This window comes from Caballeronia glebae, from assembly GCF_001545035.1.
GTDB classification, from domain to species: domain Bacteria; phylum Pseudomonadota; class Gammaproteobacteria; order Burkholderiales; family Burkholderiaceae; genus Caballeronia; species Caballeronia glebae.
On record NZ_FCOJ02000006.1, the window covers coordinates 111,440 to 167,914 of the forward strand.

General features: G+C 63.6%; 54 protein-coding genes and 2 tRNA genes (2 of these 56 only partly in view). 36 read left to right on the forward strand and 20 right to left on the reverse strand.

All coding sequences use genetic code 11. The annotated features are described in order from the left end of the window. The 11 genes from AWB82_RS06185 to phoR form a co-directional block, all read left to right on the forward strand. Window positions 1-179: the final stretch of an RlmE family RNA methyltransferase gene (locus AWB82_RS06185; protein ID WP_086966270.1), read on the forward strand. It extends 484 nt beyond the left edge of the window; 179 of the gene's 663 nt are visible here — the last part of the coding sequence; its start codon lies off the left edge, out of view; the stop codon is at window positions 177-179. A gap of 185 nt (window positions 180-364) precedes the next feature. Continuing rightward, window positions 365-2,251 carry an ATP-dependent zinc metalloprotease FtsH gene (gene ftsH, locus AWB82_RS06190; protein ID WP_086966271.1) on the forward strand — a complete coding sequence of 629 codons (1,887 nt, stop codon included), beginning with the start codon at window positions 365-367 and terminating at the stop codon, window positions 2,249-2,251. Between the two features lie 260 nt (window positions 2,252-2,511). Continuing rightward, on the forward strand, window positions 2,512-3,312 hold the full coding sequence (gene folP / locus AWB82_RS06195; RefSeq protein ID WP_143756680.1) for a dihydropteroate synthase: 801 nt from the start codon (window positions 2,512-2,514) through the stop codon (window positions 3,310-3,312). Window positions 3,313-3,425: 113 nt separating this feature from the next. Further along, on the forward strand, window positions 3,426-4,787 hold the full coding sequence (gene glmM / locus AWB82_RS06200) for a phosphoglucosamine mutase (RefSeq protein WP_086966273.1): 1,362 nt from the start codon (window positions 3,426-3,428) through the stop codon (window positions 4,785-4,787). Between the two features lie 230 nt (window positions 4,788-5,017). After that, window positions 5,018-6,049: a phosphate ABC transporter substrate-binding protein PstS gene (gene pstS / locus AWB82_RS06205; RefSeq protein ID WP_086966274.1), complete on the forward strand. Its 1,032-nt coding sequence runs from the start codon at window positions 5,018-5,020 to the stop codon at window positions 6,047-6,049. Between the two features lie 145 nt (window positions 6,050-6,194). Beyond that, window positions 6,195-7,178: a phosphate ABC transporter permease PstC gene (gene pstC / locus AWB82_RS06210; protein WP_086966275.1), complete on the forward strand. Its 984-nt coding sequence runs from the start codon at window positions 6,195-6,197 to the stop codon at window positions 7,176-7,178. Beyond that, on the forward strand, window positions 7,178-8,065 hold the full coding sequence (pstA, locus tag AWB82_RS06215) for a phosphate ABC transporter permease PstA (RefSeq protein ID WP_086966276.1): 888 nt from the start codon (window positions 7,178-7,180) through the stop codon (window positions 8,063-8,065). Before pstC ends, pstA begins: the two co-directional genes overlap by 1 nt. A 15-nt stretch (window positions 8,066-8,080) precedes the next feature. Continuing rightward, the gene (pstB, locus tag AWB82_RS06220; RefSeq protein ID WP_086966277.1) at window positions 8,081-8,941 is read left to right on the forward strand and encodes a phosphate ABC transporter ATP-binding protein PstB; all 861 of its coding nucleotides are present in this window, start codon (window positions 8,081-8,083) and stop codon (window positions 8,939-8,941) included. 38 nt (window positions 8,942-8,979) lie between these two features. Beyond that, the gene (phoU, locus tag AWB82_RS06225) at window positions 8,980-9,684 is read left to right on the forward strand and encodes a phosphate signaling complex protein PhoU (protein WP_086966278.1); all 705 of its coding nucleotides are present in this window, start codon (window positions 8,980-8,982) and stop codon (window positions 9,682-9,684) included. A 44-nt stretch (window positions 9,685-9,728) separates the two neighbouring features. After that, the gene (gene phoB / locus AWB82_RS06230; protein WP_044041449.1) at window positions 9,729-10,430 is read left to right on the forward strand and encodes a phosphate regulon transcriptional regulator PhoB; all 702 of its coding nucleotides are present in this window, start codon (window positions 9,729-9,731) and stop codon (window positions 10,428-10,430) included. A 63-nt stretch (window positions 10,431-10,493) separates the two neighbouring features. Further along, window positions 10,494-11,807 carry a phosphate regulon sensor histidine kinase PhoR gene (gene phoR, locus AWB82_RS06235; RefSeq protein ID WP_086966279.1) on the forward strand — a complete coding sequence of 438 codons (1,314 nt, stop codon included), beginning with the start codon at window positions 10,494-10,496 and terminating at the stop codon, window positions 11,805-11,807. 22 nt (window positions 11,808-11,829) lie between these two features. Here phoR and ppk1 read toward each other — a convergent pair whose 3' ends face one another. Next, complete coding sequence (gene ppk1 / locus AWB82_RS06240) at window positions 11,830-13,893, reverse strand: polyphosphate kinase 1 (RefSeq protein WP_086966280.1); 2,064 nt, start codon at window positions 13,891-13,893, stop codon at window positions 11,830-11,832. Window positions 13,894-14,145: 252 nt separating this feature from the next. Between ppk1 and ppx the strand changes: the two genes are divergently transcribed. Further along, on the forward strand, window positions 14,146-15,657 hold the full coding sequence (gene ppx, locus AWB82_RS06245; protein WP_086966281.1) for an exopolyphosphatase: 1,512 nt from the start codon (window positions 14,146-14,148) through the stop codon (window positions 15,655-15,657). A gap of 63 nt (window positions 15,658-15,720) precedes the next feature. Here the strand turns inward: ppx and AWB82_RS06250 are convergent, their stop codons facing one another. Both AWB82_RS06250 and AWB82_RS06255 read right to left on the reverse strand, forming a co-directional pair. Continuing rightward, window positions 15,721-16,545 (reverse strand): GNAT family N-acetyltransferase, encoded by an 825-nt coding sequence (locus tag AWB82_RS06250; RefSeq protein ID WP_086966282.1) that lies wholly within the window; start codon window positions 16,543-16,545, stop codon window positions 15,721-15,723. A 129-nt stretch (window positions 16,546-16,674) separates the two neighbouring features. Further along, window positions 16,675-17,133, reverse strand: a complete 459-nt coding sequence (locus AWB82_RS06255) for a SixA phosphatase family protein (protein WP_086966283.1) — start codon at window positions 17,131-17,133, stop codon at window positions 16,675-16,677. 106 nt (window positions 17,134-17,239) lie between these two features. Between AWB82_RS06255 and AWB82_RS06260 the strand changes: the two genes are divergently transcribed. From AWB82_RS06260 to AWB82_RS38810, 3 genes are all read left to right on the forward strand, one after another. Continuing rightward, window positions 17,240-17,316, forward strand: a tRNA-Pro gene (locus AWB82_RS06260). A gap of 70 nt (window positions 17,317-17,386) precedes the next feature. Next, entirely contained in the window at window positions 17,387-17,560 is a 174-nt protein-coding gene (locus AWB82_RS37585) for a hypothetical protein (protein ID WP_159462560.1), read from the forward strand. 291 nt (window positions 17,561-17,851) lie between these two features. After that, window positions 17,852-17,974: a DUF2147 domain-containing protein gene (locus tag AWB82_RS38810; protein WP_268811019.1), complete on the forward strand. Its 123-nt coding sequence runs from the start codon at window positions 17,852-17,854 to the stop codon at window positions 17,972-17,974. A 30-nt stretch (window positions 17,975-18,004) separates the two neighbouring features. On the opposite strand, the gene AWB82_RS06265 is transcribed toward AWB82_RS38810, so the two are convergent. The 3 genes from AWB82_RS06265 to AWB82_RS06275 all read right to left on the reverse strand — a co-directional run bounded on the left by AWB82_RS06265 (window position 18,005) and on the right by AWB82_RS06275 (window position 20,062). Then, complete coding sequence (locus AWB82_RS06265; protein ID WP_096031419.1) at window positions 18,005-18,325, reverse strand: hypothetical protein; 321 nt, start codon at window positions 18,323-18,325, stop codon at window positions 18,005-18,007. Between the two features lie 29 nt (window positions 18,326-18,354). Continuing rightward, entirely contained in the window at window positions 18,355-19,047 is a 693-nt protein-coding gene (locus tag AWB82_RS06270) for a peptidoglycan DD-metalloendopeptidase family protein (RefSeq protein WP_086966284.1), read from the reverse strand. A gap of 112 nt (window positions 19,048-19,159) precedes the next feature. Further along, window positions 19,160-20,062 carry an aldose epimerase family protein gene (locus tag AWB82_RS06275; protein WP_086966285.1) on the reverse strand — a complete coding sequence of 301 codons (903 nt, stop codon included), beginning with the start codon at window positions 20,060-20,062 and terminating at the stop codon, window positions 19,160-19,162. Between the two features lie 569 nt (window positions 20,063-20,631). Between AWB82_RS06275 and AWB82_RS06280 the strand changes: the two genes are divergently transcribed. The 3 genes from AWB82_RS06280 to AWB82_RS06290 all read left to right on the forward strand — a co-directional run bounded on the left by AWB82_RS06280 (window position 20,632) and on the right by AWB82_RS06290 (window position 22,431). Next, window positions 20,632-21,462, forward strand: coding sequence for an undecaprenyl-diphosphate phosphatase (locus AWB82_RS06280; protein ID WP_086966286.1), 831 nt, complete (start codon window positions 20,632-20,634; stop codon window positions 21,460-21,462). A gap of 113 nt (window positions 21,463-21,575) precedes the next feature. Next, window positions 21,576-21,652: transfer RNA gene (locus AWB82_RS06285), tRNA-Arg, on the forward strand. Between the two features lie 323 nt (window positions 21,653-21,975). Next, complete coding sequence (locus tag AWB82_RS06290) at window positions 21,976-22,431, forward strand: response regulator (RefSeq protein WP_086966287.1); 456 nt, start codon at window positions 21,976-21,978, stop codon at window positions 22,429-22,431. On the opposite strand, the gene AWB82_RS06295 is transcribed toward AWB82_RS06290, so the two are convergent. Beyond that, entirely contained in the window at window positions 22,331-23,644 is a 1,314-nt protein-coding gene (locus AWB82_RS06295; RefSeq protein WP_086966288.1) for a cyanate transporter, read from the reverse strand. The genes AWB82_RS06290 and AWB82_RS06295 overlap by 101 nt on opposite strands. 180 nt (window positions 23,645-23,824) lie before the next feature. Between AWB82_RS06295 and AWB82_RS06300 the strand changes: the two genes are divergently transcribed. Beyond that, entirely contained in the window at window positions 23,825-24,526 is a 702-nt protein-coding gene (locus AWB82_RS06300; protein WP_086966289.1) for a GntR family transcriptional regulator, read from the forward strand. Between the two features lie 69 nt (window positions 24,527-24,595). On the opposite strand, the gene AWB82_RS06305 is transcribed toward AWB82_RS06300, so the two are convergent. After that, window positions 24,596-26,164, reverse strand: coding sequence for an acid phosphatase (locus tag AWB82_RS06305; protein ID WP_086966290.1), 1,569 nt, complete (start codon window positions 26,162-26,164; stop codon window positions 24,596-24,598). A gap of 249 nt (window positions 26,165-26,413) precedes the next feature. On the opposite strand from AWB82_RS06305, the gene AWB82_RS06310 reads away from it, so the two are divergent. The 3 genes from AWB82_RS06310 to AWB82_RS06320 all read left to right on the forward strand — a co-directional run bounded on the left by AWB82_RS06310 (window position 26,414) and on the right by AWB82_RS06320 (window position 28,740). Next, a complete protein-coding gene (locus AWB82_RS06310; protein WP_086966291.1) occupies window positions 26,414-27,754 on the forward strand; it encodes a cytochrome-c peroxidase in 1,341 nt (446 codons plus the stop codon). Between the two features lie 118 nt (window positions 27,755-27,872). Further along, on the forward strand, window positions 27,873-28,271 hold the full coding sequence (locus tag AWB82_RS06315; RefSeq protein ID WP_086966292.1) for an RT0821/Lpp0805 family surface protein: 399 nt from the start codon (window positions 27,873-27,875) through the stop codon (window positions 28,269-28,271). A gap of 19 nt (window positions 28,272-28,290) precedes the next feature. Further along, window positions 28,291-28,740: an NUDIX hydrolase gene (locus AWB82_RS06320; protein WP_086966293.1), complete on the forward strand. Its 450-nt coding sequence runs from the start codon at window positions 28,291-28,293 to the stop codon at window positions 28,738-28,740. A gap of 9 nt (window positions 28,741-28,749) precedes the next feature. On the opposite strand, the gene AWB82_RS06325 is transcribed toward AWB82_RS06320, so the two are convergent. The 3 genes from AWB82_RS06325 to AWB82_RS06335 all read right to left on the reverse strand — a co-directional run bounded on the left by AWB82_RS06325 (window position 28,750) and on the right by AWB82_RS06335 (window position 31,867). After that, a complete protein-coding gene (locus AWB82_RS06325) occupies window positions 28,750-29,724 on the reverse strand; it encodes a transporter substrate-binding domain-containing protein (RefSeq protein ID WP_086966294.1) in 975 nt (324 codons plus the stop codon). A gap of 88 nt (window positions 29,725-29,812) precedes the next feature. Next, the gene (locus tag AWB82_RS06330) at window positions 29,813-31,522 is read right to left on the reverse strand and encodes a glutamine--tRNA ligase/YqeY domain fusion protein (protein ID WP_086966295.1); all 1,710 of its coding nucleotides are present in this window, start codon (window positions 31,520-31,522) and stop codon (window positions 29,813-29,815) included. Between the two features lie 114 nt (window positions 31,523-31,636). Continuing rightward, a complete protein-coding gene (locus AWB82_RS06335; protein WP_086966296.1) occupies window positions 31,637-31,867 on the reverse strand; it encodes a hypothetical protein in 231 nt (76 codons plus the stop codon). A 47-nt stretch (window positions 31,868-31,914) separates the two neighbouring features. Between AWB82_RS06335 and AWB82_RS06340 the strand changes: the two genes are divergently transcribed. After that, complete coding sequence (locus AWB82_RS06340) at window positions 31,915-32,124, forward strand: ornithine carbamoyltransferase (protein ID WP_086966297.1); 210 nt, start codon at window positions 31,915-31,917, stop codon at window positions 32,122-32,124. A 38-nt stretch (window positions 32,125-32,162) separates the two neighbouring features. Here AWB82_RS06340 and AWB82_RS06345 read toward each other — a convergent pair whose 3' ends face one another. After that, the gene (locus AWB82_RS06345) at window positions 32,163-33,383 is read right to left on the reverse strand and encodes a CaiB/BaiF CoA transferase family protein (protein ID WP_086966298.1); all 1,221 of its coding nucleotides are present in this window, start codon (window positions 33,381-33,383) and stop codon (window positions 32,163-32,165) included. 214 nt (window positions 33,384-33,597) lie between these two features. Between AWB82_RS06345 and alaS the strand changes: the two genes are divergently transcribed. The 9 genes from alaS (at window position 33,598) to AWB82_RS06390 (ending at window position 42,913) form a co-directional block, all read left to right on the forward strand. Further along, window positions 33,598-36,222: an alanine--tRNA ligase gene (alaS, locus tag AWB82_RS06350; protein WP_086966299.1), complete on the forward strand. Its 2,625-nt coding sequence runs from the start codon at window positions 33,598-33,600 to the stop codon at window positions 36,220-36,222. Window positions 36,223-36,361: 139 nt separating this feature from the next. Beyond that, the gene (locus tag AWB82_RS06355; RefSeq protein WP_086966300.1) at window positions 36,362-36,607 is read left to right on the forward strand and encodes a hypothetical protein; all 246 of its coding nucleotides are present in this window, start codon (window positions 36,362-36,364) and stop codon (window positions 36,605-36,607) included. A gap of 144 nt (window positions 36,608-36,751) precedes the next feature. Continuing rightward, window positions 36,752-37,786: a threonine aldolase family protein gene (locus tag AWB82_RS06360; RefSeq protein ID WP_086966340.1), complete on the forward strand. Its 1,035-nt coding sequence runs from the start codon at window positions 36,752-36,754 to the stop codon at window positions 37,784-37,786. A gap of 66 nt (window positions 37,787-37,852) precedes the next feature. Then, complete coding sequence (locus AWB82_RS06365; protein WP_086966301.1) at window positions 37,853-39,001, forward strand: iron-containing alcohol dehydrogenase; 1,149 nt, start codon at window positions 37,853-37,855, stop codon at window positions 38,999-39,001. A gap of 3 nt (window positions 39,002-39,004) precedes the next feature. Next, complete coding sequence (locus AWB82_RS06370) at window positions 39,005-39,442, forward strand: acyl-CoA thioesterase (protein WP_086966302.1); 438 nt, start codon at window positions 39,005-39,007, stop codon at window positions 39,440-39,442. Beyond that, window positions 39,414-40,394, forward strand: a complete 981-nt coding sequence (locus tag AWB82_RS06375) for a branched-chain amino acid ABC transporter permease (protein ID WP_200818054.1) — start codon at window positions 39,414-39,416, stop codon at window positions 40,392-40,394. Before AWB82_RS06370 ends, AWB82_RS06375 begins: the two co-directional genes overlap by 29 nt. A gap of 4 nt (window positions 40,395-40,398) precedes the next feature. Continuing rightward, window positions 40,399-41,481 carry a branched-chain amino acid ABC transporter permease gene (locus AWB82_RS06380; RefSeq protein ID WP_086966304.1) on the forward strand — a complete coding sequence of 361 codons (1,083 nt, stop codon included), beginning with the start codon at window positions 40,399-40,401 and terminating at the stop codon, window positions 41,479-41,481. Continuing rightward, entirely contained in the window at window positions 41,478-42,218 is a 741-nt protein-coding gene (locus AWB82_RS06385; RefSeq protein WP_086966341.1) for an ABC transporter ATP-binding protein, read from the forward strand. The genes AWB82_RS06380 and AWB82_RS06385 overlap by 4 nt, the downstream gene beginning before the upstream one ends. Continuing rightward, window positions 42,215-42,913: an ABC transporter ATP-binding protein gene (locus tag AWB82_RS06390; protein WP_086966305.1), complete on the forward strand. Its 699-nt coding sequence runs from the start codon at window positions 42,215-42,217 to the stop codon at window positions 42,911-42,913. Before AWB82_RS06385 ends, AWB82_RS06390 begins: the two co-directional genes overlap by 4 nt. A 4-nt stretch (window positions 42,914-42,917) precedes the next feature. On the opposite strand, the gene iolB is transcribed toward AWB82_RS06390, so the two are convergent. The 7 genes from iolB to AWB82_RS06425 form a co-directional block, all read right to left on the reverse strand. Beyond that, window positions 42,918-43,730: a 5-deoxy-glucuronate isomerase gene (iolB, locus tag AWB82_RS06395; RefSeq protein ID WP_086966306.1), complete on the reverse strand. Its 813-nt coding sequence runs from the start codon at window positions 43,728-43,730 to the stop codon at window positions 42,918-42,920. Continuing rightward, complete coding sequence (iolE, locus tag AWB82_RS06400; RefSeq protein ID WP_407642977.1) at window positions 43,727-44,629, reverse strand: myo-inosose-2 dehydratase; 903 nt, start codon at window positions 44,627-44,629, stop codon at window positions 43,727-43,729. Before iolE ends, iolB begins: the two co-directional genes overlap by 4 nt. A gap of 503 nt (window positions 44,630-45,132) precedes the next feature. Continuing rightward, window positions 45,133-47,016, reverse strand: coding sequence for a 3D-(3,5/4)-trihydroxycyclohexane-1,2-dione acylhydrolase (decyclizing) (gene iolD, locus AWB82_RS06405; protein ID WP_086966307.1), 1,884 nt, complete (start codon window positions 47,014-47,016; stop codon window positions 45,133-45,135). Beyond that, complete coding sequence (locus tag AWB82_RS06410) at window positions 47,013-49,013, reverse strand: bifunctional 5-dehydro-2-deoxygluconokinase/5-dehydro-2-deoxyphosphogluconate aldolase (protein WP_086966308.1); 2,001 nt, start codon at window positions 49,011-49,013, stop codon at window positions 47,013-47,015. Before AWB82_RS06410 ends, iolD begins: the two co-directional genes overlap by 4 nt. A gap of 13 nt (window positions 49,014-49,026) precedes the next feature. After that, a complete protein-coding gene (locus AWB82_RS06415) occupies window positions 49,027-49,812 on the reverse strand; it encodes an ATP-binding cassette domain-containing protein (RefSeq protein WP_200818055.1) in 786 nt (261 codons plus the stop codon). Window positions 49,813-49,839: 27 nt separating this feature from the next. Further along, window positions 49,840-51,006 (reverse strand): ABC transporter permease, encoded by a 1,167-nt coding sequence (locus AWB82_RS06420; protein WP_086966310.1) that lies wholly within the window; start codon window positions 51,004-51,006, stop codon window positions 49,840-49,842. Window positions 51,007-51,148: 142 nt separating this feature from the next. Further along, on the reverse strand, window positions 51,149-52,201 hold the full coding sequence (locus tag AWB82_RS06425) for a sugar ABC transporter substrate-binding protein (protein ID WP_086966311.1): 1,053 nt from the start codon (window positions 52,199-52,201) through the stop codon (window positions 51,149-51,151). Window positions 52,202-52,418: 217 nt separating this feature from the next. Here AWB82_RS06425 and AWB82_RS06430 point away from each other — a divergent pair, with 217 nt between their 5' ends. The 4 genes from AWB82_RS06430 to AWB82_RS06445 all read left to right on the forward strand — a co-directional run bounded on the left by AWB82_RS06430 (window position 52,419) and on the right by AWB82_RS06445 (window position 55,597). Next, entirely contained in the window at window positions 52,419-53,297 is an 879-nt protein-coding gene (locus tag AWB82_RS06430) for a MurR/RpiR family transcriptional regulator (protein WP_086966312.1), read from the forward strand. Continuing rightward, entirely contained in the window at window positions 53,287-54,291 is a 1,005-nt protein-coding gene (gene iolG, locus AWB82_RS06435; RefSeq protein ID WP_086966313.1) for an inositol 2-dehydrogenase, read from the forward strand. The genes AWB82_RS06430 and iolG overlap by 11 nt, the downstream gene beginning before the upstream one ends. Then, the gene (locus AWB82_RS06440) at window positions 54,288-55,304 is read left to right on the forward strand and encodes a Gfo/Idh/MocA family oxidoreductase (protein ID WP_086966314.1); all 1,017 of its coding nucleotides are present in this window, start codon (window positions 54,288-54,290) and stop codon (window positions 55,302-55,304) included. The genes iolG and AWB82_RS06440 overlap by 4 nt, the downstream gene beginning before the upstream one ends. 65 nt (window positions 55,305-55,369) lie before the next feature. Next, complete coding sequence (locus AWB82_RS06445; RefSeq protein ID WP_008341954.1) at window positions 55,370-55,597, forward strand: sulfurtransferase TusA family protein; 228 nt, start codon at window positions 55,370-55,372, stop codon at window positions 55,595-55,597. An 80-nt stretch (window positions 55,598-55,677) separates the two neighbouring features. Here the strand turns inward: AWB82_RS06445 and galU are convergent, their stop codons facing one another. Further along, window positions 55,678-56,475, reverse strand: partial view of a UTP--glucose-1-phosphate uridylyltransferase GalU gene (gene galU, locus AWB82_RS06450; RefSeq protein ID WP_086966315.1) — the 3' portion only. It continues 84 nt past the right edge of the window; only the last 798 of its 882 coding nucleotides appear in the window; its start codon lies off the right edge, out of view — the gene reads right to left on this strand; the stop codon is at window positions 55,678-55,680.

The following is a 56,475-nucleotide window of genomic DNA, read 5'->3' on the forward strand; positions in this document are numbered from 1 at the left end:
ACCATCTGAAACCGGAGGGTGCGCTGCTTGTCAAATGTTTTCATGGCAGCGGATATAGTCAGATCGTCGAGAAGTTCAAGCAACAGTTCAAAGTGGTTGCGCCGCGCAAACCAAAAGCTTCTCGCGACAAATCGTCGGAGACTTTTATTCTCGGGCGGCGGCTCAAGCATCCGAACTGAGCAGCGCGTTCGAGCGATTAGGCGTTTATCTGCGATATTTTCACGGATTATGCCGAAAAAGGCCTGTCTGTCGCTGTTTGTGCGGTAGATAAACCTTATGGCAGGGGTTAGCGGTCTGGATTAGAATGCTTTGGTGGCGTCGCAAGGTTTATGTAGGCGCCCGTCTATGAGTGAGGAGTGGTGCTTTGAACAACAATATGTTCTCTAAGGCGGCAGTGTGGCTCGTGATCGCACTGGTGCTGTTCACGGTGTTCAAGCAGTTTGACAAGCCTCGCGTCCAGGAAGGTGTGTCCTATTCGCAGTTCATGGACGACGCGAAGAGCGGCAAAGTCAAGACCGTCACCGTTCAGGGCCGCAATCTCACGGTTACACCGGCAGATGGCCAGAAATACCAGATCGTGTCGCCCGGCGACATCTGGATGGTTGGCGATCTCATGAAATACGGCGTTCAGGTCAGCGGCAAGGCTGACGATGAACCGAACGCGCTCGTCTCGGCGCTGTACTACCTCGGGCCTACGATTCTCATCATCGGCTTCTGGTTCTACATGATGAGGCAGATGCAGGGCGGCGGGAAAGGCGGGGCGTTTTCGTTCGGCAAGTCGCGAGCGCGGCTGATCGACGAGAACAACAACGCAATCAATTTCACCGACGTCGCCGGTTGCGACGAAGCCAAGGAAGAAGTGTCCGAGCTGGTGGACTTCCTGCGCGATCCGCAGAAGTTCCAGAAACTGGGCGGACGCATACCACGCGGGGTGCTGCTGGTCGGGCCTCCGGGTACGGGTAAGACGCTGCTGGCGCGCGCCATCGCAGGTGAAGCGAAAGTGCCGTTCTTCAGCATTTCGGGTTCGGACTTCGTCGAAATGTTCGTCGGTGTCGGTGCGGCGCGCGTGCGCGACATGTTCGAGCAGGCGAAGAAGCATGCGCCTTGCATCGTATTCATCGACGAAATCGACGCGGTCGGTCGTCATCGCGGCGCGGGCATGGGCGGCGGCAACGACGAGCGCGAGCAGACGCTTAACCAGATGCTCGTCGAAATGGACGGCTTCGAGGCTAATTCCGGTGTCATCGTGATCGCGGCGACGAACCGTTCGGACGTGCTCGACAAAGCGCTGCTCCGTCCGGGCCGTTTCGACCGTCAGGTCTACGTCGGCCTGCCGGATATCCGCGGCCGCGAGCACATCATGAAGGTGCATCTGCGCAAGGTGCCGATTTCGAACGATGTGGATGCATCGGTCATCGCACGCGGCACGCCGGGTTTCTCGGGCGCCGACCTCGCCAACCTCGTGAACGAAGCGGCGCTGTTCGCCGCGCGTCGCGGCAAGCGAATTGTCGAGATGCAGGATTTCGAAGACGCGAAAGACAAGATTTTCATGGGTCCGGAGCGCAAGTCGGCTGTCATGCGCGAAGAAGAACGTCGCAATACGGCGTACCACGAGTCGGGCCACGCGGTGGTGGCGAAGCTTCTGCCGCACGCCGATCCGGTCCACAAGGTCTCGATCATGCCGCGCGGCTGGGCATTGGGTATCACGTGGCAGTTGCCGGAGCATGACCGTGTGAATCTCTATCGCAACAAGATGCTTGAGGAAATCGCGATCCTGTTCGGCGGCCGGGCAGCGGAAGAAGTGTTCCTGAATTCGATGTCGACGGGCGCTTCGAACGACTTCGAACGCGCGACGAAGATGGCGCGCGACATGGTGACGCGTTACGGCATGTCGGACGTACTCGGCACGATGGTCTACGTCGATACCGAAGAAAACGGCATGTTCGGCAAGATGGGCGCGAAGTCGGTGTCCGAAGCCACGCAGCAGAAGGTCGATGCGGAAATCCGCCGCATTCTCGACGAGCAATACGCGCTCGCCCGCAAGCTGCTGGAAGACAACCGCGACAAGGTCGAAGCGATGACCAGGGCGCTGCTCGAATGGGAAACCATCGACGCAGATCAGATCAGCGACATCATGGCGGATCGCCCGCCGCGTCCGCCGAAGAACCTGCCGCCTCCGTCCGGCGACACGCCGTCGGGTGGCAACAGCGGCAACGAGGTGAAGCCGGGGAACGCGCCGGCAACGGCCTGAGCCTCGTGACTTAATGCATGGGCCGGTGTGCATCGCACGCCGGCCCATTTCGCTTTATGGCCTCGTTTTAACAGGCCGCCGGACGTCGCACCTATATCGTCCGATGCCGCATCGAGTCCGATCCCGACCGAATCTGGCGTCGATCTCGTTTCCGTTCCCTGTTTCGTTCGACTCGCTTGAGCACACCGACCTCATCCCTGCTTTCAGCCGCGCCGCTCCAGTGCGGACGCTTTACGCTGACTTTCGAACGCCCGCTCGTCATGGGCATTCTTAACGTCACGCCGGATTCGTTCTCCGACGGCGGCCGCTTCATCTCGCGCGGCGCCGCGCTCGCCCGCGCTGAGCAGATGCTCGCCGATGGCGCCGACATGATCGATATCGGCGGCGAATCCACGCGTCCGGGTGCGCCGCCCGTGCCGCTCGACGAGGAACTCGAACGCGTCGTGCCGATCGTCGCGGCATTGCGCGCCGTTCAAGTGCCGCTTTCCGTCGATACCTACAAGCCGGCCGTGATGCGCGCCGCGCTCGACGCCGGCGCGGACATGATCAATGACATCTGGGGCCTGCGACGGGAAGGTGCGCTCGACGCCGTAAAGGACAGCGACTGCGGACTATGTGTGATGCACATGCTCGGCGAGCCGCGCACGATGCAACTCCACGAGCCGGTGTACGAAGACGTCGTCACCGAAGTGCGCGCTTTCTTCGCGGAGCGCGTCGCCGCGCTGGCGCATGCCGGGATTGCGGCGAAACGTATCAGTCTCGATCCGGGCTACGGCTTTGGAAAGACGGTCGAGCATAATTATTCGTTGCTCGCGCATCTCACGGCCACATTACCCGCCGGGACGCATTTTCCGTTGCTCGCGGGTATGTCGCGGAAATCGATGCTTGGCGCCGTCACCGGACGCGGCGCGGGCGAACGGCTCGCGGCGAGCGTCGCCGCGGCGGTTTGCGCGGCGGAGCGGGGCGCGGCGATCATCCGCGTTCACGACGTCGCGGAGACCGTCGATGCGCTGAAAGTCTGGCAGGCCACAAAGGATGCCGCCCGGAATGTGCATTATTGACACTGGCCTCATTCATCAGGAATTTGGGCGCAGGCGCGCGCCGATAGAACTCATTAACTAAAATCGCGGACCGATACGATGCGCCGCACGGTCGCGAGGAGGGTCAAGCAACAATGGCACGTCAATATTTTGGAACGGATGGCATCCGTGGGCGCGTAGGCGTCGCACCGATCACGCCGGACTTCGTACTCAAGCTCGGCTACGCGGCCGGGAAGGTGCTCGCGGGCGCCGACCGCGCCCAGCAGAAAAAGGGCAATCGTCCGACCGTGCTGATCGGCAAGGACACGCGCGTGTCGGGCTACATGCTCGAAGCCGCGCTGGAATCCGGCTTCTCGGCGGCGGGCGTCGACGTGATGCTGGCCGGCCCGATGCCGACGCCGGGCGTCGCGTATCTCACGCGCGCGCTGCGGCTGTCGGCGGGCGTTGTGATCAGCGCGTCGCACAATCCGTACAACGACAACGGCATCAAGTTTTTCTCCGCCGACGGCAACAAGCTGCCCGACGAAGTCGAGTTCGAAATCGAGCGGCAGCTTGAGCAGCCGATGGAATGCGCGCCTTCCGAACGCCTCGGTAAGGCGCGTCGCCTCGACGACGCGGGCGGGCGCTACATCGAATTCTGCAAGAGCACGTTCCCCGCGAACTTCGACCTGCGCGGGCTGAAGCTCGTCGTCGATTGCGCGCACGGCGCCGCGTACGACGTCGCGCCGCACGTTTTCCACGAGCTCGGCGCGGAAGTCGTGTCGATCGGCGTATCGCCGAACGGCTTCAACATCAACGACGGCGTCGGCGCGACGGCACCGGACGCGCTCGTGCGCGCCGTGCTGGAGCACAAGGCCGACATCGGCATCGCGCTCGATGGTGACGCGGACCGTCTGCAGATCGTCGATTCGTCCGGGCGCCTCTATAACGGCGACGAACTGCTTTACGTCCTGGTCAAAGACCGCATCGCGACCGACGGCAAGGTGGAAGGCGCCGTCGGCACGCTGATGACCAACATGGCCGTCGAAGTGGCGCTGAAGGAGGCGGGCGTGCAGTTCGTGCGCGCCGCGGTCGGCGACCGCTACGTGCTCGAAAAGCTGCGCGAGAACGGCTGGATGCTGGGCGCGGAAGGCTCGGGCCACATCCTGTCGCTGGATCGTCATTCGACCGGCGACGGCATCGTCTCGGCGCTCCTCGTGCTCGCGGCGATTCAGCGCAGCGGCAAGTCGCTCGCCGACCTGCTTCGCGGCGTCAGCCTGTTTCCGCAGAAGCTGATCAACGTGCGCATGAGCGCGGGCGCGGACTGGAAAGGCAGCGCCGAAATTCGCCGCGCGGTGGAGCAAGCCGAGCATTCCCTCCAATCGCACGGCCGGGTCTTGATTCGCGCGTCGGGAACCGAACCGGTCCTGCGCGTGATGGTGGAAGCGTCGGCGCAACAGGACGCAGTTCGGTACGCGGAAACGATTGCGCAGGTCGTGAAAGAAGCAACTTCGTAGGCATTTACTGCAGTTGTTCGCGTTTCGCTAAAAGCGGGCTTCGGCCCGCTTTTTTATTTGCAACGCAGTCTTTCCAAATCGGGTGTGATCAAACTTTCAGCACGTAAGCACAATGACATGCTGGCTTCACGATAAGTCATATTACTGTCACAGACTCCTCCTATATTTCGCGGTGTCGTCTCACACGCTCGAACGCTCAAACGACACACGCTCACTACTGGAGATCAAGAATGAAATTGATGCAAACCGCGCTGACCGGCCTGATTGGTGCAGTGTTCGCCATCTCCGCTCAAGCAGCCGACATCACCGGCGCGGGTTCCACCTTCGCAGCTCCGATCTACACCAAGTGGGCGGACGTCTACCAGAAGACGGGAGGCGGCAAGGTGAACTACCAGGGCATCGGCTCGTCGGGCGGTGTCAAGCAAATCATCGCGAAGACGGTGGATTTCGCAGGCTCGGACGCTCCACTGAAAGACGACGAACTCGCGAAGAACGGCCTGTTCCAGTTTCCGACCGTGGTGGGCGGCGTGGTGCCGGTGATCAACGTGCCGGGTGTGAAGGCCGGCGAAGTGACGCTGTCGGGCCAGGTGCTCGGCGACATCTACCTCGGCAAGATCAAGAAGTGGAACGACCCGGCGATCGCCGCGTTGAACCCGAAGGTCAAGCTGCCGGATACGGACATCGCGGTCGTGCGCCGCGCCGACGGCTCGGGCACCAGCTTCATCTGGACGAACTATCTGTCGAAGGTCAACGCCGACTGGAAGTCGAAGGTCGGCGAAGGTTCGACGGTCAACTGGCCGACGGGCACGGGCGGCAAGGGCAACGACGGCGTCGCGGCATTCGTGCAGCGTCTGCCGGGCGCGATCGGTTACGTGGAGTGGGCGTACGCGAAGCAGAACAAGATGACCTACGTCGGCCTGAAGAACTCGGCTGGCACGGTCGTCGAGCCGAAGACCGACACGTTCAAGGCAGCGGCCGCCGGCGCGGACTGGTCGAAGTCGTTCTATCAGATCCTGACGGACGAGCCGGGCAAGAACGCATGGCCGATCGTCGGCGCGACCTTCGTGCTGCTGCACGCGACGCAAGACAAGCCGGCGCAAGGCACGGAAACGCTGAAGTTCTTCGACTGGGCGTTCAAGAACGGCGGCCAGGCTGCGAACGATCTCGATTACATCTCGCTGCCGGATTCGGTCGTCGCGGAAATCAAGACGCAATGGAAGGCGAAGGTCAAGGACGCATCGGGCAAGTCGGTCGCGGAGTAAGCGGAGTAAACAGAGTAAGCGCAGTACACGTAGTTTGAAACTGTCTTAAGCTCTTTAAAGCCCGGACAGTCAGCAATGAGGAAAACCGCGCGGCGGGCCGAAGGGTCGGGCGCGCGGTCTGACACATAGCGAAACCAAGGCTCCCATGTCGGACATCAACTTATCGTCGGCCGTGCCGGCAGCGCATACGCAGCGCGCGCCGAGCCGCATCGGCGACATCATTTTCGGCGGCGTGACGCGGCTTGCGGCCATCGTCACGCTGCTCCTGCTTGGCGGCATCATCGTTTCGCTGCTCGTCGCGTCGATGCCGACCATCCAGAAATTCGGCCTCTCGTTCCTCTGGCGTTCGGAATGGGACCCGCCCAGCGACATGTTCGGCGCGCTCGTGCCCATCTACGGCACCATCGCGACGTCGCTCATCGCGCTCATCATCGCCGTGCCGGTGAGCTTCGGCATCGCGCTGTTTCTGACCGAACTCTCGCCCGCTTGGCTGCGCAGGCCGCTCGGCGTCGCGATCGAACTGCTCGCGGCGATCCCGTCGATCGTGTACGGCATGTGGGGCCTGCTCGTGTTCGCGCCGATCTTCGCGCAATACTTCGAGAAGCCGCTCGGCCATCTGCTCGGCGACGCGCCCTTTATCGGCATGTTCTTCCGGGGCGCGCCGATCGGCATCGGCATCCTGTGCGCCGGCGTCATTCTCGCGATCATGATCATCCCGTACATCGCCTCGGTGATGCGCGACGTGTTCGAAGTCACACCCGTGCTGCTGAAGGAATCGGCATACGGTATCGGCTGCACGACGTGGGAAGTGATGTGGAAGATCGTGCTGCCCTACACGCGCGCCGGTGTGATCGGCGGCGTAATGCTCGGCCTCGGACGCGCGCTCGGCGAGACGATGGCGGTCACGTTCGTCATCGGCAACACGAACCTGCTCGACAACGTGTCGCTCTTCTCGCCCGGCAACAGCATCACCTCGGCGCTCGCGAACGAATTCGCGGAAGCGAGTCCGGGCCTGCATACGTCGGCGTTGATGGAACTCGGTCTGATTCTCTTCGTGATCACGTTCTTCGTGCTCGCGTTCTCGAAGCTGATGCTTCTGCGCATGGAACGCGGGGAGGGCCGCAAATAATGAGCCGTCCCGCTACGTTCAACCAGGATGCGGATCGCGTCGAAGCCACGCGCCGGAAGTTGCAGCGCCGCCGCCGCGGCACGAATGCACTCGCGCTGACGCTCTCGCTCGTCGCGATGGCCTTCGGCCTGCTCTGGCTCGTGTGGATTCTCTTCACGACGCTCAAGCTCGGCATCGGCGGTTTGTCGGTAGAGCTGTTCACGCAGTCGACGCCGCCGCCGAACACCGATGGCGGCGGTCTCGCCAACGCGATCGTCGGCTCGCTGATGCTCGTCGTGCTCGCGACGTGCGTGGGCACGCCGCTCGGCATTCTCGCGGGCGTCTATCTCGCTGAATATGGCCAGAAGCGCTGGCTCGCGAGCGTCACGCGCTTTATCAACGACATTCTGTTGTCGGCGCCTTCGATCGTCGTCGGTCTGTTCGTGTATGCGATCGTCGTCGCGAAGATGAACCGCTTCTCGGGCTGGGCCGGCGTGATCGCGCTGGCCTTGCTGCAGATTCCGATCGTGATTCGTACGACCGAAAACATGCTGAAGCTCGTGCCGAACGCGTTGCGTGAAGCGGCGTTCGCACTTGGCACGCCCAAGTGGAAGATGGTGATGTCGATCACGCTGAAGGCGTCGGTCGGCGGGATCGTGACGGGCGTGTTGCTGGCGATCGCGCGCATCGCCGGCGAAACCGCGCCGCTGCTTTTCACGGCGCTGTCGAATCAGTTTTTCTCTTGGGACATGAATCAGCCGGTGGCCAATCTGCCGGTGACGATCTACAAGTTCGCGATGAGTCCGTTCCCGCAATGGCAATCGCTCGCGTGGGCGGGTGTGTTCCTGATTACGCTCGGCGTGCTGGGTCTGAATATCCTGGCGCGCGTGATCTTCTCGAAGAAATAAGGGTGGAGTGATTCCATGAACATGGTCGAAAGCGGTGTCAACCACCAGGAAAAGCCAGTCGAGCGCGCTTCGGCGCCGGGCAGCGTGCGTCCGGCGCACAGCTCGCCGCCGGCGGATTCCATCAAGCCGAAGATCGAGGTGAACAACCTCAATTTTTTCTACAACAAGTATCACGCGCTGAAGAACATCAACCTGCGCATTCCCGAGAAGAAAGTCACGGCTTTTATCGGTCCGTCGGGTTGCGGCAAGTCCACGCTTTTGCGCACGTTCAACAAGATGTATGCGCTTTATCCCGAGCAGCGCGCCGAGGGCGAGATCCTGATGGACGGCGCGAACCTGCTCGACACGACGCGCGACATCTCGCTCTTGCGCGCGCGCGTCGGCATGGTGTTTCAGAAGCCGACGCCGTTTCCGATGTCGATCTACGACAACATCGCGTTCGGCGTGAAGATGTTCGAGCAACTGTCGCGTTCGGAAATGGATGACCGCGTCGAATGGGCGCTCACCAAGGCCGCGCTCTGGACCGAAGTAAAGGACAAGCTGCAGCAGAGCGGCTACGGTTTGTCGGGCGGTCAGCAGCAGCGTCTGTGCATCGCGCGCGGCATCGCCATTCGCCCGGAAGTGCTGTTGCTCGACGAGCCTTGCTCGGCGCTCGACCCGATTTCGACGGGCCGCATCGAAGAGCTGATCGCCGAGCTGAAAAGCGACTACACGGTCGTCATCGTCACGCACAACATGCAGCAGGCGGCGCGTTGTTCGGACTACACTGCCTATATGTACCTCGGTGAATTGATCGAGTTCGGCGACACCGAAAAGATCTTCATCAAGCCGGCCCGCAAGGAAACGGAAGACTACATCACGGGCCGCTTCGGCTGATCGTCAGCCAGGTGAAACATAAGATTCTGGGAGCAGATATGTCCGATAAACATCTTTCGAGCCAGTTCGACGCCGACCTCAACGCAGTGTCGTCGAAAGTGCTGGAAATGGGCGGTCTCGTCGAGTCGCAGATCATCAACGCGATGCAGGCGCTGAACGAATTCGACATTGGCATTGCTGATCAGGTGATCGCGGCCGAAGTGCGTCTGAACACGATGGAAGTGGAGATCGACGAGGAGTGCAGCAACATCATCGCGCGCCGTCAGCCCGCCGCGCGCGACCTGCGTCTGCTCATGGCGATCTCGAAGACCATCACCAATCTCGAACGCGCCGGCGACGAGGCCGAGAAGATCGCCAAGCGCGTGAAGCGCATCAACGAAGACGGCGTGGGCCGCACGGTGAACATTGCCGAGATCAAGCTCTCGGGCGAGATGGCGGTGTCGATCCTGCGCCGCGCGCTCGATGCGTTCGCGCGTCTCGACACGGTCGCCGCCGCGCAGATCGTGCGCGACGACAAGGCCATCGACGATGAATTCCGCGCCTTCGTGCGCAAGCTCGTGACGTACATGATGGAAGACCCGCGCACGATTTCCGCGGGCCTCGACTATCTGTTCATCGCGAAGGCGGTGGAGCGTATCGGCGATCACGCGAAGAACATCGCGGAGTTCATCATCTATATCGTGAAGGGCACCGACGTGCGGCATATTTCGCGCGATCAGCTCGAACGAGAGGCGCTGAGTTAATCAGCGCAATCGCTTCATTTCAAGCAAAAGGTCAAGAGGTGCCGATGCCCAGCAGTATCCTCGTCGTCGAAGACGAACCCGCGATCTCCGAACTGATTTCGGTGAATCTTCAGCATGCGGGACATTGCCCGATTCGTGCGTATAACGCGGAACAGGCGCAAAACCTGATCAGTGATGTGTTGCCCGATCTCGTGCTGCTCGACTGGATGTTGCCGGGCAAGTCGGGCATCGCGTTCGCGCGCGATCTGCGCAACAACGAGCGCACGAAGCACATCCCGATCATCATGCTGACGGCGCGCGGCGACGAGCAGGACAAGGTGCTCGGCCTCGAAATCGGCGCGGACGATTACGTGACCAAGCCCTTTTCGCCGAAAGAGCTGATGGCGCGTATCAAGGCGGTTCTGCGCCGCCGCGCGCCGCAGTTGACCGAAGACGTGGTCGCGATCAACGGACTGCGTCTGGACCCGGCGACGCATCGCGTGGCGGCGAGTCATTCGGGCAACGACATCAAGCTCGATCTCGGCCCGACCGAATTCCGGCTGCTGCATTTCTTCATGACGCATCCGGAGCGCGTGCATAGCCGCACGCAATTGCTGGATCAGGTGTGGGGCGATCACGTGTTCGTCGAGGAGCGCACGGTCGATGTGCATATCAAGCGTCTGCGCGCCGCGCTCAAGCCGGCGGGTTGCGATGCTATGATCGAAACGGTGCGCGGCAGCGGATACCGGCTCGCGAAAAGCGCTTGAATTCTGGTTCAGCGTCATCCGCTTTAACTTGCCGCATCAACGTCACTCAGGCTCGCCGCCAACATGAACATCATCTGGACGCGTGCGATCGTGTCCCTCGCGCTGCTCGCCGTGCTCAGCGCCGCGATCGGCGCGTTCGCGGGCGTGCGCATCGCGCTCGCCTTCGCGGTGATCATGCTCGTCGTGCAAGGCATCTTCATCACGTATCACATGCAGCGCCTGTGGCGCCTGCTCGAAGCGCCGGTCTATGGCGAGGTGCCGAGCGCGCTCGGCATCTGGGGCGAAATCTACTACCGTCTGCACAAGCTCGCGAAGCGCTGGCACGCGCAAGTGCGTCAGGTCGAGCAACAGCATGCGCGCTTCATTCAGGCGATCCAGGCGTCACCGAACGGCGTCGCGATGCTCGACGATCACGATCAGATCGAGTGGTGCAACGCCATCGCCGAGAAGCACTTCGGCCTCGATGCGAAGCGCGACTTGCGTCAGCACATCACGCATCTCGTGCGCAGTCCGGATTTCGTCCGCTATCTGAACGCGCACCATTACGAAGAGATGCTCGTGATGCGCGGCATGGGCGTGAATCGCAAATACACGGTTTCGGTGCAGGTGTTTCCGTATGGCGACCATCGCAAGCTGCTTCTGACGCAGGACATCACGGAGCTGGAGCGCACGGATTCGATGCGCCGCGACTTCGTCGCCAATGTCTCGCATGAGTTGAAGACGCCGCTCACGGTGCTCTCGGGCTTTCTCGAAACCATGCGCGAATTGCCGCTCGATGAAGCCGATCGCATGCGTTATCTCGACATGATGGAGCAGCAGGCGTCCCGCATGCAGAACATCGTGCGCGATCTGCTCGTGCTCGCCAATCTCGAAGGCGATATGCGCCCGCCCGGCGACGAGCTTCTCGACATGCGCGCGGTGCTGCGTCATCTGGAAGACGACGCGAACAATCTGTCGAACGGGCGGCATCGCATCGCTTTTCATAGCGACGATGCGCTGACGGTCGCGGGCGTCGAGACCGAAGTGATGAGCGCGCTCGGCAATCTCGTCACGAACGCGGTGCGCTATACGCCGGACGGCGGGACGATCGAGGTGACGTGGCAGCGCATGAAAGATCGCGCGGTATTCACGGTGCGCGATAGCGGGCTCGGCATTCCCGCCGAGCATATTCCGCGCTTGACCGAACGTTTTTATCGCGTGGATCGCAGCCGGTCGCGGGATACGGGCGGTACCGGGCTTGGGCTTGCCATCGTCAAGCATGTGCTGCAACGGCACAACGCGGAGCTCGACGTGAAGAGCGAAGTGGGGAAGGGGAGTATGTTCATCGTGCGGTTTCCGGGATCGCGCACGGCGTTGAGGAAATCGCTGGCGGCGTAACGAACCACCCGCGAAGCAAGCGTCAAGAACAGAACTTCGCGAGCAATCCCAACTGCGCGTTACGAATCGATTTCCCCGCGCGACGCTTGCGATAGTGTCCATCGCTTTGCATGACCCACGCCGATTGATTGTCGCCGAGACACACCGACAAGCCTTCGGCGATAACCCGCCGCTTCAGCCGGCGATCGCGAATAGGGAACGCCACTTCCACCCGGCGGAAGAAGTTGCGATCCATCCAGTCGGCGCTCGACAGAAACACGTCTTCCTTGCCGTTCGCATAAAAATAGAAGATGCGATGATGTTCGAGAAAGCGCCCGACGATCGACCGAACTGTTATGTTCTCCGAAAGATCCTCCACGCCGGGCTTGAGCGAGCAAACTCCGCGCACGATCAGATCGATCTTCACGCCCGCATGCGAAGCCTCGTAAAGCGCGGCAATGACGGTAGGTTCCAATAAGGCATTCATCTTCGCGACGATGCGCGCACGTCTTCCCGCGCGCGCATGCTCGGCTTCGGCGCGAATCGCATCGATCAGCTTTGCGTGCAGCGTGAAAGGCGATTGCCATAACTGATGCAGCGCAATCTCGCCGCCGATGCCCGTCAGTTGCTGGAAGACGTGATGCACGTCCTCGCACATTTCCTGATCGGACGTCAGCAGGCCAAAGTCGGTATAAAGACGCGCCGTGCGCGGATGATAGTTGCCCGTGCCAAGATGCGCATAACGCTTCAGCACGAGCTTGCCGCCTTGCGACACGCGCCGCACGATCAGCATCATCTTCGCGTGGCACTTGTGGCCGACGACGCCGTACACCACGTGCGCGCCCACCGCTTCGAGCTGCGACGCCCAGTTGATGTTCGTCTCTTCGTCGAAGCGCGCGAGCAGCTCCACGACGACCGTCACTTCCTTGCCATTGCGCGCGGCCTGCATGAGCGCATCCATCAGCGGCGAATCGGTGCCGGTTCGATAGATGGTCTGCTTGATCGCGACGACTTGCGGATCTTTCGCGGCCTGAAGCAACAACTCCAGCACCGGCTGAAAACTCTCGTAAGGATGATGCAGCAGGATATCGCCCTGATCGATCGCATCGAAGAGATTCGACGTGTTCGCGATCGCCTTCGGCACCGACGGAATATGCGGCACGAACTTGAGGTCGGGACGATCGACCATTTCGGGCAACTGCATGAGCCGCACGAGATTCACCGCCCCGTTCACGCGATACAGATCGCGTTCGCTCAACTGACTTTCGTCGAGCAGACGCTGCACGAGATGCGGCGGCGTTTCCGCCGACACTTCGAGACGCACCGCGTTGCCCAGATGCCGCGCCGGCAATTCGCCCTGCAGCGCGACGCGCAGGTTGGTGATCTCGTCCTCGTCGACGAAAAGCTCGCTGTTGCGCGTGATGCGAAACTGATTGCAACCGCGCACGATGAGATGCGGAAACAGTTCGTTCACGAAATGCTGCATGAACGAACTCAGCAGCACGAAGCCATGCGGATAACCCGACAGCGCTTCGGGCATGCGCACGAGCCGCGGTAACGCGCGCGGCGCCTGCACGATGCCCATCATCGCCTGACGGCCGAAGGCATCGGTGCCTTCGAGCTCGACGACGAAGTTCAGGCTCTTGTTCAACACGCGCGGAAACGGATGCGCGGGATCGAGCCCGATCGGCGTCAGCACCGGCAGCAGTTCGTTCTGAAAGTAAGCGCGCGCCCACGCGGTCTGCTGCTCGGTCCAGTCTTCCGCACCGTGAAACCAGATGCCTTCCATTTCGAGCGCGGGCAGCACGATGTCATGCAGCATCGAATATTGCTGGCGCACGAGACGCTGCGCGCGTTCGGAGACGAGGTCGTAGACGTGCTGCAGCGACATGCCGTCTGGCGAGAGCGAGCCGGGATTGTCGCGCATTTGTTCTTGCAGTCCCGCCATGCGGACTTCAAAGAATTCGTCGAGATTGCTGCTGGTGATGCAGATGAAACGCAGGCGTTCCAACAGGGGAACCGTCGTGTCGGCGGCTTGCGCGAGGACGCGCTCGTTGAAACCTAGTATGCCCAGTTCGCGGTTGAATAGCGGATAGCGTATGGACATCGGAGGGAGGGAAGGAGTCTCGATCAGATGGGCAAGGGAACTTTCGGATGCTCTCACAGTATGATGTATTTTTTATGACAGAACGATTGTCACAAATTCTACTCACAATGCCGATAGCGTCGCTAGCGCGAACGCGCGATTGCGCACGAGACCGCCAGGGCCGCGCGTCAACCCGGCATAGAATAGAATTCGTGCGCTGCAACAGTGCCGCTGTGACAGTGCCTTTCCCACTTCACGATTTCTGGATATCCGATGGTCACACATCCCCATCTGCTTGCCGCGGTCGACCTCGGATCGAACAGTTTCCGGTTGATCGTCGGCCGAGTCGAGGAAACGCCCGCCGGCAGCCAGATCTATCAGGTCGACGCGTTGCGTGAGCCGGTGCGCCTCGGCGGCGGTCTGTCGAAGGACAAGATGCTCGACCGCGCGTCGCAGGTGCGCGGCTGGGATGCGCTCAAGCGCTTCGGCGAGCGTCTGCGCGACTTCCATCCCGACCAGGTGCGCGCGGTGGCCACCAATACGCTGCGCGTCGCGAAGAACGCGGACGACTTTCTCGTCGAGGCGCAAGCGGCGCTCGGCTTTCCGATCGAAGTCATCGCCGGGCGCGAGGAAGCGCGCCTCATCTACGCGGGCGCCGCGCATTCGGTGCCGGCGAGCGCGGGCAAGCGGCTCGTGGTCGATATCGGCGGCGGCTCGACGGAATTCATCATCGGGTCGCATTACACGCCGATCCACATGGAGAGCCTCTATATCGGCTGCGTGAGCCATAGCCGTCAGTTCTTCCCGGCCGGCAACGTCGACGAATACACGATGCGTCAGGCCGAGCTTGCCGCCAAGCGTGAAATCCAGATCATCTCCAGCGAATACAAGGGGACCGGCTGGGATCAGGCGATCGGCTCGTCGGGCACGGCGCGCGCGCTCGCGGAACTGATCGAGGCGAACGGCTTCAACGACGAAGGCATCACGCACGGCATCTCACGCGGCGGGCTGGAAAAGTTAAAGCGCGCGCTCATCAAGGCGGAGAACGTCAACCGGCTCAAGCTCGTCGCGCTCAAGCCCGATCGCATACCGGTGCTGGCGGGCGGCTTGTCGATCATGCTCGGCGTGTTCGAGGAACTGGGCGTCGAATATGCCGACACGACCGATGCCGCGCTGCGCCTCGGCGTGCTCTACGACTTGCTCGGGCGCTCGCAGCATCAGGACATGCGCACGGTGACGGTCGAAGGCTTCAAGCGCCGCTATGCCGTCGATGCCGCGCAGGCCGAACGCATCGGCGATCTGGCGATCAGCTTCTACGATCAACTCGGCGAACCCGACGATGACGTGCGCGAGGAGAACCGCATGTTCCTCGCGTGGGCCGCTTCGCTGCACGAGATCGGCTTGTCGATCGCGCATAGCGCCTATCACAAGCATTCGGCGTATATCGCGAGCAATGCCGACATGCCGGGTTTCTCGCGTACCGATCAGGCGCGTCTCGCCGCGCTCGTGTTGGGACACGCGGGCAAGCTCGGCAAGCTCGCGCAGGCGCGCGACGTCGAGTGGACGCTGCTCTTCTGTCTGCGGCTCGCGGCGCTGCTGTCGCGCCGCCGCACGGATGTCGGGCTCCCCGGCATAGAGGTGCGAAGGGCGGGCGGCGGTTTCGAAGTGCATCTGCCGAACGAGTGGGTGACGAATAATCCGCTCACCGATTACAGCCTCGTTCAGGAAGCGATGGAATGGGAGAAGATCGGCCGGCCCTATCGCGTGGTGTACACGGGCGACTGAATTCAGCGCCGCAAAAAAGACAAGGCCCCGTCGAATGAACGGGGCCTTGCGCGTTTTAGGGCTTCAGCGTCCCTGCATGTCGCCGATGAAATGGCGCGCGTATCGCGCGTTGATCTCGCAGAGACGGAAGAGCGTGAGGAAATCGGCGGTGTTGAAATCGGGGTCCCAGGCCGGCGCGCCGCAAATTTTCGCACCGAGGCGCAGATAGCCCTTCACGAGCGGCGGCGGGCTCACGTTCGCACCGGTGCGCAACTCTTCGACGGGCAGCGGCGTATGCGGGAACGCGCGGTATTCGGGCGCGGTGAGCGCATCGGCCGGCAGCGAGGTATAGAGATTCGCCGCGTAATGACCGCCGTCGATCATCCCGACGCTCGCGCAGCCGAGCATCGTTTCGTAGCCGTTTTGCATCATGTGCGCGGCGAGTCCGCCCCACAGCGACATGATGACCGCGCCGTTGCGATAGTCCGGATGCACGCACGAGCGGCCCACTTCGACGAGCTTCGGACGCAGGTGCGTGAGGCGCGAAACGTCGAACTCGCTTTCGGCGTAGAGACGCCCGACGCGCGCGGCCTGATGCGGCGGCAGCACGCGATACGTGCCCACTACCTGCAGCGTGTCGAGATCGCGCACGAGCAGGTGATCGCAATAGGCGTCGAAGGCGTCGACGTCGAGTCCGGCTGGGCCGGAAAGACGCGCGCCCATTTCTTCGGAGAACACGCGAAAGCGCAGGCGCTGCGCGTCGTGCAGGGCGTCGTCGTCACGCGCCCACGCAACTTGCAGGCGCTCGCGGCCCGTATTCGTTTCCGACGGGCGTGGAAGGTGACGGCGCGAATCGAGCGAGAGCGATGACGCTCCGCGTTGCAGGAAAGGCGTCGGCATATCTTGCATTGGCGTTCCTCGACAGGACGTTGCTGTGGCTTCAAGTCCTCGCCAATGTAGTAATGCACGGTGACGCTCGCATGGCATCGCAATGACGTTTCGATGAAACGACACCGGGATGAACGCGAGCTTATGGGCCTAGAGCAGGTCCGGATTGATCACGGCGCGCAGCACGCCGTGGCCGTCGCCGCCGCGTGTGCGGGACTGGAACCACCAGATGCCCGACTTCTTGATCGACCATTCCGCTTCGTGTCCCGTCATGATGAGCGCGGCGATGTGACCGAGCGTCGGCTGATGCCCGATTACGACAACCGTCTCCGCGATGCCGTCCGGCCAGCCGGCCGCATCGAGCGCCGCCTGCGCGCCGTTGCCGGGCGCGAGCGCGTCGATTACGCGATAACGGTCGCCGAAGGCCTCCGCCGTCTGGATCGTGCGCGTCGCGGGACTGGCGAGCAGCACGGCGTCACCCTCGATGCGCGGCTTCAGCCACTTCGCGATGCCTTGCGCCTGTTTGCGCCCGCGCGATGTAAGCTGCCGCGCGAGATCGGTCGACGCCTGATCTTCCGCTTCGGCGTGTCGCCAGAGAATGAGGTTCATCGAGTGTCTCCGAATGATGAGATTCGCTTTCGGACGTAGCAGAAAGATGCGTGCCCGCGTTGGGCATTGCGGACGTGCGTGAGGCACGTTACAATCTGCGGCTCGTCGGAGCGTAGCGCAGCCTGGTAGCGCATCTGATTTGGGATCAGAGGGTCGTAGGTTCGAATCCTATCGCTCCGACCACGATACACGAAGGGGTTACAAGTTACGGCTTGTAACCCCTTTGTCTTTTCTAAGCTCGTCCGGGAGTCTCATGTTGCGTACCGTTTCCGCCTTCGTCTGCGCCGTATTCTTCGCGCTCGGTCTGGCTGCTTGCGCGGAGCCGGCTCAACACAAGCACGTACCGCAAGATCCGCCCGACTACAAGGGCGTGCCGACGGACATGACGCCGCCCTCGATGATCACCGATCCGGCCAAACCACAGTAGGCAGCGACCCAGGAAACGCGAAGCCCCGATGCGGACGCACCGGGGCTTCTGACCCGCGCCAGCCGTTCGCGCGGAGTTTGGCGCGGGCTGACGTCAGTGTAGGAATTTGAGCGCGGCGTGCGTGTATGCGCTTGTTTCGGAGCGTAACGGGATGCAAGGACGCAGCGGCGCGCGTTGCAACGAGCGGTAATCGGAAACCGTTACTCGTCGCGCGAAATCAGAGGTGTTGATCCAGCGAAACATTTGCCGGCCGGGTATCATCGCCCGAATCTGTTGCAAATTGTATCTGCCATGAATCTGCTCTGGATTTTCGCCGCCGTTGCCCCGCTTGCCGTGGCATCGCTCATCGCGTTTGCCGCGCGTATCGATCCGCTGTCGGGGCATTGGCGCACGCGGGCGCGCAAAGACCGCTAAGACGAACGCCGCCTGCGAGGGCCACGAGCGTCACTGCTTGCAGCGGATGACCATCGAGCGATTCTTGATGTTCGCGCCGAGAATCCCGCCCAGAGTGCCGCCCGCGGTCGCGCCGTTGTCGGTATCCTTCGAGACCACGTCGTAACCATACGCGCCGCACATTTCGCCCGCCTGCTTGTAGCAGGCCGCCCAGCTCGTGCTGGCGTCGCCGCCGCTGCAGTTGATCGCGAAGCCGGTATCGCCCGAAGGCAGATAGGTCATCGTCGGGCCGCTCGCACAGCCGGCCAGCGCGCCGGTTAGCGCCAGAGCCGCGCCGAGCGCGGCCGTGTTCATCCTCATCGTCAATTTCATCGATTTTCCTCGTAACGACCGCCGGGTCTTCACCGCGGCGGCAGATAGCGCGCGGGGTCCGTCGAGCGGCCCATGTAGCGCACTTCGAAATGCAGCATCGTGCGATCGCTGTCGGTATCGCCCATTTCGGCGATTTGCTGGCCCTGCTGCACCGTCTGGCCTTCCTTCACCAGAAGCACGCGATTGTGGGCGTAGGCGGTCAGATATTCGTCGTCATGCTTGACGATCAGCATGTTGCCGTAGCCGCGCAGACCGTTGCCGGCGTAGACGACATTGCCGGTCGCGGCGGCGACGACGGGCGTGCCCGCCGCATTGGCGATGTCGATGCCCTTCGAATTCTTGCCGTCGAAGCCGCGAATGACGCTGCCCTGCGCGGGCCACACGAGCTTGACGCCCGGCCCGGGCTTGTTCGGCTCCGACGCCTGCGTGCTGGCGCCGCTCTTCGTACTGCCAGCAGTCGCCGCACCCGACGAATTCGCGACGCTCGCGCTGCCCGCCGGCGGCGCGATACGCAGCACCTGCCCGACCTCGATGGCGTCGGCATTCGTCAGCCCGTTCCAGCGCTTGACGTTCGCGATCGTGGTGCGATTCTCACGCGCGATCTTGGAAACCGTGTCCCCACGCTCCACGCGATAGAAACCCGGCGCGACCGGCCCCGTTCCACAAGCGGCCAGCACTGCGACGAGCGATGCGCAGACGAGCCGTCGAATTATTTTTTGCAAACCTGACCTCGCAAAGCACCGCCGCGGGAAGTGCCCGGCACAGCCGCGCGGCGAGTCGAAAGGCAGGATTTTACCGTCTCGGGTTTCCCCGTACAGAAAGACGCCGGTTCGCCTACGCCTCCGGTGCGACGACGAGCCTCAACGAAGCCGTCTCCGTCTTGCCCGGCGCGAGCCAGCGCAGACCGCGCCCGTTGTGGATTGCGTCGGGCAGGCCGATCCACGGCTCGACGCAATAGAAGTCCGAGGTATCCGATTCGGTCCAGGTCGTGACCGCGTACCACGGCACCGAATCCGGCTGCTGCAGCTCGAAGCTGATCGTGCGCTTCAGGCCCGGCAGCTTCAGCAACATCGGCTCGTCGGACTGGCGCGTGAGGCAATGAAACGTATCGACGATGCCCGGATCGGCGAGCGAATAACGCGGCAGGCCGGGCTCGCCTTCGGTGATCGAGCCGTCCGGAAGCTGACGGCGACGCTCGGTGCGCGGCAGCTCGACGCTGCTCTCCGCGCGCTGGCCGTGCGGCAGATGAAAATAAAAGTGATGCCCGGCGTAGTAGGGCAGCGCGACCTCGCCCGGATTCGACGTCGTTAGTTCGACTTCGAGCGTATTGCCGTCGATGATGCGGTACGCCGCCTCGAAGCGGAACGCGAACGGATAGCCGTCGCGCGTGGCGTCGCTGTCGACGAGCGTCATGCGCAGACCGTGGCCGTCGGCGTCGCGCGTGCAGGAAAAGGGCAGGTTGCGCGCGAAGCCGTGCGTCGGCAGCGCATGCACGACGCCTTCCGGGTCGCGCCATTTGCCGATTTCACCATCGACGAAATGTCGCCCGAGAAACGGAAAGAGCAGCGGATTGCCGCCGCGGATTTTCGCGGGATTGGACCAGTCCGGCGCGTCGGGCCAGTGGACGACCGGCTGGCCGCCGACGCGCCAGGTCATGAGCCGTCCGCCCGCGCGCGGCGCGAGCTGAATGGCGGCGCCGTCGCGCTCGATTTCGATGACGTCAGTTTCCGGTGACATGATGGCGGGTGCTCCGTTGAATGGCGAGGCGCCGCGCACGCTTGAACGGCGCGGCTCGAACCCGTCGATTCTGCCTTGGAATCCCGTCCGGAAAAACCCTTTGCGGGAAATTGCGACTGAGCAACGCATCTGCGATGTGTTGTTATATGCTCCCTGTGTTGGGAATCAGACGGACAAGGAGTAATCATGGATTTGGCGATGACAATGGGCGTCGCGATGTTTGCGCTCTTCGGCGCGAGCACGGCACTCTTTCTCTACAGCCTGAAGGTCTGACGGGCGACTGCGGATTTGCCACTCCGCGCGGCGTTCGCACGCGCGATTGCTTTCGTATTCCCTATACTCTGCTTTCGATATTGCTTCGTTTTACCGACGATTTACTTTCGACGCAATTTGTGTGCGGTAAGCGCTTGGCGCTCGATTTCGCCGACGGCATAATCGGTCCGGTTTGCGCGCCGTATCGACTCATCCTTCCTGTTCCACATTCCCTGATTGCCTCTTCAGGCTTCGCGTGACGCGAGGAATGGAACTGCACGGCGCGTCCTTCACTTTCCCCGAAAAAGGACCGACGCGTGACTTTGTGGTTTCTCGTATTTTTGAGCGTGCTCCAGGGCGTGACCGAACTCTTTCCGGTCAGCAGCCTCGGCCACACGCTGCTCGTTCCCGGCCTGATCGGCATGCACATCGACAAGCATGCGCCGCAATTGCTGCCGTTTCTCGTCGCGCTGCATCTCGGCACGGCCATCGCGCTGCTCTGGTATTTCCGCAAACGCTGGATCGCGCTGATCCGCGGTTTCGTCGCGTCGCTCGGCGGCCGCAAGAACGACGACGGCCACATGATGTGGGCGCTTATCATCGGCACGATTCCGACGGGCATCGTCGGTCTGGTGCTGGAAAAGCGGCTCGAAGCGCTCTTTCACGATCTGCGGATCGTCGCGGCGGCGTTGATCGTCAACGGCGTGCTTCTGTGGCTGGGCGACCGTCTGCAGAAAAGCCGCGCGATGCAGGCGCCGGAAAAGCTCACGTTCAAGCAGGCGTTTCTGGTCGGCCTGGCGCAGATCGGCGCGCTGATTCCGGGCTTTTCGCGCAGCGGTCTGACGATGATCGCGGGCGTGGGCGCGGGACTCACGGCGGAAGCGGCGGCGGAATTCTCGTTCCTGCTCGGCACGCCGATCATCTTCGCGGCGGGCGTGCTCGAATTGCCGAAGCTCTTCCACGCACCGGGCCAACTTGCCGATTCCATACTGGGCGGCGTGTTGACGGGCATCGCGGCGTATCTGAGCGTGCGCTTCCTGATGCGCTATTTCGAAGGCCACGGCAAGCTCGCGTCGTTCGGCGTGTATTGCGTGATCGCGGGAATCTTCTTCCTGAGCTGGTTCACGATGCATCCGCAGCCGGTGTGACCACTCGGGACAAGGGCGGCGGCGAATGAGGTAAAATCGCGGTCTCTTCTGATCGGCGGCGGTTTTCGCGTTTGCCTTTGTTTTCGCGTATGCCTTCGCGCGCTTTCGGTTCTCCGCCCTTAGCTCAGCTGGATAGAGCAACGGCCTTCTAAGCCGTAGGTCACACGTTCGAGTCGTGTAGGGCGGGCCAAATGGCCTGCACATAAGCGCAAAGCCCAGTCTTATCGGCTGGGCTTTCTGCTTTCTGCTTTCTGCTTCCCGCTTCCCGCTTCCCGGATAACCGCATCGAGGATCAGCAGGCCTAAGCGACGCATGCTGGCCCGCTTCCTGCCCTTCCTTTTTCCGCGTGCGCGCAGGGTTCCGGCAATCCTGCGCCCCGCAACGCATCGGAAAAATTAACCATCTCGTACAAGCCAAGCGTGCCGCCCAGCGACGGTGCGCCGATGCGTCATCGTGGCGCGCGGTGCGCCACAACGGTGACGGCGCGTGGCTGCATCGTCGAAAGAGGGTGACTTGAACAATCGAGCATACGAAACCAGTCCGGCGCAATGCTCGCTATGGAATCGCAAGAAGCTGCGCCTGCAAGCGGATTCGCGGCGCGTGCTGCTCGCGTTGCCGGAGCGCATGCTCGGCGCATCGCTCGCGTCGCTGTTCGAGCTGAAGGGCTTCCCGGCGCAGCTTGCGGTGGATGCGGCATCGGTCAGACGCGCCGTCGGGCAATGGCGTCCGCATGTGCTTTTTCTCGATACGCGGGTCGGTGGCTGCGGCAACTATGCGCTGGTCCGAGCGCTGCGCGAAGCCGATGACGACGCCAGTCGCCTCGTCATCGCGATGAGCGGTTTTCTGCCCGAAGAGCCGATCGCGCATCTCAAGGAAGCGGGCTACGACGGGCATTGCCGCCGTCCGTGTCCCGTGTGGCAGATGACCGATCTGCTCGACGAGTTCTTCGCGTGTCACGCGGTCCGTTGATGGCATCGGGCGCGCCGGCTTGTTGCCGCAGCGCGCGCGCATAGCTGCGCGGCCCGAATACGACATTGAGCGCGATCATCGCGACGAGGCTTGCGGCGAGCATCGTCCACGTCATCGAGAAGCCGCCGCTCACGTCGCGCACGATGCCCGCGACGACCGGCGCCGCCGCCGCGATGACGAAACCCACGCCCTGCACGAATGCGACGAGCCGCGCGGCCAACGCGGGATCGTCGGCGTGATCGAGCGTCAGCACGAGCGAGAGCGCGAACACGCCGCCCAGCCCGGCGCCGAGTAACGCGACCACCGCGAGCGGCGACCAAAGCGGCGCGACGACGAGCAGCGCGAAACCCGCGAATTGCGCGACGAGACCGAGCGCGATCCACGGGCGACGGTCCCGGCCGCCTCCGAAGCGCGCCGCCGCCATCGGCAACAGCAGCGCCGACGCCGCCTGGAACGCCGTGAGCATCGCCAGCAGCGCGCCGCTCTCGGTCACGCCGCGGCCGAGTTGCTGATAGTACGCGGGCATCCACGCGACGAGGCTCGTATAGCCGCCGTTGACGAGCCCGAAGAAGATCCCGAGCGTCCACGCGCGGCGATTGAGAAAGAGCGACGGCGCGCGTGGCGCGTGGCGCGTCGACGAGGCGCGCGGCAACGCGTCGGCGCGCATCAGCAGCATCCACACGGCGAGTGCGATCAGCGCGGGGACCGCCCAGAACGCGAGTCCCGCCTGCCACGAGACGCGCGATGCGACGGCCGGCGTGATGCTCGCGCCGAACCCGCCGCCCGCCATGATCGACGCGGAATAGAGACCCATCGCGAAGGGCAGGCGCGCGGCGAAGCGCGTTTTCATCACGCCGGGCAACAGCGCCTGAATGACCGCGACGCCCGTGCCCGCGATCGCCGCGCTCGCGATGAGCGCAGCCGCGCTCCCGCCGACGAGCCGCCCCGCGCACGCCGCGACGATCGCGATGAGGCCGAACGCGACGCCGCGCGCATTGCCGATCGAGCGTGACAGCGCGCCCGCGCCGAACGCGCACACGCCCATCGCGACGACGGGCAGACCGGTCAGCAACGACGCGCCGCGAAACGACAATCCCGTCGTGTGCAGAATCACGCCCATCAACGGGCTGACGGAGGTGAGCAACGGCCGCAGATTCAGGCCGATCGCGACGATCGCCGCGAGCCACGCGAGATTCGATGCGCGCGGATTCATCGCGGCTTCACCGGGGGCGATGCTTTCATGCGACGAAATCCTCCTGTGAAGCGTCAAATTTGGTTGACCATTCTAACGATATTTGGTCAACCAGAAATACGGCGAAACGAATAACCCGGATTCGTGCACGGCCCTGCGCGCTCGCTACAATGCGGTTCATCGCAAGCACGGCAAGGCATCATGGCATCGCGCAAGGACACATCATCGAACGAGATTTCCGCTGACGAGCGCGTCTACGCGGCGATCGCGTCCGCGCTCTTGCAGGGCAAACTCGCGCCCGGCGCGCAACTCGTCGAGCGCGAACTTGCCGCCGCGTTCGGCTGCACGCGCGGCGCGATCCGCAAGGTGCTCGCGCGGCTCGGTGCGGAAGGCAAGCTCACGCTGGAGGCGAATCGCGGCGCGTTCGTGCCGTCGCCGACGCCCGCCGGCATCCGCGAGGTTTATCGCGCGCGGCAAGTCGTGGAGGCGGGCATCGTCGCTTCGCTGTGCGGCGCTCTGAGCGCGCGGGCGAAGCGGGCGTTGCGCGCCCACGTCAAGGCCGAGCAGCGCGCGGTGAAGGCGGCAAGCGTGGCGGAATGCGTGCGTCTCGCGGGCCACTTTCACGTGCTGCTCGCGGAACTCGCGGGCACGCCGGAAGTGGCGGCGTTTCTCGCGAAACTCGTCGCGAAGACCGAGCTTTACAAGGCGCTTTTCGATCCGTCGAAGCTGTCGAACTGCTCGTCGGACGAACACGGACAACTCGTCGATGCCCTGGAGAACGGCGATCTCGACGCCGCGCTCACGTCGATGCGCACGCATCTCGACGAACTGGAAGCGCGCGTTCTCGCGCAAGCGAGCGAGACGCGCACGAGCGATCTGGCGACGCTCTTCGCGCCCGCGTGAACATCGATAAAAAAGGGCCGCGGCTTCGAAAGTCGCGGCCCTTTTTTCATTGCAACGCCTGCGGAAGACTTACTGCGAGAAGTCGAGCGCGTTGGTCAGATCGCCCATCTTCTGCGCACCGTTGGACACCAGCGCGGCGTCGCGCGCGGCGAGGCCCGGCAGCGTCGGCAAGCTGAAGCGCTTCGTGATGAGGCGCAGGATCGACGTGGTGTCGTACTGCGTGTGATCGACGAAGCCCTTCTTCGCGTAGGGCGAAATGATGAGCGCCGGAATCCGCGTGCCCGGGCCCCAGCGATCGCCCTTCGGCGGCGCGACGTGATCCCAGAAGCCGCCGTTTTCGTCGTAGGTCACGACGACGACCATGTTCTTCCACTGCGGGCTCTTCTGCAGATGCGAGATCAGATCGGCGATGTGCTGATCGCCCTGCGCGACGTCCGTGTAACCCGCGTGCTCGTTCAGGTTGCCCTGCGGCTTGTAGAACGCGACTTGCGGCAGCGTGCCCGCGTCAATCGCCTTGATGAACTCCGAACCGTTCGTGCCGCCGTCGAGCAGATGTTGCGCGCGGTTGGCCGTGCCCGGCGCGAGATCGGCGAAGTAGTTGAACGGCTGATGATGCGTCTGGAAGTCGGGCACCACGTTGGTCGCGCCGTTGATGACCGAGCGGTCCGCGAGCGCCGCGGCCCACGAGCCGCCGTACCACGCCCAGCTCACGCCCGCGTTGTTCAGCAGATCGCCGATGTGCTGCTGCGTTTGCGGCGGCAGCGTATTGGCCTTGGTCGAATCGCCGAGAGCCGGATCGACGCCCGCGGGCGCCGGGTTGCCGCTCGGCTGATACGGCGGCTGCATCGTGTTGATCGCGTAGAAGTCGGGCGTGAGCGTGCCCGAGTTCACGAACTGCGCGTCAGCCGAGCCGGTGAGCGCCGAAGGCGGCGGATTCGTCTTGAGCTTGAGCGACACGCCATCTGCATTCACCGCCGAGATCGAGCCGGCCGCGACGCTCTTGTCCGCGTTCGGGTAGATCGGCGTGCACGCGCAGACGAGCCACTGGTGGTTCAGGAACGAGCCGCCGAACGCGCCCATGAAGAAGTTGTCCGCGAGCGTGTATTGCTGCGCGATCTTGTAGAGCGGCAGCTTCTCCGGCGGCGTGTCGTAGTGGCCCATCACGAGCGCGCCCGAATCGCCCCACGCGGCGAACTTGTCGTTCTTGCCGCCGTCGATCTGCATCTGGTTCTCGTAGAAACGGTGATACAGATCGCGCGTCGTGACGTTGAGCTGAATGTTGAAGCCCTTGGGATCGTCGATCGCGAACGGCTCGTTCGGCAGGTTCGTCGTCATCGCCGCGGTGATCGCGGGCGTCACGCCCGTCGCGGTCAGACCCGTCCAGATCGTCGGCAATGTCGGCAGCACGCTGCCGTCGCGATCGAGCTGCTGCGCGTTCGCCGCCGTCACGTTCTGCAGGCCGTTTGCGCCGGAGAAGTGTCCATACAGGTTATCGAAGCTGCGGTTTTCCGCGTAGATCACGACGACGTTCTTCACCGAAGAGATGTCGCTGTCGTTATGGTCGTCGCCGCCGCATGCGTAGAGGCCGAATGCAGCAGTTGCCACGAGCGGCACTGCGCAAACGAGTTTCTTGTTCATTGAAATTCTCTCTTGTGTTGGGGACCGGCGCACGGCGCGGGCTTCGTCGTCGAATAAGCCTTTGCTCGCCGGCGTGCGCAGTGTCGCAACGCAAATTGACGCGGCCATGTAATAAGGCTTTCGGTTGCGTAATGTTTGCTTAATAAATTTCGATCGCACGGGTCCGGGTCGAAAGCCTCGATGCTTGTCACATGAAAGACATGCGGGCGAAATACGCTTCGGCATCTTTCAATTCCGATTTCCACGTCCATGTCTTCGATGCGTTTGCCGTTCGTTCTGTGTTCCATCGCGCTTGCCGCGTTATCGGCGGCGATGAGCGGCTGCGATTCCCACGCGGCGGACAAGAACGCGAGCGCTGCGACGCAGGCTGCGACCCCCGTCGTGCCCCACGGCCAATCGCGCGCGGAAGTCTTCGCGCATGTGAAGCAGATCACGGCGCTCGGCGAGAAGCTCTTCTTCGATCCGTCGCTATCCGGCTCGGGCAAGCTCGCGTGCGCGTCGTGTCATAGCCCGAATCACGCGTTCGGGCCGCCGAACGCGCTGTCCGTGCAACTCGGCGGCAACGACATGCATCAGCCAGGTTTTCGCGCGGTGCCTTCGCTTGAGTATTTGCAGTCGGTTCCGGCTTTCACGCGTCACTTTCACGATTCCGACGACGAAGGCGACGAGAGCGTCGATGCCGGTCCGACCGGCGGCCTCACGTGGGACGGCCGCGTTGATCGCGGCTCGGATCAGGCGCGCATTCCGATCCTGTCGTCGTTCGAGATGGGCAGCACGCCCGCCGCGGTCGTCGCGGCCGTGAAGGCGTCGTCCTATGCCGGGGACTTCCGGCGCGCGTTCGGCGCCGATGTCTTCGATAGCGACGACAAGGCGTTCGCCTCGGTGCTGGAGTCGCTCGAAGCGTTCGAGCAATCGCCCGAAAAGTTCTATCCGTACACGAGCAAGTACGACGCGTTCCTCGCCGGCCGCGCGAAGCTCAACGACGCCGAGATGCACGGCCTGCGGCTCTTCAACGACGAGAACAAGGGCAACTGCGCGTCCTGCCACATCAGCCAGCGCGCGAAGGACGGCTCGCCGCCGCAGTTCAGCGACTTCGGCCTGATCGCGATCGGCGTACCGCGTAATCGCGCGTTGCCGATCAACCGGAACCCGAACTTCCACGATCTCGGCGCGTGCGGTCCCGAGCGCCGCGACCTGAAGGGCATGGACGAGTATTGCGGGATATTCCGCACGCCGTCGCTGCGCAACGTCGCGACGCGCAAGGCCTTCTTCCACAACGGCATCTATCATCGTCTGGACGACGTGGTGCGCTTCTATGTCGAGCGCGATACGAACCCCGAGAAGTTCTATCCGGTGTCGAAGCATGGCGTCGTCCAGAAGTTCGACGACTTGCCGAAGAAGTACTGGGAGAACATCAACACCGAGCCGCCGTTCGATCGCAAGAAGGGCGACAAGCCCGCGCTCGACGAAGCCGAGATCAAGGATGTCGTCGCGTTCCTCGGTACGCTCACCGACGGCTACGATCCGGCGAAGGACAAGAACTCGCAAAAGGGCATCGGCATCAACGAAATGAAGTCCGCGCAAAACTGAGGCGGCGCGGGCGGCGCGGCCCGCGCATCAATGCTATTCTCGTTGCTCGCGAAGGCCGGCGCATGCAGGAAGCCGCGAGGTCATCCGCGAAACAAACATCGCAACGAGGAGAATCTTCATGCCGATTCGAGATCGAGCGCTCGCTCGCGCCTGCATCCGGACGATCGCGGCAAGCGCGCTCGTCGCCGTGAGCGCGGCTGCATCCGCCGCCAATCTCGGCTTCCTGAACAACACGCCGATCAGCTACATGAAGCAGCGCGACCTGCAGGCGCTCAACAACGCCGCGCAGACCGCGCTCAACACGAAGCAGGACGGCGAATCGCTCGACTGGGACAACAAGGGCGCGGGCAATCCGGTACCGATCAACGGCACGGTGACGCCGCAGGAGAGCTTCGAGTCCGGCGGGCTCAAGTGCCGCAAGATCACGCTCGTCGCGCACGCGAAAGGGCAGACGCAAACCTGGACGCCGACCGCCTGCAAGGCGAGCGACGGCAAGTGGAAACTCAAGAAGCAGTGATGAACCGGGCAAGCGATAGATGACCGCGCGCAACGTATCGTGCGGCGTCGTGATTCTCAACGAACAGGGCGACGTCCTGCTCTGTCACGCCACCGAAACCACGCACTGGGACGTGCCCAAAGGTGCCTCCGATCCCGGCGAAAGCCCGCGCGAGGCGGCGTTGCGCGAGCTCGTCGAGGAGACGGGCATCGTGCTGCCCGCTGAACGCCTGAAGGATCTCGGACGCTTCGTGTATCGCCGCGACAAGGACCTGCATCTGTTCGCGGTGCGTGTTTCCGAAGACGAAGTGAAGCTCGAAAACTGCGTGTGCAAATCGTATTTCCCGCGCTACAGCGACGGCACCATGATTCCCGAGATGGATGCGTATCGCTGGGTCAGCCCGGCGGACGTCGATCGATTCGCGAGCCGCAGTCTCGCGCGTCTCTTTCAGACGACGCTATCGCTCGCGGAGCTGCACGAGACGCTCTGACCGACGCGATCAGTCGACCGTGCGGTCGTTGGGATTGGCGAAGAGCGTCTTCATTTCCGGCGACATCGGGAATTGCAGGTTGATGCCGTCCGGCGGAATCGGGCGCATGAACCAGGTCTCGTAGAGCTTCGTGGCTTCGCCCGAGCGCTGCATGTTGGCGATCACCTCGTCGACGATGCGCTTGAACACCGGATCGCCTTTTCTCATCATGCAGCCATACGCTTCGTTCGCAAGCGACGCGCCCGTGACCGTGTACTCGTTGCGCGCGGCGCCTTCCTGCGCGATCTTGCCGTAGAGAAGCGGATCGTCCATCACGAACGCGACCGCGCGGTCCGACTTGAGCGCGGCGAACGCCTCCGCATGATCGCGCGCGCTGATGATGCGAAGGTTCAGCGTCTTGTCGATGCTCATCTGCCGCAACATGCGCTCGTCCGACGTGCCCGCCGTCGTCACTACCGTCTTGTTCGCGAGATCGCCGTAGTCGCGAATGCCGGACTTTTTCTTCACGGCCATGCGAATGCCGTACTGGAAAAAACTGTTCGAGAACGCGACGAGCGGATCGCGGTCGGCCACGTGCGCGGTCGAACCGCACTCCAGATCGACCTGATTGTTCACGACATACGAGATGCGGTTCGCCGACGTGACCATCACGTTCTTGACCGCGAGATTCGGCAATTTGAGGCGCTTCTTGATCTCGTCGACGACTTTCAGCGCGATGTCGTAGGAGTAGCCCACCGGCTGCTGCTTCACCGTGTACGAGAACGGCACCGACGATTCGCGCGTGCCCAGCACGATCGCGCCGTTTTCCACGATCTTGCGCAGCGTCGCGGAGGGCGGCAACTGATCGACGTTGGCTTGCGCCGTCGCGAGGTCGGCTGCGGTGGCGGCGAGCGCGCCGGCGGATGCGAACAGGAGCAAAGAGGCGAGGGCGGCGCTTCGTTGCGCCCGCGTGCGGTGCGGCGCGAAGGAATGCGGCTGCTTCATGATGTCCTCGTTAGAAGCGGCGGGCGTGGGTTCTGCGGGCTAAATCGAGGACGCCGCGTGGCCGCGCGGCGCCCTTCTTGCGTCGATATCAGGCCGGTTTGCCCCAACTGTCGCGCAGGCTGACGATGCGGTTGAACACGGGCTTGCCCGGCTGCGAATCCACACGGTCCGCGACGAAATAGCCGTGCCGCTCGAACTGGAAGCGGTCTTCGGCGTTCGCGTCACGCGCGCTCGGTTCGAGATAGGCGTTCGCGACGCGCTTCGAATCCGGGTTGAGCGCATCGAGGAACTCCGCGCCGCCCGCGCCGGGCTGCGGCTCCTTGAAGAGACGGTCGTAGAGGCGCACTTCGGCCGCGTAGGCGGTCGCCGCGCTGACCCAGTGAATCGTGCCCTTCACCTTGTAGTTGTTCGCGCCTTCCGTGCCCGACTTGCTGTCCGGGAAGTAGTTGCAGTGCACGGCGGTAACGTTGCCGTTCTCGTCCTTGTCCGCGCCCGTGCATTCCACGATAAAGCCGTACTTCAGGCGCACCTTGTTGCCGGGGAAGAGGCGGAAATAGCCCTTCTGCGGCGTTTCCTGAAAGTCCTCGCGCTCGATCCACAACTCGCGCGAGAACGGGAACGCGCGCACGCCGCGATCCGGATGATGCGGATGCACCGGCGCGCTGCATGCCTCGCTCTGTCCTTCCGGGTAATTGTCGATGATGAGCTTGAGCGGATCGAGCACCGCGATCGCGCGCGGCGCTTTCTCGTCGAGATCGTCGCGCAGCGCGCCTTCGAGGACGCTCATGTCGATCCACGAATCGACCTTCGTCACGCCGACGCGCTCGACCATCAGGCGAATGCTCTCCGGCGTGAAGCCGCGACGGCGCACACCGGCGATGGTCGGCATGCGCGGATCGTCCCAGCCGTCGACGTGATTGTCCTGCACGAGTTGCAGCAGCTTGCGCTTGCTGGTGATCGCGTACGTGAGGTTCAGGCGCGAAAACTCGATCTGCTGCGGCAGCGGACGCTGGAACACGCCGTCGTTCGCGAGTTGCGCGAGGAACCAGTCGTAGAGCGGACGATGATCCTCGAATTCGAGCGTGCAGAGCGAGTGCGTGATGTTCTCGATCGCATCCGACACGCAGTGCGCGTAGTCGTACATCGGATAGATGCACCACGTGTCGCCGGTACGGTAGTGATGCGCGAAGCGGATGCGATAAATGACCGGATCGCGCATGTTGAAGTTCGGCGACGTCATGTCGATTTTCGCGCGCAGCACGTGCTCGCCTTCCTTGAACTCGCCCGCCTTCATGCGGCGGAAGAGGTCGAGGTTTTCCTCGGGCGAGCGCTCGCGATACGGCGAATTAATGCCGGCTTCGGTGGCCGAACCGCGCGTCGCGCGCATCTCTTCGGCCGTTTGACTATCGACGTATGCCTGGCCTTTCTTGACGAGCATTTCGGCGTATTCGTACAGCTTGTCGTAATAGTCGCTCGCGAAATACTGGTGCTCGGCGCCGTTCTTGTTCCAGTCGAAGCCCAGCCATTTCACGGCGTCGATGATCGACTCGACGTACTCGACGCTTTCCTTCTCGGGGTTCGTATCGTCGAAGCGCAAATGGCACACGCCGCCGTAATCCGCGGCGAGGCCGAAGTTCACGCAGATGCTCTTCGCATGGCCGATATGCAGATAGCCGTTCGGCTCGGGCGGAAAGCGCGTCTCGACTCGCTGCAACCATTTGCCGGAGCGGTTGTCGTCTTCGATGATGTTGCGAATGAAATTGGATGGCGCCGGAGCGTCGTTTCGATCGGTGTTCATGCGGAAAAAGTGGCAGCGGATGCGCTCGCGCGCGTGAAACGGTTCGGGAAGCGTTCGCGGCGAAAGTGAACCGGAAACGCGTACGAAGGCCTTGAATATTGGGTCGATTCTACCTTACGCAATCATCTGAGGCTGGCGGCGACCGTGTTCGAAAAACAGCTTGCGGCCCGTTTTGTCGCGCGATTCGCACAGCCGCGCCGTTTCGCGGGTTCCGTTACAGGGTGTGCGGCTCGTCACGCGCTTCGTAACCGCCGTAACGGAAAGTAAATCGCGTTGAAAGGCGCACGCGCGGCCTTTTAAGATCGGCTCGCCTGCATCGGTCGCGCCTGTCTCGGCGGCGGCCATGCACGAAAAGCACAACACATCACAACGACAATACAAGGAAGCCCATCATGAAGAAGATCGCCCTCACGACGCTCAAGTTCGCCGCCGCCGCGCTCGTATCGAGTCTCGCCGCCTGCGCGAACGTATCCCGCCAGCAGGCTCACGCCGGGGTCGGCGCGGCCGCCGGTGGCGCGCTCGGCTATCTGATCACGGGCGGGCCGATCGGCACGGTCGCGGGCGCGGCGGCGGGCGGTCTGGTCGGCGCGGGCGTTCGCTGATCCTGAACGGATCCTGAGCCGATCCCGAACCGATCGGCTCAGATCGCGCCCGATTCGCGCAATCGTGCGATTTTCGCCTCGTCGTAGCCGAGCACCTGGGCGAGCACGTCCGACGTGTGTTCGCCCAACAGCGGCGGATGCGTGCGCGCTTCGGGCGGCGTCGCGCTCATCTTGATCGGGCTCGCGACGAGCTTCACCGTGCCGGCCGTCGGATGCGGCAGATCGATCTGCATTTTGCGCGCGAGCACTTGCGGGTCCTCGAACACCTCGCCGAGATCGTTGATCGGACCGCACGGCACGCCCGCCGCTTCGAGTTCGGCGAGCCATTCGTGCTTGCCTTTGCGACGCACCATGTCCGCGAGCATCGGCACGAGGATGTCGCGGTTGCGCACGCGCGACGGGTTCGCCGCGAAGCGCGCGTCGTCGGCCAACTCGGCGCGTCCGCCCGCCACGACGAACTTGCGGAACTGCCCGTCGTTGCCCACGGCCACGATGATCCAGCCGTCGCTCGTCTGGAAGGTCTGATACGGCACGATGTTCGGATGCGCGTTGCCCCAGCGCACCGGCGGCTTGCCGCTCGCGAGGAAATTGGTGTTCATGTTGGCGAGCATCGCGACCTGCACGTCGAGCAGCGCCATGTCGATGTACTGCCCTTCGCCCGTGCGGTCGCGGTGAGCGAGCGCGGTCAGCACGCCGATGGTCGCGTACATGCCGGTCATCAGGTCCGCGATCGCCACGCCTGCTTTCTGCGGACCGCCGCCGGGCTGGCCGTCGCGCTCGCCGGTGATGCTCATGAAGCCGCCGATGCCCTGCACGATGAAATCGTAGCCCGCGCGCGACGCATACGGCCCCGTCTGCCCGAAACCAGTCACCGAGCAATACACGATGTCGGGCTTCACCACTTTCAGCGATTCGTAGTCGAGCCCGTACTTCTTCAGTTGCCCGGCCTTGTAGTTTTCAAGGACGACATCGCTCTGCGCGGCCAGTTCGCGCACGATCTGCTGACCTTCCGCCGTCGCGATATCGACCGTCACCGAGCGCTTGTTGCGGTTCGCCGCGAGATAGTACGCGGCCTCGTGCGTGTCCTCGCCGCCGGGCGTTTTCAGGTAGGGCGGCCCCCAATGGCGCGTGTCGTCGCCGGTTTCGGGGCGCTCGATCTTGATGACATCCGCGCCGAAATCGGCGAGGGTCTGCGCGCACCACGGTCCCGCCAGCACGCGGGTCAGGTCCAGCACGCGGATATGGCTCAAGGCTCCCATTCGATGGCTCGCTCGCTCAGGTTGTCTCTCCGGATTGCGACTGTCGCACAGAACCGCCGTGCGCGCGATACCGGACGGCCCGAGCCCGCGCGCCCGCGCCCGGTCGCGTGCGGCGAATCCCGTATAATCGACAATCACCCTTGTTCCGCTGGCAGCGCCTGTAAAAGGCCGCCCGCGGGCGCCATCAAAGAACCGAAGACACGCCCCGTACGCTATGAAAGCCGCCGAAATACGCGAGAAATTCCTGAAGTTTTTCGAATCGAAGGGCCATACGATCGTGCGTTCGTCGAGCCTCGTGCCCGGCAACGACCCGACGCTGCTCTTCACCAACTCGGGCATGGTCCAGTTCAAAGACGTGTTCCTGGGCAGCGAATCGCGTCCGTACTCGCGCGCGACCACCGCGCAGCGCAGCGTGCGCGCGGGCGGCAAGCACAACGATCTGGAGAACGTCGGCTACACCGCGCGCCATCACACGTTCTTCGAGATGCTCGGCAACTTCTCGTTCGGCGATTACTTCAAGCGCGACGCGATTCACTACTGCTGGGAATTGCTCACGAAGGTGTACAACCTGCCGGCGGAAAAGCTCACGGTCACGGTCTACCAGGAAGACGACGAAGCCTTCGATATCTGGGCGAAGGAAATCGGCGTGCCGGTCGAGCGCATCATCCGCATCGGCGACAACAAGGGCGCGCGCTACGCATCGGACAATTTCTGGCAGATGGCCGACACCGGTCCGTGCGGCCCGTGCTCCGAAGTGTTCTACGACCACGGCCCGGAAATCTGGGGCGGCCCGCCGGGATCGCCTGAAGAAGACGGCGACCGCTTCATCGAGATCTGGAATCTCGTGTTCATGCAGTTCAACCGCGACGCGCAAGGCAACATGACGCCGCTGCCCAAGCAGTGCGTCGATACCGGCATGGGCCTCGAACGCCTCGCCGCCGTGCTGCAGCACGTCCACAGCAACTACGAGATCGACCTGTTCCAGACGCTCATCAAGGCTGCTGGCCGCGAGACGAATACCGCCGATCTGGAAAACAACTCGCTGAAGGTCATCGCGGACCACATCCGCGCGTGCTCGTTCCTGATCGTCGACGGCGTGATTCCGGGCAACGAAGGCCGCGGCTACGTGCTGCGCCGCATCGTGCGCCGCGCGATCCGTCACGGCTACAAGCTCGGCAAGAAGGGCGCGTTCTTCAACAAGCTGGTGGCGGATCTCGTCGCGGAAATGGGCCCGGCGTATCCGGAACTCACCGACGCGCAACAACGCGTGACCGATGTCCTGCGTCAGGAAGAAGAGCGCTTCTTCGAGACCATCGAGCACGGCATGTCGATTCTCGAAGGCGAACTCGCCGATCTGGAAAAGAAAGGCGTGAAGCAACTGGACGGCGAACTCGCGTTCAAGCTGCACGACACCTACGGCTTCCCGCTCGATCTCACGGCGGACGTGTGCCGCGAGCGCGGCGTGACCGTGGACGAACCCGCGTTCGACGACGCGATGGCGCGTCAGCGCGACCAGGCGCGCGCGGCGGGCAAGTTCAAGATCGCGGCGGGCCTGGAATACTCGGGCGCGAAGTCCACGTTCCACGGCTACGAAAAGGAAATCTTCGACGACGCGAAAATCCTCGCGCTGTATGTCGAAGGCGCATCGGTCAAGGAAGCGAAGGACGGCCAGCAAGCCGTCGTCGTGCTCGATCACACGCCGTTCTACGCGGAGTCGGGCGGCCAGGTCGGCGATCAGGGCGTGCTCGCGAACGTGAACGTGCGCTTCGCCGTCGCCGATACGCTGAAGGTGCAGGCCGATGTCGTCGGTCATCACGGCACGGTCGAGCAGGGCACGCTCAAGGTCGGCGACGTCGTGAAGGCGGAAATCGACGGCGTGCGCCGTGCCCGCACCGCGCGCAATCACTCGGCCACGCATTTGATGCACAAGGCGTTGCGCGAAGTGCTCGGCGGCCACGTGCAGCAGAAAGGCTCGCTCGTCGATTCCGACAAGACGCGCTTCGACTTCGCGCACAACGCGCCGATGACGGACGACCAGATCCGCCGCGTCGAGCAAATCGTGAACAACGAGATCATCGCGAATGCGCCGGGCGTCGTGCGCGTCATGCCTTACGACGACGCGGTGAAGGGCGGCGCGATGGCGCTCTTCGGCGAAAAATACGGCGACACGGTGCGCGTGCTCGATCTCGGCTTCTCGCGCGAGCTGTGCGGCGGCACGCACGTGCAGCGCACGGGCGACATCGGCTTCTTCAAGATCGTGATGGAAGGCGGCGTCGCGGCGGGCATTCGCCGCGTCGAGGCGATCACCGGCGACAACGCGGTGCGCTACGTGCAGGAACTGGATCAGCGCATCAACGCGGCGGCGGGCGTGCTGAAGGCGCAACCGTCCGAACTGACGCAGCGCATTTCGCAGGTTCAGGAGCATGTGAAGTCGCTGGAGAAGGAACTGGGCGCGCTGAAATCGAAGCTCGCATCGAGCCAGGGCGACGAACTGGTCTCGAAGGCCGTCGACGTTGCCGGCGTGCAGGTGCTGGCCGCTCAACTCGAAGGCGCGGACGTGAAGACGCTGCGCGAAACCGTCGACAAGCTCAAGGACAAGCTGAAGAGCGCGGCGATCGTGCTCGCATCGGTGGATGGCGGCAAGGTCAGCCTGATCGCGGGCGTGACGCCGGATGCATCGAAGAAGGTCAAGGCGGGCGAGCTCGTCAACTTCGTCGCGCAGCAGGTCGGCGGCAAGGGCGGCGGCCGTCCCGACATGGCGCAGGCGGGCGGCACAGAACCGGCCAATCTGCAGGCCGCGCTGGCCGGCGTGACGGGCTGGGTGCAGCAGCAGCTTTAAGCGCTTTTCGCGTTCCGGCAGAAACGCTGGCAGAAACACGGCTCGATCTGACGAAGATCGGGCCGTTTTTGCTTACGGGCTGTCAGGCACATTGCGTGCATCTCTCCGATCACGTTCAACTAGAAAAGGGAGATGCATCATGAATCGCAAAATCGCATTGATCGCACTGACGTCGGCCATGCTCGCCGCGACCGGCGTCGCGCAGGCGAAGGGTTGCATCGAAGGCGCGGCGGTGGGCGGCGTTGCGGGCCACGTCGCGGGCAAGCACGGCACGGCGGGCGCCGTGGGTGGCTGCGCGATCGGCCATCACGAAGCCAGCAAGAAGGATAAGCAGGCGCAACAGGCCAACGCGGGCAACGCGGCGAGCGCGCCGAACAGCAAGTAAGCATCGCTCGGACCGGCGCCGCGGCGTGCGCCGGTTCGAGCCGCTAAAATGGCCGGATCGCCGGCCGCGCGAGATCATCCGCTCACGCGCGCCTCGTTCAAGCAAGGCCATCAACGCGACCCCATGACAGCGCCCACGGACCCGATCCAACACTTCGCCTCCGACAATTACGCAGGTATCTGCCCCGAAGCGCTGCAGGCGCTGATTCAGGCCAACACAAGCGGCCACGAGCCCGCCTACGGCGACGATTCGTGGACCGCGCAAGTCTGCGATCGCATTCGCGATCTCTTCCAGACCGATTGCGAAGTCTTCTTCGTGTTCAACGGCACGGCGGCGAATTCGCTCGCGCTCGCTTCGCTTTGTCAGTCGTATCACTCGGTGATTTGCCACGAACTCGCGCATATCGAAACCGATGAATGCGGCGGCCCCGAATTCTTCTCCGGCGGCTCGAAGCTGCTCACGGCGAAGGGCGAGAACGGCAAGCTCACGCCCGACGCTATCGAAGAACTCGTCACGAAACGCGCGGATATCCATTATCCGAAGCCGAAGGTCGTCGCGCTCACGCAGGCGACGGAAATCGGTACCGTCTACACCGTCGAGGAAATTCGCGCGATCGCGGCCATCGCCAAGCGAAGGCATCTGAAGATCCACATGGACGGCGCGCGTTTCGCGAACGCGGTCGCAACGTTGAACGTGCATCCGTCGGAGATTACGTGGCGCGCGGGCGTCGACGTGCTGTGCTTCGGCGGCACGAAAAACGGCTTGCCGGTGGGCGAGGCGGTCGTGTTCTTCGACAAGGCGCTCGCCGCCGATTTCGCGTATCGCCTCAAGCAGGCCGGCCAGCTCGCCTCGAAGATGCGCTTCATTTCCGCGCCGTGGCTGGGTCTGCTGGATAACGGCGTATGGCTGCGCAACGCGCGTCACGCGAACGCGATGGCTTCGTTGATGGCCGAGCGGCTCGCGGGCATTCCCGGCGTTTCGTTGCTCTTCAAGCCCGAATCGAACGCGGTGTTCGCGGAATTGCCGGCGCATGTCGCTTCGGCGCTGCGCGCGAAGGGCTGGCGCTTCTATCAGTTCATCGGCTCGGGCGGCTGCCGTCTGATGTGCGCGTGGGATACGGAACGCGAGACCGTCGAACGCTTCGCGGCCGAAGTGCGCGCGCTCTGCGCGTCGACCTAATCCGGATTGACACTTCCGGCGTGCGGCTCCAACATGGGCCGCACTTCTTCCACCGATGCTGACGCCATGGCCTTTATCTTCTACCTGACCCACATTCATCTCGGCTACGACGCGCTGGAAACGCTGCAAAGCGAATGCGCGCGCGTCGGCATGAAACGTCCGCTCGTTATCACCGATAAAGGCGTGGCGGCGGCGGGCTTGGCCGAGCGCGTGATCGAGAGCGCGAAGCTCGGTGCGCTGCCGGTGTTCGACGACACGCCGTCGAATCCGACCGAAGCGATGGTCCTCGCGGCCGCCGCGCAATACAAACGCGAACGCTGCGACGGGCTGATCGCGGTGGGCGGCGGTTCGTCGATCGATCTGGCGAAAGGCGTCGCGATCGCCGCGACGCACGACGAGCCGCTCACGACCTTCGCGACCATCGAAGGCGGCAGCGGCAAGATCACGGAGCGCGCGGCGCCGTTGATCGCGGTTCCGACCACATCGGGCACGGGCAGCGAAGTGGCTCGCGGCGCGATCGTCATCCTGAACGACGGGCGCAAGCTCGGCTTCCATTCGTGGCATCTGCTGCCGAAATCGGCGATCTGCGATCCGTCGCTCACGCTCGGCCTGCCGCCCGGGCTCACCGCCGCGACCGGCATGGACGCGATCGCGCATTGCATCGAGACGTTTCTCGCGCCCGCGTTCAATCCGCCCGCCGACGGCATCGCGCTCGACGGCCTCGAACGCGCCTGGGCCAACATCGAGCGCGCGACGCACGACGGCCAGGACCGCGACGCGCGCTTGAACATGATGTCTGCGTCGATGCAGGGCGCGATGGCGTTCCAGAAGGGCCTCGGCTGCGTGCATTCGCTGTCGCATCCGCTGGGCGGGCTCGCGGTGAACGGGCGCACGTCGCTGCATCACGGCACGCTGAACGCGGTCGTGCTGCCCGCCGTGCTGCGCTTCAACGAGAGCGCGCCGACGGTCGTCGCGGACCGGCGTTTCGCGCGCATGCGCCGCGTGATGAATCTCGCCAATAACGCCGACATCGCCCAGGCCGTACACGACATGACCGCGCGCCTCGGCCTGCCGACGCGTCTCTCGCAGATGGGCGTCGACGCAAGCATGTTCGACAAGGTGGTGAAGGGCGCGCTGGCGGACCATTGCCACAAGACGAATCCGCGCGAGGCGAGCGCCGACGATTATCGACGCATGCTGACGGAGTCTCTCTGAGCGATGAGCAAGCCGTCTCCGACCACGCGCGCGGATTACGCGCACTTTCTGCCGATCAGCACGCGCTGGTCGGATAACGACGTCTACGGGCACATCAACAACGTCGTCTATTACAGCTATTTCGACACGGTCGTGAACGAGTATCTGCTGCGCGCGGGCGTGCTCGATTTCAGCGAGGGCGAGACCATCGGCCTCGTCGTCGAGACGCGCTGCAATTTCTTCGCGCCGGTCGTGTTTCCGGAGCCGATCGAAGCGGGCCTGCGCGTCGAGCGGCTCGGCAACACGAGCGTGCGCTACGAAGTGGCGATCTTCACGCAAGGCTCCGAAGAAGCCGCGGCGCAGGGACATTTCGTGCATGTCTATGTGGATCGCGTGACGCGCAGGCCGGTGCCGTTGCCCGCGCCGCTCGTCGATGCGCTGCAGCCGCTCATCACCGGTTGAGGGTCGCGTCTTGCTTCAGTGGTTCTGCGTGAGTCTGCTCAACGGCGTGAGCGTGGGATTGCTGCTCTTCATGCTGTCGGCAGGGCTCACGCTGATTTTCTCGATGCTCGGCGTGCTCAACTTCGCGCACGCGAGTTTCTACATGCTCGGCGCGTATGTCGGGCAGGCGCTCGCCGCGTATGGCGGATTCTGGTTTGCGCTGTTGTGCGCGCCGCTGATCGTCGGCGTCGCCGGGGCCTTGTTCGAACGCCTGTTATTGCGCCGCGTGCATGCGCGCGGCGCGCTCGCCGAAATGCTGCTGACGTTCGGCGCGGCCATCGTCATAGGCGAGGGCGTGAAGCTCGTCTGGGGACTCGGGCCTTTGCCCGCCGCCATTCCACGCGTGCTGGACGGACCGCTTTTCACGCTCTATGGCGCATCGTTCGCGCGCTATCGCGTGTTCATGATGACGGTCGCCGTCGTCATGCTCGGCGCGCTCTGGCTCGTCTTGCGCGCATCGAAAACGGGACTCGTCGTGCGCGCGGCGCTCACGCATCCCGCTACCGTTGAAACGCTCGGTCATGACGTGCCGCGCGTGTTCACCACCGTCTTCGCCGTCGGCACCGCGCTCGCCGCGCTGGGGGGCGTGATCGGGGCGCCGCTCGCGGTCGTGGAACCGGCGATGGCCGATGCGATGGGCCCGATCGTTTTCGTCGTCGTCGTGATCGGCGGGCTCGGCTCGCTCGGCGGCGCGCTCGTCGCGTCGTTGCTGATCGGCTGCGTGCAGACCTTCGCGGTCGGTGCAAGCGCGACGGCGGGTGGCATCGCCGCATCGTTCGGTGTGACGTTGCCGCCCGCATGGGGCGCGCTGACGGTCGCGCAACTCGCGCCGGTGCTGCCGTATCTGTTGCTCGTCGCGATGCTGGCCGCACGGCCGCGCGGACTTTTCGGCGAGCGCACGCGAGATGCTTAAGCTCATGGCCGTGCTTTTTGTCGCGCTGATCGCAGCGCTCGCGCTGCCGCCGCTCGTCTTCGATCAATCGTGGCTGCTCGCGTATCTCGCGCAGACCGCCACGCTCATCGTCCTCGCGCTTTCGTACAACCTGTTGCTTGGCGAGACGGGTCTGCTCTCGTTCGGACACGCGGTCTATTCCGGTCTCGGCGCGTTCGCTGCCGCGCACGTGTTCAATCGCTTCGGCGTGCCGTTGCCGCTGCTGCCGTTCATCGGCGGATGCGCGGCGATGCTCGTCGCCATCGTTTTCGGCGCGATCTCGACGCAGCGCGCGGGCACCGCCTTCGCGATGATCACGCTCGGTATCGGCGAACTCGTCGCCGCGTGCGTGTGGCTCGTGCCGGGCTGGTTCGGCGGCGAGGGCGGCCTAACGATCGATCGCGCGAGCAGTCCGGCGTTCTTCGCGTTGACCTTCGGGCCGCCGCGCGAGGCGTATGCGCTGATCGCGTGCTGGTGCGTGATATCGGCACTCGCGATATTCGCGTTCTCACGCACGCCGATGTGCCGTCTCGCCAACGCCGTGCGCGACAATCCCGCGCGCGCCGCCGCGATCGGTTTCGCGCCCGCGCGCGTGCGCTTGCGCATGCTCGTCGTGTCGGCGTTCTTCGCGGGCATCGCGGGCGTGCTGGCGTTGATCAATGTCGAGCTGGTTTCGTCGGAAAGCGTCGGTCTCGCGCGTTCGACAAGCGTGCTGGTGGCGACCGTGATCGGCGGCGCGGGCACGTTCTTCGGGCCGATCGTCGGCGCGGTGCTGCTTACGTTCGAAAGCGTCGGGCTCGCGAGCGTCACGGCCGCGTGGCCGATGTATCTCGGGCTCTTCTTCATGTGGGTCGTCGTGGCGGCGCCGGAAGGCGTCGCGGGCCTAGTTCGGCGCGATGCCCGGTCGTTGTGCGCCGGAGCGCTGAGCGCGATCGTGTGGGGCGTCGCGGTCGTCGCGCCGGTCGAAGCGCTCTATGCGGGACGAAACGATATGCATGCGTGGCTCATCGCGTTGCCGTGCGCGTTGCTGGGCCTATGGCTCGCACGACGCGCGAGGACCGCGCGATGAACGCCGCGCTCGAATTGCACGGCGTCGTCAAGCGCTTCGGCGCGACGCGCGTGTTGCAAGGCGTCGCTCTGCAAGTCGCGAAGGGCGAACGGCACGCGCTCATCGGACCGAACGGCGCGGGCAAGTCCACGCTCTTCGATCTGATCTCGGGACGCGCGCGGCCCGACGACGGACGCATCGTCGCGAACGGAATCGATATAACGGGCAAGCCGCCGCAGCGCGTCTCGCGTTCGCTTGCGCGCAGCTTCCAGACGACGAGCGTGTTCGGCGGCTTGTCCGTGCTCGATAACCTGCGTTGCGCGGCGCTCGGCGCGGCATCTTCGCGCTTTATCGATCGATGGCTGCCCTCGCGTCGAATCGATGAACGCGCCCACGCGATGCTCGATGCCATCGGCCTTGCCGCGCGCGCCGACGAACGCGCGGCGCGCCTGACCTACGCGGAGCAACGCGCGCTCGATCTCGGCATTGCGCTGGCCACCGATGCACCGCTCATCCTGCTCGACGAGCCCACCGCCGGCATGAATCGCGCGGAGGCGACGCGCGCGCTCGACCTGATTCGCGCGACGACGCAAGGGCGCACGCTGCTCGTGATCGAGCATGACATGGACGCGGTGTTCGGTCTCGCGGATCGCATTTCGGTGCTCGTGCGAGGGCGCGTGATCGCAACCGATACGCCCGCCGGGATTCAGGCGAATCGCGATGTGCGGGAAGCCTATCTCGGCGGAGTCGCGCCATGAGCGCGCAACTGCGTATCGAGGATTTGCGCGCGTGGTACGGCGCGGCGCAAGTGCTGCACGGCGTGCATTTGTGCATCGACGAAGGCGAGGCGGTCGCGCTCGCCGGCCGCAACGGATCGGGACGATCGACGCTTGCGAAAGCCATCATGGGACTCGTGCGATGCGCGGGCGACATGCGCTATCGCGATGTCCCGCTCATCGGCTTGCGGCCGCATCGCATCGCGCGACTGGGCCTCGGTTACGTGCCCGAAACGCGCGACGTGTTCCCCGCGCTCACCGTGCGCGAAAACCTGTTGCTCGGCGAAAGGAAGGGCACGCGCTTCACGCCGCGCGATGCGTATCGATTGTTTCCGGCGCTAGAAGAACGCGCGTCGGTGAAGGCGGGCGCGCTATCGGGCGGCGAGCAGCAGATGCTCGCGCTCGCACGCACGCTGACGGGCGATCCGTCGCTCGTGGTCATCGACGAACCGGGCGAAGGACTCGCGCCGCAAGTGCTCGCGCAAGTGGCCGCGTGTCTCGCGATGCTGCGCGAGCGCGGTGTCGCGATGCTGCTGATCGAAGAACGATTGAGCATCGCGCGCACGCTCGATGCCCGCGTCGCGGTGATGGGACATGGCGCGATACAGTTCGACGGGCCATTCGCTTCGCTTGCTCGCGACGAGCAGGTCATGCGCGAATGGCTCTCCGTTGGCTAGTGCGCTAGGTTGACGCCTTGCTATCCCTTTCCACGATCCACTCGTGCTTCGGATCGTTCTTGAAGTGCCACGTGCGTTTGTTGCCCGCCATCACGTTCAGATAGTAGTTGTCGTAGCCATACGGCACGACCACCGGATGATATCCACGCGGCACCATGACGACATCGTGATTTTCGACGGCCATCGTTTCGTCGAGATCGCGTTCGTCGGTATAGACGCGCTGGAACGCGAACCCTTGAGGCGGATTCAATCGATGGTAGTACGTCTCTTCGAGCGAACTCTCGATGGGCACGTTGTCCTGATCGTGCTTGTGCGGCGGATAGCTCGACGCATGTCCGCCGGGCGTGCGCACTTCGACGACGAGCAATGACTCGGCCGCTTCCGTTTGCGGAAGAATGTCGCAGACGTAGCGCGTATTCGCGTTCTTGCCGCGCGTGGAGCGCTTGATCTGCGACGGCTCGATCAGGCGCGGCGGAAACTCGCCCTTCGCGGGCGCGCTTGCTACGCCGATTTCCGCGTCGCGTTCAGCGCGCACGATGGCGGCGAGCTTCGGCGGCACGTAGACGGCATACGGCGCGGCGTCCTCGAACACGCTGTCGCGCGAGCCGATCGACTGATAATGCTCGTCGCCTGCTTCGACGCTCACCGTGCCGGTCAACACGACGATGCAGCTTTCGCGATCCGCGTCGTACACGTGCACGACATCGCCCGCGTTCAGGCGATACGCCGCGAAGCCGACGTGCTTCCAGCCCGCGGAAGCGGGCGTGACGCGCGCGATGGTTTGTCCTTCGCGCGATGCTTTCACCAGCAGGCTCATGCTGCCTCCTTGAATGTTGCGTCGACGAGCGCACGCAGCGTGCGATAACCCTTGTCGGCGTACTCGTAGCTCGGCGCGATCACCGGGTCCTGTTCCGCTTCCACGACGAGCCAGCCTTCGTAATCGTGCTGCGCGAGACACGCGACGATGCCCGGATAATCCACGCAGCCGTCGCCTGGCACGGAGAACGCGCCGTTGATGACCGCATCGAGAAAGCTCCAGTTGCGATTGCGCGCGAGCTTCACGATTTCCGGGCGCACGTCCTTGCAATGCACATGGCACACGCGCGCGATGTGCTTTTGCAGCACGCTCAAGGCGTCGCCGCCCGCGAACGTGATGTGCCCCGCGTCGAACAGCAGACCCACGGCATCGTTCGTGAGCGCCATGAGGCGATCGACATCGGCGGGCGTTTCGACGTACGCGCCCATGTGATGATGATAGGCGACGCGCACGCCGCGCGAGAGCGTGAATTCGGCGAAGCGGTTCAGCCGTTCCGCGTACTCGCTCCATTGCGCGTCCGAGAAGAATCGCGGACGTTGATAGAGCGGTCGCGGCGCGCCTTGAATGGAGTTCGCGACTTCGCCGTAGACCATTACGGTCGCGCCGTTCTGTGCGAGCAGATCAAGATGCGGACCGACGGCTTCGATTTCCTCTTGCGCGCTGCGTTGCGCCAGCCTGCCCGAATACCAGCCGGACACGAGCGCGAGATCGTACTGCGCGAGCAAGGCTTTTAGCGCCTGCGGTTCGCGCGGAAATTTGTTGCCCAACTCGAAACCTTTATAGCCGATTTGCTTGCCTTCCGTGAGCGCGGTAGACAGAGGCGTCTCCCCGCCGAGCGAAGGCAGATCGTCGTTCATCCACGACAATGGATTGATGCCGATGCGGACGTTCAAAGGCATGATGCTTTGTCCTTTTGCGATGGTTTTCGGTCGGTTGTTCAAACCTTGGATTCTTGTCGGTCCATTGTTGCCCCTATGCGAAGCGGCAAACCGATTCAGCATGAAACGGCACCGGCCCGCTCTGCGCCCGATGAGTCCATCGGGGGCTGCATGTATTTCTCTACTAACGCTTCCATCTCGCTGCACGTGTGATTCGTTGGTTTCCCTTGCATACCCAGCGGCAGCGCGTAGCGCTGTGCCGGAGCTATTTGGTGCTGAACCAGCGCGCTAAAGCGACTAGCTAGTCAGACCGTGCGCGAGCCAAGCCCGGTAATTCCTATGAGGGCGACACTTAGGCGAGTGCCGCCTTGAACGAGAAAATTGTCTAACGTGCGTATGACCGCGGGCGTGAGAAGCTGCTTTCTTTGGTTACTTTCTTTGCAGCAGCAAAGAAAGTGACTGCCGCCCCGCACAGGGGCAGTGCCAATAGACCGACACGAATGCAAGTTTCCGCAGAAGCCCCATCAACTCCCCCGCGCCTTGACAGCGCGCTCATAAGCCTCGCGAGCAACCACGACAGCGGCGCGCTCGGACACTTCAGGCACGGCCACTTCCCACCACCATCCGCCTTCTTCCGTGGACCGCGCCGGATCGGTATCGATCGAAATCAGATAGCTTTGGTCCGCCGCGCGCGCGCGCTTCATCGCCGCTTGCAGTTCGTCGATGCTCGACACATGCTCCGACAACGCGCCGAGCGAACGCGCATGCAGCGCGAAATCGATCTGCGGCGCACCGGTCGCGCCTTGCTTGCAGTCATCGATGAGATTGTTGAACGGCGCACCGCCGCACGCTTGCTGCAATCGATTGATGCAACCAAACCCGCGATTATCGAGCAGCACGACGATCACCTTCGCGCCGAGCATGACCGATGTAGCAAGCTCGCTATTCATCATCAGATAACTGCCGTCGCCGACGATCACGATCACCTCGCGCTCGGGCCGCGCGAGCTTCACGCCGAGACCGCCCGCGATTTCATAGCCCATGCACGAATAACCGTACTCGACGTGATAACCGCCCGGCGCGCCCGTGCGCCACAGCTTCTGCAGATCGGCCGGCAGCGTGCCCGCCGCGCACACGACGATGTCCTTCGCGGGCGAATCATCGTCCGAGCGCTGCACCGCGCCGATGACATCGGCTTCGCGCGGCAACGCGCCATCCGCGACGGGCGTGTTCGTCACATGCGCGACGGTCTCGCGCCATTCGTTCGCGAGCCGATGCGCACGCGTCGTCCATTGCGCCGATGCGCGCCAGTCGCCGAGCGCTTCGGACAGCGCCTCCAGCGCGGCGCGCGCATCCGCCTGCACCGCGACGGCGTTCTGCTTGAGCGCATCGAGCGGATTGGCGTTGATCGCGACGAGCCGCGCCTGCGCGAAGAGCGTGTTCGAGCCGGTCGTGAAGTCCTGCAGACGCGTGCCCACGGCGAGCACGCAATCGCTCGCATTCGCGAGTTCGTTCGCAGCCGATGCGCCCGTCACGCCGATGCCGCCGACGTTCGACGCATCGTCCCAGCCAAGCGCGCCTTTGCCCGCCTGCGTCTCCGCGACCGGAAGGCCGTGCTTGTGCGCAAACTCGCGCAACGCATCGGCCGCGAGCCCGTACAGCACGCCGCCGCCCGATACGATCAACGGCTCGCGCGCTTCACGCAGGACGGCGGCGGCGCGCTGGATTTCGCGCGGAATCGGCGCGGGCGCATGAAACTCGACGACGCGCGGCTCGAAGAACGAAGCGGGGTAGTCGTACGCCATCGCCTGCACGTCTTGCGGCAGCGCGAGCGTGACGGGGCCGCACGATGCCGCGTCGGTGAGCACGCGAATCGCGCGCGGCAATGCGCTCAGCAACTGCGCCGGATGCACGATTCGATCGAAGTAGCGCGACACCGCTTTCAACGCGTCGTTCGCGGAGACGCCTCCATCGTGGCCGTCCTCGACTTGCTGCAATACCGGATCGGGCGCGCGCGACACGAAGATATCGCCCGGCAGCAACAGCACCGGCAAACGGTTCACGTGCGCGAGCGCCGCCGCCGTCACGAGATTGGTCGCGCCCGGGCCGATGGACGTCGTCACCGCCATCATGCGACGCCGCATGTGCGCCTTCGCATACGCGATCGCGCTATGCGCCATCGCCTGCTCGTTGTGCGCGCGATACGTCGGCAACTCATCGCGATGCCGATACAACGCCTCGCCGATACCCGCGACATTGCCATGCCCGAAGATCGCGAACACGCCGCCGAAAAGCGGCTCGCCGTGCTCGGTGCGTTGCGCCGCCAGATAGCGCACGAGCGCCTGAGCGGTGGTCAATCGAACGGTGGAACGCACGACAGTCTCCGTTTGCGTTGCGCGCTGGTTCATGCGGCCTGCTCCTGTCTCGCGTGAATGGAATCGGCGGATGCGCCGTGCGACGAACGCGCTTCGCGCCACGCGCCGATCAGCGTTTCGAACGTGCGGCGCACGCGCGCGATCAGTTCGCGGTCGTCGATCTCGTTGGCGAGCCACGCATGGCTCGGCTCATGAAAGATCGTGCGTCCGACGGTGAAGCCCTTGCAAGTCTTCGACGATGCCGCCGCCGCGAAGCCCGCGCGCAACTGATCGACGCCCGCCGACAAACCGAGCAGCACGACGCCGCGGCAATACGGATCGCGCTCGGCGATCAGCGCATCGATGGCTTGCCATTGCGTCGCGCTCATCGGTTCGAGCTTCCACCATTCCGGATAGATGCCCAGGTTGTAGAGACGCTTCAACGCGCGATACACGGTGTCGTCCTCGACCGGCGGGCCGTTCTTCGGCACGATCACTTCGAGCAGCAACTCGTTGCCGCTCGCCTGCACGGCATCGTAGAGCGCGCGCAATTGCGCTTCCTGTTCGAGGCGCACGTCATGCGGATGATCGGGGTGATATTGCACGAGGCACTTCGCAACCTGTTCGCGCGGCCATTGCGCGAGCGTCGTGCCGATCGAGCGGCCGTGATCGAATTCGAGCGGCATCGAGCCCGGCAATTCGACCGGTCGGCCGATCCACCAGCCGCGCCCCGTCGCCGCGTTCAACGCATCCTGTCCGTAACGATCGTCGATCAATACGCCGATGCGTCCTTCGAGCCCGAGTTCCTTCTCCGTCTGCGCGACGGCTTCGACGAACAGGTTCTTCAACGTCGCAATACGCGCTTCGTCCGCGCCCGTCTGCTGCGCGAGATCGAAGAACTGGTTGCGATGATCGAACGCGAAGCCGAGCACTTCATCCCATTGCTTGCGCTTCGGACTCACGCGATGCAGGCGCGCGAGCGTCGCATCGCGATCGGGGCGGCGCATGCGCGCGGGATCGTCCTTCGCGGCGGCGAGAAAGTAATCGAGCTCGGCGGGCGTGGGCATCGCGGGCGCGCAGCCGTGGCGCGACACGACGAGCGCGCCGCACGCGTTGGCCGAGCGCGCGCAGGCTTCGAGCGGCTCGTCGCGCAGCCATCCGGAGAGGAAGCCGGAGGCGAACGCATCGCCCGCGCCGAGCACGTTGAGCACTTCGACTTCGACGCCGCCGTGGACCGGCGCGTCGTCGATGGATGCGGGCACGGCGCCCTCGATGATCGAGCAGCCGAGCGGCCCGCGCTTCACGACGAGCGTCGCGTTCGTGACCTCGCGGACCATCGCGAGCGCATCGATAAGATGTTCCTTGCCTCCCGCGATACGAAACTCTTCTTCCGTGCCGATCACGAGATCGATCGACGGCAAGATGCGCTGCAAATGCGCGGTGACGTTTTCGTTCGCGATGAAACGCGTTTCGCCATCGGCCTTGGCCGTCAGCCCCCACAGCACCGGCCGATAGTCGATGTCGAGAATCGTACGCACGTCGTTGCGGCGCGCATAGTCGAGCGCGCGACGGCTCGTGCGGTTCACCTGTTCCGTCGAGAAATGCGTGCCCGTGATGAGCAACGCCTTCGACGACGCGATGTACGCCTCATCGAAATCGTTCTCGTCGACGGCCATGTCCGCGCAATTCTCGCGATAGAACACGAGCGGAAACGTGTCGCGATCTTCGAGGCCGAGCAGCACGAGCGCGGTGAGGCGTTCACGATCGATGCGCACGTGGCTCACGTCGCAGCCTTCGCGTTCGAGCGTCTCGGCGAGAAAGCGTCCCATGTGATCGTTGCCCACGCGCGCGAGCATCGACGATTCGAGCCCGAGCCGCGCGCAGCCGAACGCGATGTTCGCGGACGAGCCGCCGAGATACTTCGCGAACGTCGATACATCTTCGAGCCGCGCGCCGACGTTCTGCGCATAGAGATCGACGGCGAGGCGGCCGAGGCACACGATATCGCGCGTGCGATCCGGCGCGAAGCGAGAGGGGTTTTGCGTTGGCATGGATTCAATGTCCTCAGATCGTCGCGCCTTCGAGTTCGGTCATCATCTGCTGCATTTCGGCGCCGCCCGCCATCATGTCGAGCACTTCGTTCTTGCTGATGGTGTCCTTCGTGAACGTGCCCATCGAGCGGCCGCGATTGAGCAGCGTGAACGAATCGCCGATCGGATACGCGTGATGCACGTTATGCGTGATGAAAATCACCGAGATGCCTTTCTCGCGCGCCTTGTGAATCAGCTTCAGCACATTGAAGCTCTGCTTCACGCCGAGCGCGGCGGTCGGCTCGTCGAGGATCAGCACGCGCGCGCCGAAGTGAATCGCGCGGGCGATCGCGAGACATTGCTTCTCGCCGCCGGACATCGTGCCGATCGGCTGATGCGGATCGCGCACGTTGATGCCCATTTCCGCGAGCTTGGCGCGCGAGGTTTCGGCCGCGAGGTCGAGGTCCATCACGTTGATGCCGAAGCGCTTCTTCTGCGGCTCGCGGCCCATGAAGAAGTTGCGCGCGACGGACAAGAGCGGCACGAGCGCGAGATCCTGATACACGGTCGCGATGCCGAGATCGAGCGCTTCTTTCGGCGATTCGAATCTGACCGGCTCGCCGTCGACGAGATAGTCGCCGGAAGAGGGCAGATGCACGCCCGCGAGCGTCTTGATGAGCGTGGACTTGCCCGCGCCGTTATCGCCGAGCAGGCAATGCACTTCGCCGCGTTTGAGCCGCAACGTGACGCCGTTCAGCGCGATCACCTTGCCGAAAAACTTGCTGACGTTTTCGAGCGCGAGGATGTTGTCGTCTTGCATGATCGTTGCTCCTCTCATTGAGCCTGATTACTGAGCCTGTGACACGCGGCGGCGCACGTAGTGATTGAAGAGCACGGCGATGAGCAGCATCACGCCGAGGAACACGCGAAACCAGTCCGAACTCACGTTCGTATAAGTGATGCCGATCTGCACGACGCCGAAGATCAGCGCGCCGAAGCATGCGCCGATCACCGAGCCGTAGCCGCCCGTGAGCAAGGTGCCGCCGATGACCGCCGCGATGATCGCTTCGAACTCCTTTTGCAAGCCGCGATCCGCAGCGGCCGAGCCGATATCGCACACTTGCAGCACGGCGAACAGGCACGAGCAGAACGCGGTCAGCACGAACAGCGAAATCTTCACGCGCTTGACCGGCACGCCGACGTTCTTCGCGGCATTCGCGTCGCCGCCGACTGCGAGAATCCAGTTGCCGTAGCGCGTCTTGGCGAGCACGAACGCGCCGACCGCCGCGAGCGCGAGCCACCAGATGATGACCTTCGGAATGCCCGGCACGAGCGGTTCGCCGCTGTCGAGCAGCTTGCCGATTCCCATATGCGCGAGCCACGTGAACACGCCGTGGAGCGCGACGCCATGAAACAGCGTGTTGGCGATGGGATCGGCCTGCGCGAGATCGCCCACGCCCGAGATGATGGTGCGGTCCGCGAACATGATCGAGAGCGCGAGCGTGAGGCCGCGCAGGATGAACAGGAACGCAAGCGTGACGATGAACGACGGCAGCCGCGTTCGCATCACGAGATAGCCGTTCAGCGCGCCGAGCAGCATCGACATCACGAACGCGAAGAGAATTGCGAGCGAGAGCGGCCAGTGGAAATAGACCGAGGGCAGCGCGACCATCATGCCCGCGAAGCCGATCATCGAACCGATGGACAAGTCGAACTCGCCCGCGATCATCAAGAGACACGCGCCGACCGCGAGCAGGCCGAGATAGGCGGCCACTTGCGACCAGTTCATCACGCCGTCGAGGTTGAACATGCCCGACGAGCCCGCGCCGAAGCCGAACACGATAAACACGAGCACGGTGCCGGAAATCGCCGCGAACTCCGGGCGGTTCAGCAAATGACCGAACCACGATGTCCGGCGCACGCGCTCATCCGAGGGCTTTGCCGCGTCAGGTGTTTCAGCGTTGTCCTGCTGAGGGTTCACGTGAGGAGGGTAATGCTTGCCGGCTACGCCCATGATGGCTCCTTGAGACTCGATGTCGATGCGGTACCGATGCGCGCGCCCCCGCCGCGTCCGCGAACGGACGCAGCAAAGCGCGCTGTACGTTGATAAAAGCGGGCGATGCTAGAAGAGCCGCCCGAAGCAGGTCATGCCGGAATCAACGATATTGACCCGCGTACTTCACGACCTTGTCGAGATTTTCCTTGGTGATGAAACCCGGGCCCGAGCGAATGTTCTTGGGTCCGTACGACGGCTGCAATCCGTAGGTTTCGAGGCGCGCCTTGAACTTCGGATTCGCTTCGAGAATCTGGCGGATCTTCGCCGGATCGGTCGTGTGCTCCTTGTGCACGATTGCGAGCACCGCCACCGGGATATAGCCTTGCAGATACGGCTGCTGATCGATGGCGAACTTGATCGTGCCGTCCTTGATGGCCTTCGCGATGTCATCCGAAAAGTCGAAGGTCACGAAATACACCTTGTTTTGCAGGCCCATTTGCGTGACGGCCTTGAGCGTCGCGGAAGCGGGCGTCGGTCCGAGCGTGAGGATCGCCTGCGTGTCCGGATGATTGCGCAGGAACGCCGAGACCTTCGACTGAATCTCGGTCGGGTCCTGGCCCGAGTCGAGCGTCGCGGCTTTGTAGTCGACGCCGAGCGCATCGGCGAAACCGCGGCAGCGATCGAACGACACCGTGTTCGTCGCGATGTGATTCACGCACAGAAACGACTTGATGCCCGCGGCCTTGGCCTTCTCGCCCGCGGCCTTGCCCGCGACGTATTCCGGCTGGCCGACGTGCATGATCGCGCCGAGTTGCGCGCTCTGTTCCTCGGTGCCGGAGTTGATCGTCACGAGCGGAATCTTCTTCGCGGTGACTTTGTTGAGCGAGCTTTTCAGCACGTCGAAGTCGGCGATGGTGGTGATGACGCCGTCGTAGTTGCGCGCGGCGGCCTGCTCGATCAGGCGCGACATGTCCGCGATATCGCCGTTCGGCGGATTGCGGTAGTCCGTCTGCACGTTGAAGTCTTCATCGGCCTGCTTGATCGCGTTCTTAATGGTGTTCCACCACGAATCCGAGTCCGGCGCGTGGCTGATCAGCACGAACTTCGCGTCGGGCGCCGCGTGTGCGGGACTTGCCGCCATCATCGTTGCGCTGCACAACGCAGCAGCAGCCACCAGCGCGCGCAGCGCGGCCCGACCGTTGCAAATGGTCATTGTCTCCACCTATCTCGGTTGTTGTTTGGTGTGATGTTTCCCGAGCCGGCCGCTTGATGTGCCGTGCTCAGGACCAAGAGTAGGTCAGTTTTTGACGGTCTGCAACAGAAATTTCATTGGTGCGTCAAATGGAAAATGCATTCCAATTTGCTTGCCGTCTTCCTATAATCAGTTGCACGGCGCTCGCGATTCGAGCGCGCAAAAGACGAGCGTGGATATGGACGAAACAAGCACCGAAGCCCAGAGCGTCGACGAACTGATGCAGCGGATCACCGACGCCTACGACTCGCTGCCGCGCCAGTTGAAGAGCGTCGCGACGTATATCGAGCAACATCGCCCGAGCGTGATGATGGATCGCACGAGCGACATCGCGAGCGCGTGCGGCGTGCATGCGTCGGCGGTCGTGCGGTTTGCACAGCGTTTCGGCTTTTCCGGCTTCTCCGATCTGCAGGCGCTGTTCCGGCAGGCGTACACCGGCGCGGGCGGCTCGCAGCAGACGTATCAGCAGCGCATCCGCAAGCTCATCGACGAGAAGGCCGGCGACGCGTCGGGCGTGTCGGTCGCGCGCGAGTTCATCGCGGCGAGCCGCGCCGGTCTCGACGAACTAGAAGCAGGTCTCGACGACGCGCAATTCGAAGCCGCTGTCGAGATGCTTTCCCAGGCCGAGAACATCTACGTGATCGGCGTGCGCCGGTCGTTCGCGGTGGCGAGCTACATCGTCTATGCATTGCAGCACACGAAAAAGCGCGTGCATCTGATTTCGGGCTTCGGCGGCATGTTCCGCGAGCAGGTTCGCAGCGTGAAGAAGGGGGACGTGGTGGTCGCGATCAGCTTCGCGCCGTACGGCAAGGAAACGCAATATTGCGTGCGCGCCGCGCAGCATCACGGAGCTGCGACCCTCGTCATCACCGATAGCCAGCTTTCGCCGCTCGCGCGTCACGCGAGCGCGAGTCTGTTCGTGAAGGAGGGCAGCGCGTTCGCGTTCCGTTCGCTCACGAGCACCATTTGCCTGTGCCAGGCGTTGTTCATCGCGCTCGCGTACCGGCTTGAGTTGAACGTTGAAGAGTCCAAGGAGACAGGTGGCTATGACGATTGATGTGGCGGTGTTTGGGGCGGGGCGCATCGGCAGGATTCACGCGGCCAATCTCGCGCGGCAGCCGGGCGTGCGTCTGAAATACGTCGTCGATGTGAATCGCGACGCGGCCGCCGCGCTCGCGAAAGAGCATGGCGCAACGCTCGCCGATGTCGATGGCGCGTTAGGCGATGCGTCCATCGGCGCGACCGTCGTGTGTTCGAGCACGGACACGCACGCGGACCTGATTCTCGCGTCGGCGGCGCAGAAGAAACACGTGTTCTGCGAGAAGCCGGTCGATCTCGCGATCGAGCGTGCGCGCGCATGCGCCGATGCCGTCGCGAAGGCGGGCGTCGTCTGCATGATCGGCTTTCAGCGCCGCTTCGATCCGACCTTCTCGGCGGTGAAGGCGCGTATCGACGCGGGCGAGATCGGCGATCCGGAAATGCTGATCGTGACGAGCCGCGATCCGGGCGCGCCGCCCGTCGAGTACATCAAGCACTCGGGCGGCATCTTCAAGGACATGCTGATCCACGACTTCGACATCTTCCGCTGGATTCTCGACGACGAAGCCGACACGCTGCACGCGACGGGCAGTTGCCTCACCGATCCGGCCATCGCCGAGGCGGGCGACATCGATGCGACCGCGGTGACGATCCGCACGAAGCGCGGGCGTCTGTGCCAGATCAACACGGCGCGGCGCGCGGCGTATGGCTACGATCAGCGCTTCGAGCTGCTCGGCAGCGCGGGCATGTTGCAAGCGGGCAATGTGCGGCCCACCGAAGTCACCGCGTACACGGCGGCGGCGGTGTCGAGCGACAAGCCCGAGGCGTTCTTTCTCGAACGTTATCGCGCGGCATATGCGGCTGAAATCGCGCACTTCTTCGATGCGGTCAATCATGGCAAGCCGGTGCGAACCACCGTCGCGGACGGTCTCAAAGCGCTCGAACTCGCCGAAGCCGCGACGCTGTCGTGGCGCGAGAATCGCATCGTCAAGCTCGGGGAGAACGTCGCATGAACGCGGTGCGCTTCGGTATCGTCGGATTGGGCAGGCTCGGGCGGCGGCATGCGGAGAATCTCGCGTGGCGCGTGCCGGGCGCGAAGCTCGTCGCGGCGTGCAGTCCGGTTGCGGAAGAGCGCGAGTGGGCGCGGGAGAAGTTGCCGGAGTCGTCGCTCTACGCGGACTACGACGAACTGCTGACCGATGCGTCCATCGACGCCGTGTGGCTCGTCACGCCCACCTCGCTGCACGCCCGGCAGATCGTCGCCGCGTTGCGCGCGGGCAAGCACGTGTTCTGCGAGAAGCCGCTGTCGCTCGATCTCGCCGAATGCGACGCCGTGATCGAAGAGCACGCGCGTCATCCGCATCTGCACGTGATGATCGGCTTCGTGCGACGCTTCGATGCCAGCTATCGCGATGCGTTCGATAGCGTCGCGCACGGCGCGATCGGCCGGCCGTTCATGGTGCGCTCGCAGACCTGCGACAAGAACGATCCCGATGGTTTCTTCGTGCGATTCGCGCCGACATCGGGCGGGCTTTTTCTCGATTGCAGCGTGCATGACATCGATCTTTCGCGCTGGCTGCTCGGCAATCCGCGCGCGAAACGCGTGTATGCGAGCGGGACCATCGCGATTCACGAGGGCCTGCGCGAGTGCAACGACATCGACAATGGCGTGGGCACCATCGAATTCGAGGACGGGCGGCTGGCGGTGCTGTACGCATCGCGCACGATGGCGCACGGACACGACACGCAGACGGAAGTGATCGGCACGGCGGGCGCGCTGTCGGTGGGGCGCAATCCGCGCGCGAACCGCGTGGAAATCGCGGATGCGCACGGCATGCGCAATGCCTGCACGCCGACCTTCTTCGAACGCTTCGAGGACGCGTTTTTGCGCGAGGCGCAGGCGTTCGTCGCGTGGCTCAAGGAAGGGACGCCGACCGGACTCACGCTGGACGATGCACGCGAGGCGACGCGCATCGGAATCGCGATGCGGCAGGCCTACGAAAGCGGGACGGCGGTGGAATTGTGACCTCTGCGTTAAAATCGAACCTTCACCGAGCGCACACCTCACCGCCAGACAAAGGTTCAATCGCGATGGAAGTTCACAAGGAAGTCGACGCGCGCGGGCTCAACTGCCCGTTGCCGATCCTGCGGGCAAAGAAGGCGCTCGCCGACATGACGAGCGGTCAGATTCTGAAAGTGCTCGCAACCGACCCGGGATCGCAACGCGATTTCGCGGCGTTCGCCAAGCAGACCGGCAACGAAATCGTCGAATCGACGGCACAGGACAAGACGTTCATCTTCCTGATGCGCCGACGCTGAACGAGACTTGCAGGCGCCCAAAAGCAAAAAGCCCGTCACGCAGGTGACGGGCTTTTTTTAAGCCGAAGCGGTTCGACCCTTTACTCTTCGAGAATCGGCGCGCGATTGCGCAGATATTCCTCGAATTCCTTCTTCACTTCCGGGTGACGCAGCGCGAACTCGACTGTTGCCTTGAGATAACCGAGCTTGCTGCCGCAGTCGAAGCGCGTGCCGTGATACTTGTACGCGAGCACTTGCTCATCCGACAGCAGCGACTGGATCGCGTCCGTCAGTTGCAGTTCGCCGCCCGCGCCCGGCTTCACCGCGCGGATGTGATCGAAGATGCGCGGCTTCAGCACGTAACGGCCGACCACGCCCAGGCTCGACGGCGCCACGGCCGGTTCCGGCTTCTCGACGATGCCCGCCAGCTTGAAGATGTTGTCTTCCCACTCCTTGCCGTCGATGATGCCGTAGGACTTCGAGTCCTCAGGCGGGATTTCTTCCACGCCGATCACCGAGCTGTGATAGTGGTCGAAGACTTCGATCATCTGCGTCATTACGGGCGGCTTGCCGTGCAGCAAGTCGTCCGCGAGGATCACGGCGAACGGGTTGTCGCCGACGAGCTTCTCCGCGCACAGCACCGCATGGCCGAGACCGAGCGCTTCGGCCTGACGCACATAGAAGCAATCGACATGGCTCGGCTTGATGCTGCGCACGAGTTCCAGCAGCTTGTCCTTGCCGCGCGCTTCGAGTTCGGCTTCGATCTCGTAGGACTTGTCGAAGTGATCTTCGATGGCACGCTTGCTGCGGCCAGTCACGAAGATCATTTCGGTGATGCCCGCAGCCATTGCTTCTTCGACCGCGTATTGAATCAGCGGCTTGTCGACGACGGGCAGCAT

Coding starts and splice junctions, on each gene's coding strand:
- AWB82_RS06390 (WP_086966305.1), top strand. CDS start 42,215: ATGAGCGCGCAACTGCGTATCGAGGATTTGCGCGCGTGGTACGGCGCG.
- pstS (WP_086966274.1), top strand. CDS start 5,018: ATGAAATTGATGCAAACCGCGCTGACCGGCCTGATTGGTGCAGTGTTC.
- AWB82_RS06300 (WP_086966289.1), top strand. CDS start 23,825: ATGGCATCGCGCAAGGACACATCATCGAACGAGATTTCCGCTGACGAG.
- AWB82_RS06340 (WP_086966297.1), top strand. CDS start 31,915: ATGAAGAAGATCGCCCTCACGACGCTCAAGTTCGCCGCCGCCGCGCTC.
- AWB82_RS06375 (WP_200818054.1), top strand. CDS start 39,414: ATGCGCTGCAGCCGCTCATCACCGGTTGAGGGTCGCGTCTTGCTTCAG.
- AWB82_RS06265 (WP_096031419.1), bottom strand. CDS start 18,325: ATGAAATTGACGATGAGGATGAACACGGCCGCGCTCGGCGCGGCTCTG.
- AWB82_RS06310 (WP_086966291.1), top strand. CDS start 26,414: ATGTCTTCGATGCGTTTGCCGTTCGTTCTGTGTTCCATCGCGCTTGCC.
- AWB82_RS06295 (WP_086966288.1), bottom strand. CDS start 23,644: ATGAATCCGCGCGCATCGAATCTCGCGTGGCTCGCGGCGATCGTCGCG.
- phoR (WP_086966279.1), top strand. CDS start 10,494: ATGAACATCATCTGGACGCGTGCGATCGTGTCCCTCGCGCTGCTCGCC.
- AWB82_RS06415 (WP_200818055.1), bottom strand. CDS start 49,812: ATGCAAGACGACAACATCCTCGCGCTCGAAAACGTCAGCAAGTTTTTC.
- iolD (WP_086966307.1), bottom strand. CDS start 47,016: ATGAACCAGCGCGCAACGCAAACGGAGACTGTCGTGCGTTCCACCGTT.
- iolE (WP_407642977.1), bottom strand. CDS start 44,629: ATGCCTTTGAACGTCCGCATCGGCATCAATCCATTGTCGTGGATGAAC.
- AWB82_RS06440 (WP_086966314.1), top strand. CDS start 54,288: ATGAACGCGGTGCGCTTCGGTATCGTCGGATTGGGCAGGCTCGGGCGG.
- alaS (WP_086966299.1), top strand. CDS start 33,598: ATGAAAGCCGCCGAAATACGCGAGAAATTCCTGAAGTTTTTCGAATCG.
- AWB82_RS06315 (WP_086966292.1), top strand. CDS start 27,873: ATGCCGATTCGAGATCGAGCGCTCGCTCGCGCCTGCATCCGGACGATC.
- AWB82_RS06445 (WP_008341954.1), top strand. CDS start 55,370: ATGGAAGTTCACAAGGAAGTCGACGCGCGCGGGCTCAACTGCCCGTTG.
- AWB82_RS06420 (WP_086966310.1), bottom strand. CDS start 51,006: ATGGGCGTAGCCGGCAAGCATTACCCTCCTCACGTGAACCCTCAGCAG.
- AWB82_RS06355 (WP_086966300.1), top strand. CDS start 36,362: ATGAATCGCAAAATCGCATTGATCGCACTGACGTCGGCCATGCTCGCC.
- ppx (WP_086966281.1), top strand. CDS start 14,146: ATGGTCACACATCCCCATCTGCTTGCCGCGGTCGACCTCGGATCGAAC.
- AWB82_RS06410 (WP_086966308.1), bottom strand. CDS start 49,013: ATGCCAACGCAAAACCCCTCTCGCTTCGCGCCGGATCGCACGCGCGAT.
- AWB82_RS06305 (WP_086966290.1), bottom strand. CDS start 26,164: ATGAACAAGAAACTCGTTTGCGCAGTGCCGCTCGTGGCAACTGCTGCA.
- AWB82_RS06430 (WP_086966312.1), top strand. CDS start 52,419: ATGGACGAAACAAGCACCGAAGCCCAGAGCGTCGACGAACTGATGCAG.
- AWB82_RS06255 (WP_086966283.1), bottom strand. CDS start 17,133: ATGAACCTCATTCTCTGGCGACACGCCGAAGCGGAAGATCAGGCGTCG.
- AWB82_RS06275 (WP_086966285.1), bottom strand. CDS start 20,062: ATGTCACCGGAAACTGACGTCATCGAAATCGAGCGCGACGGCGCCGCC.
- AWB82_RS06380 (WP_086966304.1), top strand. CDS start 40,399: ATGGCCGTGCTTTTTGTCGCGCTGATCGCAGCGCTCGCGCTGCCGCCG.
- phoB (WP_044041449.1), top strand. CDS start 9,729: ATGCCCAGCAGTATCCTCGTCGTCGAAGACGAACCCGCGATCTCCGAA.
- AWB82_RS06345 (WP_086966298.1), bottom strand. CDS start 33,383: ATGGGAGCCTTGAGCCATATCCGCGTGCTGGACCTGACCCGCGTGCTG.
- AWB82_RS06370 (WP_086966302.1), top strand. CDS start 39,005: ATGAGCAAGCCGTCTCCGACCACGCGCGCGGATTACGCGCACTTTCTG.
- phoU (WP_086966278.1), top strand. CDS start 8,980: ATGTCCGATAAACATCTTTCGAGCCAGTTCGACGCCGACCTCAACGCA.
- pstC (WP_086966275.1), top strand. CDS start 6,195: ATGTCGGACATCAACTTATCGTCGGCCGTGCCGGCAGCGCATACGCAG.
- pstA (WP_086966276.1), top strand. CDS start 7,178: ATGAGCCGTCCCGCTACGTTCAACCAGGATGCGGATCGCGTCGAAGCC.
- AWB82_RS06385 (WP_086966341.1), top strand. CDS start 41,478: ATGAACGCCGCGCTCGAATTGCACGGCGTCGTCAAGCGCTTCGGCGCG.
- ppk1 (WP_086966280.1), bottom strand. CDS start 13,893: ATGTCCATACGCTATCCGCTATTCAACCGCGAACTGGGCATACTAGGT.
- AWB82_RS06325 (WP_086966294.1), bottom strand. CDS start 29,724: ATGAAGCAGCCGCATTCCTTCGCGCCGCACCGCACGCGGGCGCAACGA.
- iolG (WP_086966313.1), top strand. CDS start 53,287: ATGACGATTGATGTGGCGGTGTTTGGGGCGGGGCGCATCGGCAGGATT.
- AWB82_RS06250 (WP_086966282.1), bottom strand. CDS start 16,545: ATGCAAGATATGCCGACGCCTTTCCTGCAACGCGGAGCGTCATCGCTC.
- iolB (WP_086966306.1), bottom strand. CDS start 43,730: ATGAGCCTGCTGGTGAAAGCATCGCGCGAAGGACAAACCATCGCGCGC.
- AWB82_RS06365 (WP_086966301.1), top strand. CDS start 37,853: ATGGCCTTTATCTTCTACCTGACCCACATTCATCTCGGCTACGACGCG.
- glmM (WP_086966273.1), top strand. CDS start 3,426: ATGGCACGTCAATATTTTGGAACGGATGGCATCCGTGGGCGCGTAGGC.
- AWB82_RS06425 (WP_086966311.1), bottom strand. CDS start 52,201: ATGACCATTTGCAACGGTCGGGCCGCGCTGCGCGCGCTGGTGGCTGCT.
- AWB82_RS06330 (WP_086966295.1), bottom strand. CDS start 31,522: ATGAACACCGATCGAAACGACGCTCCGGCGCCATCCAATTTCATTCGC.
- AWB82_RS06320 (WP_086966293.1), top strand. CDS start 28,291: ATGACCGCGCGCAACGTATCGTGCGGCGTCGTGATTCTCAACGAACAG.
- folP (WP_143756680.1), top strand. CDS start 2,512: ATGGGCATTCTTAACGTCACGCCGGATTCGTTCTCCGACGGCGGCCGC.
- AWB82_RS37585 (WP_159462560.1), top strand. CDS start 17,387: ATGTTGCGTACCGTTTCCGCCTTCGTCTGCGCCGTATTCTTCGCGCTC.
- pstB (WP_086966277.1), top strand. CDS start 8,081: ATGAACATGGTCGAAAGCGGTGTCAACCACCAGGAAAAGCCAGTCGAG.
- AWB82_RS06335 (WP_086966296.1), bottom strand. CDS start 31,867: ATGGCCGCCGCCGAGACAGGCGCGACCGATGCAGGCGAGCCGATCTTA.
- AWB82_RS38810 (WP_268811019.1), top strand. CDS start 17,852: ATGAATCTGCTCTGGATTTTCGCCGCCGTTGCCCCGCTTGCCGTGGCA.